Raw genomic sequence first — 55,088 nt, 5'->3', positions numbered from 1 at the left:
CAACAACCCGCGCCCCGCGCCTCCGCCACCAGCAACCCGCGCCCCGCGTCCCCGCCGCCAACAACCCACGCCCCGCGCCTCCGCCACCAGCAACCCGCGCCCCGCGTCCCTGCCGCCAACAACCCACGCCCCGCGCCTCCGCCACCAGCAACCCACGCCCCGCGTCCCTGCCGCCAGCAACCCGCGCCCGCGACGGGCCCGAGCAAACAGGCCCGCCCGACGCGGACCTGGCCTCCCTGGCGGGAGCGACGGTCGTGCCCATCGCGGACCCGAGCAAAGAAAAACCCGCCACCCCGAAGGGTGACGGGCTTTTCCCGCAGAAGCTCAGACCTCGGTGTCGCGGAAGTTCTTCACGATGTTGGGGTCGACCGGGACGCCCGGGCCCATCGTCGTCGTGAAGACGACCTTGCGGAGGTATTTGCCCTTGGCGGCCGACGGCTTGGCCCGGAGGACCTCGTCGAGGACCGCGGCGTAGTTGTCGACCAGCTGCTCCTCCGAGAAGGAGGCCTTGCCGATGATCAGGTGCAGGTTGGAGTGCTTGTCGACGCGGAAGGTGATCTTGCCGCCCTTGATGTCGGAGACCGCCTTGGTCACGTCCATGGTGACCGTGCCGGTCTTCGGGTTCGGCATGAGGCCGCGCGGGCCCAGGATCCGCGCGATCCGGCCGATCTTGGCCATCTGGTCCGGCGTGGCGATCGCCGCGTCGAAGTCGAGCCAGCCCTCTTGGATGCGGGCGACCAGCTCGTCGCTGCCGACCTCGTCGGCGCCGGCGGCGACGGCCTCGTCGGCCTTGGCGCCGGCCGCGAAGACGATCACGCGGGCGGTCTTGCCGGTGCCGTGCGGCAGGTTGACCGTGCCGCGGACCATCTGGTCAGCCTTGCGGGGGTCGACGCCGAGGCGCATCGCGACCTCGACCGTCGGGTCGAACTTGACCGTGGTGGCGCCCTTGGTGAGCTTGACGGCCTCGCTCGGGGTGTAGAGCTTGTCCCGATCGATCTGCTCCGCCGCCTTGCGGTAGCTCTTGCTGCGCTGCGTCATTTCTGTCTATCTCCTGTGGTAGTTGGCGGGCCCCGTCTGCGGCGGCCCTCCCACGAACTAGGTCAGTCGCGGACCGTGATGCCCATCGACCGGGCGGTGCCGGCGATGATCCGCTGGGCGTGCTCGATGTCGTTGGCGTTGAGGTCCGACATCTTGCGCTCGGCGATCTCGCGCAGCTGGTCGCGGCTCACGGAGCCGACCTTGGCCGACTGCGGAGTGCCGGAGCCCTTGGCCACGCCAGCGGCCTTGATCAGCAGGCGGGCGGCGGGCGGGGTCTTCAGCACGAAGGTGAAGGTGCGGTCTTCGTAGACGCTGATCTCCGCCGGCACGATGTCACCGCGCTGGGCTTCGGTCTCCTTGTTGTATTGCTTGCAGAACTCCATGATGTTGACGCCGTGCTGACCCAGCGCGGGGCCAACCGGCGGCGCGGGGGTCGCCTGACCCGCCGGCAGCTGCAGCGTGAAGGTCTTGACGAGCTTCTTCTTCGGAGGCATGTCTCTTCCTGGGCTTGATGGACTCTCGGCCGGGGATGTGCCAAGGCACGCGCACGGTCAAGCGCGGCCCCGGCGGGCCGACGTACAAGCGTAACTCAGCGGTTTTAGATCTTCGCGACCTGGTTGAAGTTGAGCTCGACGGGCGTCTCCCGACCGAAGATCGAGACGAGCACCTTGAGCTTCTGCTGGTCGGCGTTGATCTCGCTGATCGTCGCGGGCAGTGACGCGAACGCGCCGTCGGTGACCGTCACCGAGTCGCCGACCTCGAAGTCGAGCACCTTGACCTCGACCTTGGTTTTCTTCGTCTGCTCGGTCTCGACCGCGGGCGCCAGCCACTTGAGCACCTCGTCGAGCGACAGCGGCGCGGGCCGGTCGGCCCGGTCGGTGGCGCCGACGAAGCCGGTCACCCCAGGCGTGTTGCGCACGCAGGAGTAGGACTCCGGGCTGAGGTCCATCCGGACCAGGATGTAGCCCGGGAAGACCTTGTTCTGCACCTGGAGCCGCTTGCCGTTCTTGACCTCGACCTCTTCGCGGGTCGGCACTTCGACCTGGAAGATGAACTCCTCCATGTCGAGGCTGGTGATCCGGGTCTCGAGGTTGGTCTTGACCTTGTTTTCGTAGCCGGCGTAGGAGTGCACGACATACCAGTCGCCGGGCGCGTAACGCAGCTTCTGCCGAAGCTCGGCAACCGGGTCGTAGTCGTCGTCGGGCTCGACCAGCGCGGTCTCGTCGCCGGTCTCGCTCTCGTTGGTCTCGGTGTCGCCGGTCGCGGCCTCGATCGAACCGTCGGTGTCCGCCGTGGCCACCGACGACTGCTCGTCGATGATCTCGCCGGTCTCGTCGTACTCAGGCACGCTCATTCACTTCCGTCTGTTTGTGGCCGGGGCCGCCGGCCAAGTCGCTTGTCGCCTCAGTTGCCGAAGACCGCGAGGACGCCCTTGGCGAACCCGTAGTCCAGGACGGCCACGATCGACAGCATCACCGCGACGAATACGACGACGACCGCGGTGTAGGTCAGCAGTTCCTTGCGGGTCGGCCAGATGACCTTACGCAGCTCCGCGACCACCTCGCGGAAGAACCGGGCGATCCGCCCGAAGAACCCCACGCGGCCGGTTTCGGTGCGCTTGCTGGTGCTCTCGCCGGTCTTGGCTACGCGCGAACGCGTCGCGGTGCCGCCCCGGGATACGGGTTCGTCCTCGTCATCGGTGGCGTCGTCGTCGACAGCGTCGTCGAACGCCTCGTCATCAAGGCGGTCGTCGGCGAACTCGTCGTCGCGCCGATTTTTTTCGGCCACTTCGCCCTCCGTCGCGGTCGTGGAACTCGGTCACGCCGACCTTCGCGGCTCCGTGGGGCCGGGCATCGCCGTTGGGCGCTGCGCGGCGGTGCAATCCTCGGAAGCCGGTCAGGCCATAGGCGCAGGGGTGACAGGACTTGAACCTGCAGCCTGCGGTTTTGGAGACCGCTGCTCTGCCAATTGAGCTACACCCCTTTGCGGGTTGCAACCCTACGAGCGCAAGCAGCGTCGCAGGAGTCACGGACCCCACGGCGGACCAGTGTACGGGTAGCGGACCTACTTTCCCAACCGGGTGGTTCGGACCGTAGCGCGCGCCTGGGAGAGCACTTTCTCCCCCGCGCAGACCGCCGTGATGGCCAGCACGGTGTGACCCTCGTCGGTGGTGCTCTTGACCTCGGCGGAGACCTCGATCTCCGTGCCGGTCTCGTCGTCGGGGACCGGAACCGGCCGGCTGAACCGGACGGAGTAGTCGACAACGGCGTCGGGCGCGCCGGCCCACTCGGTGACCGCACGGCCCACGAGGGCCATGGTGAGCATGCCGTGTGCGATAACGCCCGGCAGGCCGACTTTGGTCGCGAACCGCTCGCTCCAGTGGATGGGGTTGAAGTCGCCCGAGGCGCCGGCGTAGCGGACCAGATCGGCCCGGGTCACGGTGAACTTCTTGGTGGGCAGGTCCATCGCGTCAGCCCTCCCCGCGGATGACGAGCTTCGACCAGGCGACGGCCACGGGCTCGCCGGCGGCGTCGGTGATGTCGGTGCGCGTGGTGATGAAGTCGTGGCCACCGCGCGAGATGACCTCGGAGATCACCTGGCGGCCGACCAACTCGTCGCCGGCCACGATCGGGCGGGTGTATTGGAAGCGCTGGTCGCCGTGCACCACCCGGGAGTAGTCGATCGCCAGGTCGGGGTCGTCGACGACCGCGTTGTTGGACGCGAACGACACGACGGTCGGGAAGGTGGGCGGCGCGATGACGTCGGCGTAGCCGAGCGCCCGGGCCGCCTCGGGGTCGTGGTAGGCCGGGTCGGTGGCTCCGATCGCCTTGGCGAACTCGCGGATCTTCTCGCGACCGACCAGGTAGGGCGGGGTCGGCGGATAGCTGCGGCCGACGGCCGACGGGTCCAGGGGCATGCAGGAATCGTAGAACGCGGCGGCGCCGACGCGGTGTAGGCGGGTGTTGCCTATGTGTTGACAGCACAACGGCCGGCACCGCCAGAGGCGGGCCGGCCGGTGAAAGCTCGGATCAGGTGTTAGCGCGTCTCGCGGTGCACGGTGTGACGGCCATCGCGCGGGCAGAACTTCTTCAGCTCGATGCGGTCCGGGTCGTTACGCCGGTTCTTCCGCGTGATGTAGTTGCGCTCCTTGCACTCCGTGCACGCCAAAGTGATCTTGGGACGGACGTCGGTCGCCTTGGCCACGGCGGGGTGCCTTCCTCGAAACGGGTGTCTACCTACCGGCCGACCAGACTACCTGGTGGCACGGTCATCCAGCAAAACGGGCGCCAGCGGCGCCCGGATCACAAGTAGCGGTGGCCGGACTTGAACCGGCGACACAGCGATTATGAGCCGCTTGCTCTGCCAACTGAGCTACACCGCCGCGGGTGGAACAGAGCCCCCTTACGGAATCGAACCGTAGACCTTCTCCTTACCATGGAGACGCTCTGCCGACTGAGCTAAGGGGGCGCGCGCGATCTAGCTCGCTGACGCGCAGGGGTAAGAGTACACGGCTGTTGTCAGGCCACGAAATCGGGATACGGGTGTCGTGAGGGCGGCTTTCACGGCACCGCGCGGAGCCGCCTGACCTCACCCGCGGCGGTCGATTCGGCCTCGGTCTGCGCCGAGAACCAGGCCTCCAGCCGCTCGTAGGGCAGCGGCCGGCTGAACAGGAAGCCCTGCCCCACCTCGCAGCCGATGTCCTGCAGCAGCTCGAGGGTCAGCTCGCTCTCGACGCCCTCGGCGACCACCGTCAGCCCGAACTGCTGCGACAGCGTCACGACCGCGTTGACGATCGCCAGGTCGGCCGGGTCGGTCGCCATACCCTGCACGAACGAACGGTCCACCTTGACCTCGTGTACGGGCAGCCGGCGCAGGTAGGACAGCGACGAGTAGCCGGTGCCGAAGTCGTCGACCGACAACCGGACACCGATGTCGCGCAGCCGGCGCAGGGTGGGCATCGGCCGGTCGGTGCCGTCGAGGACGCCCTCTTCCTTGATCTCGAAGGTCAGCCGGTGCGGCGCCACGCCGTACTCGCCGAGCAGCTCCTGCACCCGGGTCGGGAAGTCGGCGTCGATCAACGTGCGGGCGGCCAGGTTGACCGAGATCGACAGCGGGTGGTCGGTGGCCGCCCAGTCGCGGCAGCGCCGCAGACCCTCCTTGAGCACCGCCTCGGTCAGCTTGGCGAGCTGCCCGGTGTGCTCGGCGACCGCGACGAAGTCTTCCGGGGGCACGGCGCCGTGCACCGGGTGCTCCCAGCGGGCCAGGCACTCGACGCCGATCAGCCGGCGGTCGGTGAGCGTCACCTTGGGCTGGAAGTAGACCTCGAGCTGGTCGTTGTCGAGCGCGTCGCGCAGGTCGCCGGCGAGCGCGAGCCGGCGCACCGACCGCGACTCGAGGCCCGCGTTGAAGAGCTGGACGCTGCCCGGCACCGTCTTGGCCGCGGTGGCCGCGAGGTCGGCCCGTTGCAGCAACGTTGCCGCATCGCTGCCGTGGTCGGGGTAGACGGCGATGCCGACCGCGGTCTCGACGTCGAGGGTGAGCGAGCCGAACCCCATCTGGTCGCGGATCTGCTCGCGCATCCGGCCGGCCAGCGCCTGCGCGGCCTCGGCGCTGTCGACCCGGAGGGTGACCGCGAACTCGTCGCTGCCGAGCCGGCCGACCAGCGCGCCGGACGGCGCGCAGGCCCGCAACCGCCGGGCAACCTCGGTCAACACCTGGTCGCCGGCGCCGTGGCCGAGCGACTCGTTGACCTGACGCAGCCGGTCGACGTCGAAGAGGAGCAGGGCGACGTGCTCGCCGGGAGCGCCGACGCCGACCGACTCTTCGATCGCGGCGGTGATCCGGCGCCGGTTGGCCAGCCCGGTGAGCGAGTCGTGGTAGGCGTCGTGCCGCAGCCGCTGCACCAGCCGCGAATTCTCCACCGCGACGGCGGCGTGCGCGGCCACCGTCTCCAGCAACTGCGCGTCGGTCGGCCCGAGGGTCGCCGACTCGCCGAGGCGGTTGGCCACCTCGAGCGTGCCGATCACGGCGGCACCGGCCCGCAGCGCGACGACGATCGCGTCCTTGGAACCGGCCGCGTTCAACACCCGGCGCAGGGACTCGTCGCCGATCTTGTGGCCGATCGCGACCGTCTCGCCGGTCTCCCGGACCTGCCGGCGGATCGCCTCGGGCACGCCGGTGAGGTCGACCAGCCCGGAGTCGTCGACCCGGGCGGTCAGCAGCACTTCGGGGTAGCGGCCCAGGGCCGGCAGCCAGAGCGTGGCGTATTCGACCTGGAGCAGGGCGCGCACCCGGTGCAGGAGCACGTCGGTCAGCGTGTCGTTGTGTGGTGTGTCGGCGATCGCCCGGGTCAGCTCGTAGATCTCACTGAGCGTGCGGTGTTGACGGACGAACTGCGTGTAGGACCGGTAGGCGATTACGAAGCAACTGCCCAGGGCGGCCAGCAGCAGGACGGCCCAGGGGCCCTGCTGGAAGATCACGAGGGTGATCAGGCCCGTGGTGATGTTGATGCCGGACACCACGTACCCGGGCAGGATGATCTGGAGCAACACCCGGTTGGGAATGCGACCCTGCACCAGGGTGATCACGCCGACGGTGGCCGCCAGCGTGAACGTGGCCATCCCGGCCACGGCGACCGCCAGCACGGCCCACTCATACGGACCGGCGTCCTTCGGCGCGCCCTCGACGTGGAGCGGGCCGAGCGTGAAGACGATCAGGCAGGCGAACGCGGTGCCGGCGGCGTTGCTCGCGCCGTTGAACCACATCTTGACCGGCGTCGACCGGCGGACCTGCCGGGAGATCAGCAGCGCCAGGACCCGGGCCAGGATCAGCGTCAGCGGCGGGATCCAGTAGAGCGCGAGAACCGTCGGGATCTCTGTCAGGATGACCTTGAACGCCTGCCGGCGGACCTGGAACACCAGCGGGGAAAGGTCGACGAGCAGAAAGAGCCCGAGGAAGAGCAGACCGAGCAGCCACGAGCCGGCGAACGGCTTCTCGTTGAACGCGAGGAAGAGGGTGACCAGGACGGCGAACAGCCCCATGGGCCCGGTGATGAGCCAGGCGAGATCCTCGGAGCGTCGAAGGTTGTTACGCGCAGCGGCCACCATCTAACGCCTTCGTCTGGGCGCCAGAACAGCGCCGGCTACGTCAGCCCCAGTCCCAGGAAAGGCTGGCGACCACGGCTTCGTTGAACGTCTGGGAGACGGCGGGGGCGACGGAGTCTGCGCCGGCGTGGTCCACGTAGGTCTCGGCAGAAGCGATCCCACCAACGACCAGAGCGCCGAACCCGAGAACGACGAAGACCGCAGCCCGACCGACCCAACGGCCGAACAAGCGTGCGCGCATCTGACTGCTCCTGTCGCGAAGTGTGGCTTGGTGAGTAAGGAGATGGTGCCACATCATGCATGGCGACGCACAGAGCATCTGGCCAGGCCCGAACCATCGGCAGATGAAAACCCAACCAATCGTATGAGGCCAACCTTAACCATTGCTTTGGTCGGTCGCATTTGTCCAGTCCAACCTGACCGTTACGGCGTACAACAGGAACAATCCGGGGATGACCGGACGACCCCGAACGGTGGACGTACCGCCGCGCGCAAGGGTCCTGTTCGAGTGCGAGCGGCGCGGGCGGGCGGCCGTGGTCGATGGCTGCGTGGCGCTGCTGACCGGCGCCGACGACCGGGACGTGCCCCTCATCCTGGTGCTCGGTGGCCCGGCCGCATCGTGGGCACTCGATCCAGCCGACGGTGGGCCGGAATCTTCGCGCTGGTACTGGGTCCGGGTCTGGGCCGCGCGGGGGTTGTTATGGGCCTGGGACGACCGCGCGACATCGACGATTGTCGGGGCCATGCACGACCGCGAGTGGCGGGTCCGGGAGATGGCCGCGAAGGTCGTCGCCCGCCATCGGATCGGCGACGCATTAGCGGCCGTGACTATGTTGCGAAACGACCCCATCCCCCAGGTACGCGCAGCGGCACAGCGCGCAGTCGTCGCAGTGACCGCGGCCGGCGCCTGACCGCCCACCGGCGGGTTTGATCTAGATGATGGAGACATGCATTTTCTTGCGGATGGCGCATACGGTCGGTCAGCTGACAGGCGCCGGCCGCGGCGGCCACTGCCGGTGCGCGTCGTCGCTCGGGCTCATCAGCCCGATCTGGTGCCCGTCGGGGTCGGCGACGATCGCGTAGCGGGCACCCCAGAACGCGTCGAACGGCACCTGGCGGCTCTCGTACCCGGCGTCGACGATCTCCTGCCAGAGCGCGTCGACCTCGGCCCGGCTCCCGAGCCCGATGCTGATCACCCCGCTGCCCGGCTGCGCGGGCGGTGAGCCGCTGTTCCAGAGCCGGACCGACTCGACCTCGTCGAGCTCGATGCTCATCCCGTTGGGGAACGCGAACTCGACATGTGGCCCGGTCGGCTCGGCGTGCCAACCGAGCAACCGGTAGAACGCGAGACTCGCCGACAGGTCACCCACGACAAGGTTGACCTGACCCGGCATAGGACCATTCATGGCTATCAGCGTGGCACGCACAGGCGCCTATCGACGCGATTCCCAATGAGGTTTTCGGTGCCTTATCGGCAGCGGGTCGCACTACACCGGACGAGAACGGCCCCGGACCGAGTTTTAGCCGGTCAGGGGCCGTTGCATCGTGCCTGTGGCGGGTGAAGGATTCGAACCTTCGTAGCTTTCGCGACGGATTTACAGTCCGCTCCCATTGGCCGCTCGGGCAACCCGCCAGGGCGTGCCGCCGCACTGGATGCGGCAGCGGAAGCAAGGATAGCGGTAGCACCGGCCCGGAACGCAACCGGGTACGGTCGGCATGTCCGCGCCTGCCGTGCCGGCGCGACATCGCCAGAACACCGCACCGAGCAGGAGCATGATCATGGCAGCGAACCCGTCCTTCGATGTCGTCAGCAAGGTCGACCAGCAGGAGGTCGACAACGCCGTCCGGCAGACGGAGAAAGAGCTTGCGACGCGCTTCGACTTCCGCGGCACCGGGGCGGAGATCACCTGGGCCGGCGGCGAGAGCGCCGTCAACCTCACCGCCGAGACCGAAGAGCGGGTAAAAGCCGCGCTCGACGTGTTCAAGGAGAAGCTGGTCAAGCGCAACATCTCGCTCAAGTCGCTGGACGCCGGCGAACCGCGCGCCTCGGGCAAGACCTTCAAGATCGACGCCAAGATCGTGCAGGGCATCGACACCGACAAGGCGAAGGCGATCAGCAAGAAGATCCGCGAGGAGGGCCCGAAGGGCGTACAGGCCCAGATCCAGGGCGACCAACTCCGCGTGACCGGCAAGAAGAAAGACGACCTGCAGGCCGTGATCACCCTCCTCAAGGGCGGCGATTTCGGCGTCGCCCTGCAGTTCACGAACTACCGCTGAACCAGATCGACCCGGGTCCGTCGGGGGCACGACCGCTGCTCCCGCCGGGCACCGCTCGCTCCGCTTCGCTGCCAGGTCCGCGGCACACAATCTTGACCGGCGGCCCGCAGGGCGGCCCAACCAACGCCTCCTACGGCGCGGCTGACCTCGACCGCCCGACGAACGCCCGCCCACCACGGCGGAGCCGACCTCAGCTCGCCCGGCCAATGCCCGGCCGCCACGGCGGGCCGACCTCAGCCCGCCCGGCCAATGCCCGCCCGCCGCGGCGGAGCCGATCTCGGCCCGACCCCACCGGCGCACGGCCGCCACGGCGGAGCCGACCCCAGCCAACCCAACAAGGGCCGCCCACCACGGCGGAGCCGACCTAAGCCCGCCCACGGCGGAGCCGACCCCAGCCAACTCGACAAGGGCCGCCCACCACGGCGGAGCCCACCTCAGCCCGCCCGACCGGCGCCTGCCGCGACGGCGGAGCCGACCCTGGCCCGAGCGGCGGGCCGCGCGGGCCGGCCGAAGATCGGGCCGCCGGGCCCGCCGCTCGGGCTGCGAACCGGGATGCACGGTATTGCGCCTACCGGCTACGGCAGGGTTCGAAGGCTTGGACCAGGCCTGACACTCCCGCGCCACGGTGGCGTCCGTGGGACCCTGGCCAGCGCCGTGCTGATCAAGGACGACCACCCACGCCCCGAGATGGGTGGGAATTGCGAAGGTTGTCGAGGCCTCTTGCGCCGACTGATGCGACGCCGAGCACGGGAGCGACATCCGCTGTTGCTCGCTGTCAGCGCCACATCCCACCGATAGCGGCCCAGCCCCGTCGGTGTCTTTAAGGCCATACATGTTTTGGCATGTACTTACATGCCAAAACATGTGCGGCCCGGGAGACACCATCGCCGGGCGTCGCGCCGAGGACAGGAACCGTGCCCGCGGCGGTGCAAGGGCGGGCTACACGCTGTCTGGGGTCAGGGCGCTTTCAAGGCGTACCGCCGCGGCTTTCTCCGAACGGGCGATCGGGCCGCCTGCCGGCGCCGCGACCAGTGCGGCCGCGGCGACCGCTAGGCCGGCGAAGACGAAGGCCCACGGGACGCCGGCCTTGTCGATCAGCCAGCCCGCGGCGGCGCCGCCGAAGGCTGAGGCGCCTACCGAGACGGTGACGACCCACGTGTAGGCCTCGTTGAGCATCGAACCCGGCGCGATCCGGCCGACCATCGTGTTCTCCAGGGTCAGTGCCGGCGCGATCACGACGCCGCCGAAGACCAGGGCGATGCCCAGCGCTGTCGGGGTCGGCATCACCGCGAAGACCGCGAACGTCGCTGCGAGCAGGCCCAGCAGCACGGCGAACTGGCGGGTCAGGTTGTCACGGAGCTTGCGGGTGCCGAACCAGAAACCGCCGGTCGCGCTGCCTACCGCCCAGACCGCCAGGAGGACGCCGGCGAGGCTGTCAGGGTCGGCGACGCCCTCAGCGGACGCGAACGCGGGCACCGTGATGCCGGTCGCCCCGAACGCGGTGCCCAGGCCGAAGACGCAGAACAGCAGCGACGGGAAGCCGCCGATCCGCAGGGGGCCGAGGCCCTTGGCGTGCGCGGACTTCGGATGCGGCTGCCAACCGCGCATCACCCGGCCGAGGGCCACCACCACCGTGCCGACCAGGGTGACGATGCCGGCGCCGGCCAGGGCCGCGGTGGCGTCGGCGACCAGCACGAAGCCGGCGACCAGCAGCGGGCCCACCACGAAGACGAGTTCGAACAGGGCCGTCTCGGCGGCGAGCGCGATGTTGCGCAACGGGTAGCGGCCGGTCGACGGCGCGGTCACGTCGTTCCACGCGCCGCGCAACGCGGCGCTCATCGGTGGGTAGGTCGCGCCGGCCACCGCGGTCGCGCCGTAGATCACGGCCAGGCCGTGGCCGTGTGCGAGCAGCAGCGCCAGCAGGGCCAAGGGGTGCGCCACGGCGGTGACCAGCAGGACCGGGGTCGGGCCGACCCGGTCGGCGATCCGCCCGGCCAGCGGGCTGAGGACCGCGCCCGCCACCGCGTAGATGGCGCCGGCCACGCCGGCCAGCGAGTAGCGACCGGTGACGTCTTCGACGACGAGCAGCAGCGCGAGCGGGGTCATGCCGATGCCGAGGCGGCCGATGATGCCGAAGATGAACAGCGTCGGTGCACCCGGGATCCTCCAGACCACCAGGTATTGCCGAAGCGCTGCCACCTGCGAACCCCACCCCTGTAACGACCGGAAGACCAGCCGAACCTAACGGTCGACTGGTCTTCCGGCCTACTTGTTTACGAGGTGACGCGGGTTACTGGAACTGCACCGGCCCGACCTGGCGGTTGGACATCTCCTCCAGCCGGCGGATCCGCTCGGCCATCGGCGGGTGGGTGCTGAACAGCTTGGCCACGCCGGCGGCGTTGAGCGGGTTGGCGATCATCAGGTGCGCCGTGGTGGTGAACTGGTTGTCGGCCGGCAGCGGCAGCTGCCGCGCGCCCCGGTCGATCTTGCGCAGCGCGCTGGCCAGGGCCAGCGGGTCGCGGCTGAGCGCGGCACCTGAGGCGTCGGCCTGGAACTCACGGTTGCGGCTGATCGCGAGCTGGATGATGCTCGCGGCCAGCGGGCCGAGGACCAGCATCGCGAGGAACACGAGCGGGTTGGGGCCGTCGTCGTCGTCACCGCCGCCGATCGGCACGAACCAGGCCAGATAGGCCAGGAACGTGATGATGCTGCTCAGCGCGGCGGCCACGCTGGAGATCAGGATGTCGCGGTTGTAGACGTGCGACAGCTCGTGGCCGATCACCGCCCGCAGTTCGCGGTAGTCGAGGATCTGGGTGATGCCGGTGGTGACGCAGACCGCCGCGTGCGCCGGGTTGCGGCCGGTGGCGAACGCGTTGGGCTGCTGGGTCGGGCTCACGTAGAGCCGGGGCATCGGCTGCCGGGCATCCGCGGCGAGTTCGCGCACCATCTGGTAGAGCGCGGGGAACTCAGCCTCGCTGACCGGTCGGGCCCGCATCGACCGCAGGGCGATCTTGTCGGACCAGAAGTAGCTGCCGGCGTTGACCGCGAGCGAGATGATCGCGGCGATGACCAGGCCGGAGCCGCCACCAACGCCGACGCCGATGCCGAGAATGAGCGCTGTGAGCAGGCCTAGTAGTGCGGCCGTCTTGAGGCCGTTGTAATGCCTGTGCAACGCGTCCCTCCTTCAGAACGCGGGTGGGTGAACCCGCTGTCCGGTTCAACACCCCGTTCCCCATCGACGATGCCCGCAGTCGCTGAGAATTCGCTGAAAGCGGCCCGCCGACGGCGAGGTTGCGGCCCGAAAGACCGATTTTTCGGGTACGCAGGCCGACGGTTCAGCGGAAGGCGCGGCCGAGCACGTGTGGCGTCGCCGGCATGGTCAGCCCGGTCGGTGGGAACCGGAACCGGCTCAACGACGTGATCTCGAATCCGGCGTCGGTGATCGCCGTCGGGGTGTCGCGGCCCGTGTGGCACCCGGCGCAGAGCAGCGGCCACACGGTGGCGTCGACCACCCGCTGCACCCGGCGGAGCGCGCCGGTGCCCTGCACGTGCTCGAAGAACCGGAGTTCGCCGCCCGGCCGCAGCACCCGGTGGATCTCGGCCAGCGCGGTGGGCTGGTCCGGGACGGAGCAGAGCACCAGCGAGGCGACCGCGGCGTCGAACGTCCCGTCGGCCGCGGGCAGCGACTCGGCGACGCCCTCGACCACCTCGATCGGGACCGCCGCGTCGCGCGCCGCGGCCAGCGCCGACGCCCGTAGCCGGGGCTCGGGCTCGATCGCTACGACCGCCGTCACCGACGCCGGGTAGTGCACGAACATCCGGCCGTTGCCGGCACCGATCTCGAGCACCCGGCCGGCCAGGCCGGCGACCAACGCGCGCCGGTGCGCGAACCCGCCGGCCGCGTCCATCGCGACGCTGGCGCGCTCGTAGACCCGGGCGAACCACGGGTGCCCGCGCCGCCTCACCGGCCCGCCCAGTCGAGGACCAACTGCGGCGCGAAGCCGACGGCCAGCGCGACCGCCGTGGCCACCAGCAGCACGCCGGCCACCGGCCAGGGCACGGCGCGGGCCGGGCGGGCCAGCGGGTCGGGCGCGTAGAGGATCGCGGCCACCCGCACGTAGTAGGCCAGGCCGATCACCGCGTTGAGGGCGACCACCACGGCCAGCCAGCCGGACGACGCGGTGAGCAGGGAGCGGACGACCGCCACCTTCGCGAACAGGCCGGCCAGGCCCGGCGGCAGCCCGGCCAGGCCGATCAGCGCCAGCGCGAGGGCCGCGCCGACCCAGCGGTGCCGGCGCGCGGCGCCGTAGTAGGCGTCGATGCGCCCGCCGTCGGCACCGGGCCCGCGCAGGGCGACCACGGCGGCGAACGCTCCGATCTCGAGCACCACGAAGAAGATCGCGTAAGCCACCGACGCCGTCACCGCGGTCGACACGTCGGGGCCGTCGGCGACCGCCAGCGCGCCCAGCGGCGCCAAGATGTAACCCGCCTGCGCGACCGACGACCACGCCAGCAGCCGGGTCATCCGGATCTGCCGGAGGGCCACCAGGTTGCCGACGGTCATGGTCAGCACCGCGAGGGTGGCCAGCAGCGGGCCGGTGACGCCCGGCGGCAGCGCCACGGTCACCACCGCCAGGATCGCGACCACGCCGCCGAGCTTCGAGGCCGTCGACAGGTAGGCCGCCACCGGCAGCGGCGCGCCGTCGTAGGTCGGCGGTGCCCAGGCGTGGAACGGCACGGCCGCCACCTTGAACGCCAGCCCGAGCAGCAGCAGAGCGATGCCGACCGAGGTCAGCGGCAGGTCGAGGGCGCGGACCGGGTCGTTGCCGGCCAGACTGACGTCGCCGGTCAGCGCCGGGGCCAGCAGGGTCAGGTGCAGGCGGCCGGTCACCGCGTAGAGCAGCGCCGCGCCCAGCAGCGAGACCGCCGTGGCCACCACGCTGACCACGAAGAAGGTGACCGCGGCCGCCGCGCTCTCCATCGTCTGGCGGCGCAGGCCGACCAGCACGTAGAGCGGCAGGGTCAGGGTTTCCAGCGCGACGATCAGCGTGATCAGGTCGCCGGCCGCGCCGAGCACCACACCGCCGGTCATCGAGCACGCCAGCAGGAAGCAGTATTCGCCCGCCGGTGCGACGCCGGCCCGCAGCAGCGGCACCGACAGCGCGACCACGCCGGCCGTCAGGAACGCGAACACCGCCGCCATCAGGGCCGCCCGGCCGTTGGCGACATAGGAGCAGGCGTCGGGAACGCAGAACGTCGACCGGGTCGGGCCGGCGCCGACCACGATCGCGACCACCCCGGTCGCGACCGCACCCGCTACGGCGGTCGCGACCGGAGCGGCGCGCCGCCCCACGAACAGATCGGCCAGCAGCACCAGCACCGCGGTGCCGGCGGCCAGGTAGGCCGGCAGCAAAGCCACGTGGTCGACCGACTGGGTCACCGGGTCACCGCCTCGACCAGCGACTGCACCGGGGTCTCGGAGAGGCCCAGGACCAGCGCCGGCACCAGGCCGACGAGCAGGGCCAGGATCACCAGCGGCGACCAGGCCACCAACTCCATGCCGCTGATCCGCAGCGCCGGCGGCGCGACAGCCTCGACCGCGGGCGATGCGGGCCCGTGGGTGACCCGGCGGAGCAGGCGCAGGAAGTAGGCCGCCGTCAGCGCGCCGCCGACCGCGGCCAGCACGCCCAGCGTCAGCCAACCGCCGCCGCCCCGCTCGAACGCCGCGACCACCGCGAACGCCTCACCCCAGAAGCCGGCGAGGCCGGGCAGGCCCAGCGAGGCGATGGCCGCGAACGCCAGCAGCCCGGACAGCCACGGCGAGCGCTCGCGCAGCCCGCCGAGCACCGCCAGGTCGCCCGTGTGGAACCGGTCCTTGACCGCGCCGGCCAGGAAGAACAGCAGGCCGGTGATGATGCCGTGCGCGACATTGCCGATCAGCGCGGCCTGGATGCCGGTGGCGGTCAAAGTGGCCACACCGAGCAGCACGAAGCCCATGTGGCCGACGCTGGAATAGGCGATCAGTCGCTTGAGCTCGGTCTGCGCGAGGCAGACCAGGCAGCCGACCAGGATCGCCGCGACCGCCAACGTGCCGAGCAGCGGCGCCGCCCAACGGGCACCCGCTGGCGCCACGCCGACGGCCACCCGGATCAGCCCGTAGGTGCCCATCTTCAGCAGGACCCCGGCCAGGAGCACGCTGCCCACCGTCGGCGCCTGGGTGTGCGCGTCGGGCAGCCAGGTGTGCAGCGGCCACAGTGGACTTTTCACCGCGAACGCGATGGCCAGCAGCGTGAACGCCGCGAGTTGGGTGGTGCGCGACAGGGTGACCGCGCCCGAGGTCAGCGTGACCAGGTCGGCGGTGCCGGCGGCGGCCACCACGGTGAACACGCCGACCAGCAGGAGCACCGAGCCGAACAGCGTGTAGAGCGCGAACTTGCGGGCCGCGTGCCGGCGCTGCTCGCCGCCCCAGCCGGCGATGATCGCGTACATCGGCAGCAGCACGACCTCGAAGAACACGAAGAAGAGCACCAGGTCGAGCGCGAGGAACGTGCCCAGCATGCCGACCTCGACGACGAGCAGCAGCGCGACCAGGGTGCCGCCGCGCCCGCCGCCGCCGGGCACGTGCCAGATCGTGTAGAGGCAGCAGAGCAGGGTCAACAGCGTCGTCAACACCACGAGGGGGTACGAGACGCCGTCGACACCGAAGTGCAGTCGCAGGTCGAGCCCGGGCACCCAGGACGCGTCGACCGAGGTCCACGGCACGATCGGTGGCGCGCCCGACCCGGCCGGCTGGTAGGAGAACCACCCGCCGGTGTGCCCCGCGAGGCCGAGCAGCACGCTGGCCACCAACGCCAGCGCGGCGAACCCGGTGCCGGCGAGCCGGGCGGCCCGGTCGGGCAGCAGCGCGGCGAAGACGGCGCCCAGCGCCGGCAGGGCGAGCACCGCGACCAGGGCTGACTGGCTCATGTCGCACTCCCGTAGAGGGCGGCGGCGAGGCCGAGCAGCAGGACGCCGGCCAGCAGCGCGGTCGCCGCGCGGGGCAGCCCGGACCGGTGCCAGGCAGCCAGCCGGTCGCCCGCGTCGACGGTGCCCTGGCCGGTGCTCTCGACCGCGCCGTCGACCACCTGCTGGTCGGCCACCGCCACCCGGCGGGCCAGCGCGACCACCGGGCGGACGACCAGCCGGTCCTGCACGGTGTCGAGCCAGAACGCGTTGTCGAAGGTCGGCCGCAGCGGGCCGAGGAAGCGCGCCGGGTCGAGTGCGGTGTCGCGCCGCCACAGCGCCCACACCAGCACCAGCCCGAGCAGCAGGGCGGCCAGCGGCACGGCCGTCTCGGCGCCGAGGTGGGCCAACTCCACCTCCGGCAGGTCGACCACGAACAGCGTCAGGCGCTCGCCGAAGCCGTCGCTGAACGCCAGCAGGCCGAGCAACGCGCTCGGCACGGCCAGCGCGAGCACCGGCACCGCCATCGGCCAGGGCGGCTCGTGCGCCGTCTCGGCACCCGGCGAGCGGGCGGCGCCGAAGAAGGTGCGCAGCCACAGCCGGCCCGCGTACCAGGCGGTGACCAGCACGCCGACCGCGCCGACGCTGTAGACGAGCCAGGGCAGCCAGCCCGCGTCGGCCGTCGACGCCGCGTGCAGCACCGCGTCCTTGCTCCAGAAGCCGGCCAGCGGCGGCAGCCCGACCAGCGCGCCGAGCCCGATCGTCATCGACCAGAAGGTGCCCGGCATGCGCCGCCGCAGCCCGCCCATCGCCGACATCGAGTTGCTGCCGACCGCGTGGATCACCGAGCCGGCGCCGAGGAACAGCAGCGCCTTGAACGCCGCGTGGGTGAGCAGGTGGAACAGCGCGACCGCCGGTGCACCGACCGCCAAAGCGGCGGCCATGTAGCCGATCTGCGACACCGTCGACCAGGCCAGCACCCGCTTGATGTCGTCTTGCGCGGTCGCGGCCAGCGCGCCGAGCAGCACGGTGATCGCCGCGAGCACGCCGAGCACGACCAGCGACGGCTCGCCCAGCACGAACACCGGGTAGAGCCGGGTCACCACGTAGATCCCGGCCGCGACCATGGTGGCCGCGTGGATCAACGCGGAGATCGGTGTCGGGCCGGCCATCGCGTCGGGCAACCAGGTGTGCAGCGGGAACTGGGCGCTCTTGCCGGCCACGCCGGCGAGCAGCAGCAGCGCCGTGGCGGTCACCGTGGCGGCCGGCAGGGCGGGCAGCCCGGCCAGCACCTGGGTGATCCAGAAGCTGCCGGAGTTGACGCCCAGCAGCACGATGCCGAGCAGGAAACCGACGTCGCCGACCCGGGTCACCAGGAACGCCTTGACCGCCGCGGCGGGCGCGCCGGGCAGCGTGCGGTCGTGGCCGATCAGGAGGTAGGAGCAGATGCCCATGACCTCCCAGCCGACCAGCAGCAGGATCAGGTCGCCGGAGACCACCACGAGCAGCATCGCGGCGGTGAACAGGCTGATCTGTGCCGCGTAGGGCGGGTAGCGGTCGTCGTCGTGCAGGTAGGCCGTCGAGTAGACCTGGACGGCCAGCGCGACCACGCCGACCGCCACGGCGACCAGGCTCGCGGCCTGGTCGATGCGCACGCCCGCGGTGACCGACAGGTCGCCGAACTGGACCCACTGGACGACCGTCTCGAACGGCTCGTCGACCCGGACGGCGAGCACGATCGCCACCACGAGCGCGCCGCCGGCGCCGGCGATGCCGAGCGAAGCGGCCGCGGTGCGGGACCGCAGCGGCACGACGAAACCGGAAAGGGCCGCCGCCAGCGGCAGGAGCGGCAGCAGCGGCCCCAACACGTCAAGGCTCATGAGGGCACCCGGGGCTCGTCGAGCTCGCTGGCCGGTGCCGCGTCGAGCCGCACGGTGTCGACGGCGACGCTGGCCCGCAGCCGGTAGAGCTGGAGCACGATGGCCAGCCCGACGCCGACCTCGGCGGCGGCCAGCACGATGACGAACAACGCGAAGACCTGGCCTCCGTGCGGCAGCGCCGCGCGGACCGTGGTGTCGGCGGTGACCAGGATCAGGTTGACCGCGTTGAGCATCAGCTCGACCGCCATCAGCACCAGCACCGCGTTGCGCCGGCGGAGCACGCCGTAGACGCCGGCGCCGAAGAGCAGCGCCGCGGTGACGTAGGGGATGACCGGTCTCACGGCCGGCTCCCGATGTCGGGGCGGGAGACGATGATGGCGCCGACGAGCGCCGCCAGCAGCAGCACCGAGAGCACCTCGAACGGCAGCACCCAGGAGCGGAACAGCTCGGTGCCGAGGCTCTCGGCCGTGCCGGCGGCCGGCAGGTCGACGGCCGACCAGCGGAACGCGTCGGCGAACAGCGCCGCGAGGCCGAGGCCGGCACCGCCGCCGATCAGCGCGGCCGGCAGGCCGCGTCGGTTGAGGTCGGGCGAACGGCCGATCGGCGCGCGGGTCAGCATGACGGCGAAGAGCAGCAGTACCACGACGGCGCCGACGTAGATCAGCACCTGGACCCAGGCGACCAGCTCGGCGGTGAGGATCAGGTAGAGACCGGCGACCGCGCCCAGGCAGACGACGAGGTAGAGGCCGGCCCGGACGAGCTGGTCGGTGGTCACCACGAGGACGCCGGATCCCACCGCCACCGCCCCGAGGGCGAGCAGCAGCAGGTCGGCCGCGGTCACCTCGGCGCCCTCGGTTCGCTGTCGGCGCGCTTGGCCGCGGTCGCCTCCTCCTTGGCCGGCTCACCGTTGGGATCGTGGGCCGGCGGCGCCGGAACCGTCGCCATCCACTCGCCGAGGTGCTCCTTGTCGTGGAGCAGGTTGCGGATGTCGTATTCGGCGTATTCGAACTCGGGTGACCAGAAGAGCGCGTCGAACGGGCACGCCTCGATGCAGATTCCGCAGTACATGCACAATGAGAAGTCGATGTCGAACCGGTCGAGCACGTTGCGCTGCCGCGGCCGCGCCGCGCCGGGGACGACGACCTCTTCCTTGTGCGAGTCGATGTAGATGCACCAGTCGGGGCACTCGCGCGCGCAGAGCATGCACACCGTGCAGTTCTCGGCGAGCAGCGCGATCACTCCCCGCGACCGCGGCGGCAGGTCAGGGGCCACGTCTGGGTATTGGTGGGTGTGCGAACGGCGGGTCATCGTCTTCAGCGTGACGGCCAGCCCTTTCGCCAGCCCTTCGCCCGGCACTCCCATGCCTCACATCCTGCCGCTAACCGGCGCCGAGCGCGAGAGCGGATCGATCTATCGATGCGCGACGCGAACAGGGCGCCCCTTCGAGGGACGCCCTGTTCGCCGGGGAGGGATGAGTCGAACGGCGGCCTAGGCGGGGCCGTCGCCAGCCAGGCCCCACTGCTGCTGGACCGGGGCCGGGTGGTAGTAGTCGTCACGATTGACGAACTCGACCGGCAGGCCGCCCGGTAGGGCGACGCCGCGCTGCGGGTCGGTGAGCTCGTCGAGCAGCAGCGCCGAGCCGGCGCGCAGGTGCAGCGCGTCGCGGTCGCGCGGCGACAACTCGACGATGTCGGGGTTGGTCAGCCGGAACCGGGAGATCGTGCGGCGGATGGTCAGCGCCAGTTCGCGACCGTCGGCGGCGACGCCGCCGGAGAGCATCAGCGCCGGCCGCCGGTTGGAGCGCATCGAGTCGCACACGATCAGCACGCCCTGCGGGCCGGGCGCGGGCAGCAGGTGCAACCGCCACGGCCACTGCCAGAGGATCTGGCCGGTGGCGACCCGGGTGCCGCCGCCGAGCGCGGGCCGGCGGCGTGGGCGCGGTGCGCCGATGGCCGAGACCGAACGGTGCCGCGGCCCACCGACCCGGGCCAGGTCCCAGTCGTCGCAGACGTAGGCCAGCCGGCGATCGGTGACCGTGACGTCGGCGCAGCGGGGCAGCGTCCAGCGTCGCTCGGGTTGCCCGCCGGGCTGGCCGGTCAGGTAGCCGGTGACGTTGACCCGGCCACGCCACAGCACCTCTTCGCCCGGATCGAGGACGATCGCGCGGTGCCGGTCGAGGGTGGGGCCGGTGTCATCGGGGTTCGGGTCGTCGAACCGATATGGCTGGATGAAGAAGGGTGCGGCGCTCATTGGGACGGGGCCTCCAAGGTGAGGAACCTGTCACCATGTTGGCGCTAACGCCACGCAGTGTCATGACAGTCAACCGGGGGTCGGTCGATCGGCCGGCTACGGCAATGGCCGATCGGGTGAGGCGTATGACCGGTAAGTCCCAATCTCTTCGGGCCGGATCAGCCCGTCTTCGATCGCCCGCGCCAGCAACGCCGATTTGGTGGCCGCCGGCCGCCCGGCGCGGGCGTATTTGATCCGCGCGCGGTCGACGTATTGCTTCACGGTGTGCTCGCTGATCTGCATCCGCTTGGCCACCGACGCCTTCGACATCGACTGGAACCAGAGCAGCAGCGCCTCACGCTCCTTGTCGGACAGCGCCGGCCGGCTGCTGCGCCGGTCACCGACCATCGCGCCGGCCAGTGAGGGCGGCACGTAGGGCCGGTCGGCCGCCGCGGCGAGCACCGTCTCGACACAGTGGTCGCGCCCCTCGTGCTTGGCCAGGAACGCCACCGCGCCGGCGTCGAGCACCGCCAGGATCGTGTTGGGCTCGTGGTGCTCCGAGTAGACCACCACCCGTTGCCCGGCCGCGCTCAGCTCGCTCACCTGGTCGACCACCATCCGGCCGTGCAGCCGCAGGTCGAGCAGGATCACGTCGGCCGGTGCCGCGGTGCGCACCGCCTCGACGTTGTCGCCGGTGGCGACGACCTCCAGCCGCGGGTCGGCCGACAGCCAGGAGCGCACTCCCTCGAGCACCACGGGATGGTCGTCGACGATCGCCACCGAGACCCGTGCCGCCCCCGACCCGTACGTCATGCCGCCCGCCATCGTGTCTGTGTCCATACCAGTTCCTCGTCCCGCTCGTACCAGTAGTCCACTACGCCGTCCATGGGCCAGGAGTAGGACTCCTTGGCCGGTCCTGCCGTCGCCGGGGTGGTCAGGCTGACCACCACCTCGTCGGGCTGCGCCACGACCGTCACCCGGGCCCAGAGCCGGGCGGTGGCCAGCGTCGCGGCGAGCGGCTCGGCCAGCCGGCGCCGGATCGCGACGTCGAGCTCGGGCAGCTCACCGACCGCGATGAGGTCGACCGGAACGCCCTGCCGTTCGGCCACGTCGACGCAGGCGCGCAGCTCGTGCAGGAGCGGGTCGGGCACGTCGTCGGACTCGGCGATCAACCGCCGCAGCCGGCCGGCGGCGAGGGCACAGGCCCGCTGCACGTCGAGGTCGGCCGGGTCGGCGCGCCCGGTGGCGAGATCGTGCAGGAGTGCGCCGGCGGCCTCGGAGACGATGCCGAGCCGATCCTGGCGCTCACGTTGGGCGTGCACGGCGCCGAGCCGCTCGGACTCGAGCGCGGCGCGGGCGGCTTCGGTGGCCGCCGCCTGGTGTGCGGTGGCGCGCAGCACGCCCATCGCCGCCATCAGGGCGATCGGCAGCACGCCGGTGCCGTAGACATACATGACGAAGCGGCTCAGGTCGGCCGCGCCATGGCCGTCGGTGCTGCCGGCCAGCACCCCGATCAGCCCGAAGAGCGCGTTGAGCGCGAGCACGGTCACCAGCGCGCCGATGCCGCGGTCGTAGAGCAGCAGGAGCGCGAACCAGCCGACCGTGCCCCAGGCCCAGTTGGGCGTGTCGAACATCTGCCCGTCGGGGGTGGCCGCGATGACCAGGACGTCGACGATCAGCAGGACGGCCAGCAGCGGGAAGACCGGCACGGCGAAGCCGTAGAACAGCCGCGCGGTGGCGAGCACGCCGACGACGGTGAACAGCACCCAGCCGGCCGCGGCGGCCCACGGCACCCGGTAGTCGGTCCAACCGCTGGCGATCCCGGGCACGTTGACGGCGAAGTGCCAGCCGAACGCGATGGCCACCGCGGCGATCCGGCCACCCCGGTCGGCGGTGGCGACCACCGCGGCGCCGGCCCGCTGCAGGCGTTCAGCCGACACGGGCCCACTCCAGGACGATCCGGGTGCCGTTGCCGGGCGCGGTGTCGATCCGCGCGGTGGCGCTCACCGACGACATCCGGGCCATGATCGACTCGCGGATGCCGTAGCGGTGGGGCGGGATGGCGCCCATGTCGAAGCCGGGACCGACGTCGATCACCTCGACCACCACGGTGTCGCGGGTCTGGTGTAGCCGCAGCCAGGCGACCGAGCCCTCGCCGTGCCGCACCACATTGGACAGCGCGGCGTCGGCGCTCTCGGCGAGCGCGTCGGCCACGGCCGACGGCACGAGGCACGGTTCGAGCGAGGCCGTCAGCGGATAGCCCTCGTAGCGCTCGACGATCAGCCGTAGCCGCTCGTCGAGGGACACCTTCGCGGCCGGATCGAGCACCGGCTGGCGGGCCGGGTCGAAGAGGGTGCGCAGGTCTGAGGACGCCCGCGCGCGCAGCATCGGGGACTGCGCGGCGACACCGCCGAGGCCGACCATGGTCAGCGTCGACAGCACGGTGTCGTGCAGGTCGCGGTTCTGCTTGCGCTCGGCCTCACGCCCGGCGCGGGCGATCACCGCCTCGCGATGGGTGCGCTGGTAGGCGGCGAAGACCCCGTCGGCCGCTCGGGTGCTGCGCCGGGTCAGGTAGACCAGCCCGACCGCCAGGAAGGTCTGCACGACCAGCACGGCCGAGTGGCTGATCGCCTCGTCCTGCTGACCGGCGAGGAACCCACCGGCACAGTACGCCGCCGCGATGGTGAGGCCGACCAGGATGCCGTGCGCCACCCGCAGCGCGAACGGCGCCGTGATGATCGAGGTGCTGGCCAGCACCGCGACCCAGCTCACGCCGCCGGGCATCACGTCCGGCGCGACCAGCACCCGCATCGCCAGGCAGGCGACGATGGTCAGCGCCGCGTCGACCAGCACCACCCAGGGCTTGATGCCGTTGTCGATGGTCTGCCGATAGAACACATAGGACCAGACGGTCAGCGCGACGACGGCGAGCGCGAGCGGCACGGCTTCGACCGGCGGCGTCCGCACCGCGAGGGCGACCACGGCGACGGCGATGCCGCAGCTGAGCCGGATGGCCGCCGGAAACAGCGCATAGACGCGGGCCAGTGCGACGCCGGCGGGATTGGCGGTCGGCTCCGCGTCGGGCGGCTCTGGCAGCGGCGCCAGGGAGATCGGTTCGGGCCGCAGCCACGGGCGATCGGGCGGCCCGGAGTGCGGTCGCCGGAGGCTGTGGTTGGGCACCGACGCACCCAGACGCGTGTCGATGCGGGCATTTAACCACGCATTGCGAGCGTACGGTCGCCACAGGGTTGGCTATTGTCAGGCCTTCCCCAAGATTTCGCCTGTCAGGCTGGCGGCAGCAGCTCCACGCCGAGCTGCTGGAGCAGCTGGAACAGTTCGTTGACGCTCCACACGTCGGCGATCCGCCCCTCCGCATCGAAGCGCAGGAACGTGGCACCCGAGTAGCTGACCACCGTGCCGGTCGGCGCCACCGGACCGAACTGACCCATCTGGGTGCCGGCCGCGCGCCAGTGCACCGCCGCCCGGTCGCCCGCGACGATCAGGTCGACCACCTTGTAGCGCAGGTCCGGAAAGGACTCCCGCCGCTCCTGGTGCCAGGCCAGCACCCCGTCCGGACCGCTTCCGCCCAGGCCCGGGCAGTCGGGGGCGATCAGCTCGTGTGCGGTGGCCTCGCGGGCCCCGTTCCAGACGTCGGCGATCAGCCGGCGCACCAGCGCCTCGCGGTCGGCGGTCGTCACAGCGCCACCCGGACCGCGGCGGTCAGCACCAGCTGGCCGAGCGACACCGGCACGAGCACGAGCCAGCACAGCCGCTGCAGCTGGTCTTCGCGCAGCCGGGGGTAGGCGACCCGGAACCAGATCACCACGAAGGCGACCGCGAAGATCTTGACAAGCGTCCACAGCCAACCGAGCTGGCCGTCGAACGGGCCCTTCCAGCCGCCGAGGAACAGCACGGTCGTCAGCGCGGCGATCACCACGATGCCGACGTACTCGGCGAGCAGGAAGAACGCGAACCGCAGCCCGGTGTATTCGGTCAGGTAGCCGAACACCAGCTCGGAGTCGGCGATCGGCATGTCGAACGGCGGGCGGCGGATCTCGGCGAGGCCGGCCACGAAGAACACCAGCAGGGCCGGCAGCTGCCAGAGCAGCCACCACGGCCGCCACGCCTCGACGATGCCGGTCAGGCTCAGCGTGCCGGCCGCCATCGCGACGCTGGCCGCGGCGAGCACCATCGGCAGTTCGTAGCCGAGCAGCTGGGCCGCGCCGCGCAGGCCGCCGAGCAGGCTGTATTTGTTGGCCGAGGCCCAGGCCGACATCAGCACCGCGACCACGCCGACGCCGAGCACGGCCAGCACGAAGAACAGCCCGACGTCGAGGTTCTGCCCGACCAGGTCGCCCGGGCCGAGCGGCACCACGAGCAGCACCAGCAGGTAGGGCACCAACGCGATGATCGGCGCGAGCCGGAACACCGCCCGGTCGGCGGCGGCCGGGGTGACGTCTTCCTTCTGCACGAACTTGATGCCGTCGGCGATCAGCTGGGCCCAGCCGTGGTAGGCGCCGGCGTACATCGGGCCGAGCCGGCCCTGCATGTGTGCCATCACCTTGTGCTCGGTCTGGCCGACGACCAGCGGGAGGATCAGGAAGGCGGCGACGACGCCGACCACGCGGATGAGGACCTCCAGCCAGAGCGGCATCAGGCGGGACCCCATTCGCCCGGCGCCGGCACGCCCGGCGGCCGCATGGGCGCGCGCTTGCTGGTGCCGGCCTCGCTCTCGCCCGGCTCCTTGGCGCCCGGCCAGGCCTTGGCGACCCGGGAGGCGAGCACGAACTCCTTGCGCAGCGGGTGGCCCTCGAACTCGGGCGGCAGCAGCAGCGGCTTGAGGTCGGGGTGGCCGGCGAAGTCGATCCCGAACATCTCGTGCGTCTCGCGCTCGTGCCAGGCGGCGCCCGGAAAGATCGGGACGATCGTGTCGATCACCGGCTCGGCGCGCGGCACCCGGGTGCGCAGCAGCAGGCCGTGCCGGTGGCCGGTCGACCACAGGTGTGCGACCACCGCGAAACCGTCGTCGAGCTCGTCGACGGCGGACAGCCAGTCGAAGAAGTCGCAGGCCAGCTCCGCGTCGTCGCGGGCGGCCAGGACCGCCTCGACCCACCCGCCGGGCGGCACGTCGACGGTCGCCCGGGAGTGGGCGTTGCCGCCCGAGACGGAGGCGTCACCGGTGACCAGCCCTGTCAGCCGTGTTCCGATCTCCTCCGGGGTCATGTCGAGATCCTAGGCTTTCGGCATGACTGATACGAGGCTGCCGGTGATCGATGTCGCGCCGCTGCGGACCGGCGGCGACGCCGGCGCGGTGGCTCGGGAGATCGAGTCGGCGTGCCGCGACACCGGGTTCTTCTACGTCGCGGGGCACGGGGTGCCGGCCGCTCTCCTCGACCGTCTCGACGCGGCGGCCCGGGCCTTCTTCGCGCGGCCCGACGACGAGAAGCTGGCGATCGCGATGCGGCACGCGGGGCCGGCCTGGCGGGGCTATTTCCCGCTCGGCGGCGAGCTGACCGCCGGCCGGCCCGACCGCAAGGAGGGCCTCTATTTCGGCGAGGAACTGCCCGCCGGTGACCCGCGCGCCGGCCTGCCGCTGCACGGTCGCAACCTCTTCCCGCCCGCGGTGCCCGAGCTGCGCGCGGCGGTGCTCGACTATCTGGCCGCGCTGACCGCCCTGGCCCAGGACGTGTTGCGGGGCGTCGCCCTCAGCCTTGACCTGCCGGCCGACTATTTCGCCGCCGGCTACACCCGGGTGCCCACGGTGCTGTTCCGGATCTTCCACTACCCGCCGCAGGAGCCGGAGGCCGACGATTGGGGCGTCGGCGAGCACACCGACTACGGCCTGCTCACGCTGCTGGCCCAGGACCACAACGGCGGGCTTTCCGTGCGTACGCCCGGCGGCTGGGTCGACGCCCCACCGCTGCCCGGCACGTTCGTCTGCAACATCGGCGACATGCTCGAGCGGCTGACCGGCGGCTGGTACCGCTCCACGCTGCACCGGGTGCGCAACGTCAGCGGCAACGAGCGGCTTTCCTACCCGTTCTTCTTCGACCCGGACTTCGGCGCCGAGGTGCCGCCGCTGCCCGGCCGGGCGCGCACGACCGCCAGCGGCGAGCCGCGCTGGGACGGCGCGGACCCGGTCGCCTTCACCGGCACCTATGGCGACTACCTGACCGCCAAGGTGGCCAAGGTCTTTCCGGAGCTGTTCGCGGCGAGCCGACCGGTCTAGTCGGTCTCCGGGCGCTCGTCGAGGCGGTGCGTGCGGTCCGGCAGCCGGCCGGATCGGCGCAGCATCTCGGCCCGCGAGGGGTCGCCGTAGCAGCTGGGGCAGCTCTCGTCGTCGCACGGGTCCTGGACCAGCCGACGGGATTGCGAGCCGTTGATTTGTCGCGACCGCGTCATGGCTCTCAGTTTCACCCACCGGCGGCCCGGCGTCGGCCGAATTACCACAATGAGCAAGGCGGCATCGACGGGCTAATCTGTGAGTGCCGTCGACCACGGGGGTGTCGTGCCCGACAAGCCCGACTTCGCGGAGTTCTACGCCGCGTGGTTCCGTCCACTCACGCATCAGCTGTTCGCCCACACCGGCGACCTGGCTGAGGCGCAGGACGTGGTGCAGGAAGCATTCTGCCGGGCCTGGCCGCGCTGGTCCACACTGGATGATCCGGGCGCCTGGGTCCGCCGGGTGGCCTGGAACCTCGCGACCAGCCGCTGGCGCCGGGCGCGGCGTCTGCTGCACCTGACCCGCGGCGCCCGCGAAGAGCACTCCCCCGGGCCGGGCCCGGACCGGGTGGCCCTGCGCGCGGCGCTGGCCAGCCTGCCCGAGCGGCAGCGCCAGGCGGTGGTGCTGTTCTACCTGGCCGACGTGTCGATCGCCGAGATCGCCGAGTTGACCGGCGCGGCCGAGGGCACGGTCAAGTCGTGGCTGCACCGCGGCCGCGCGGCGCTGGCCTTGCGGCTGGCCGACGACGACGTGACCACGGGTCAGGAGGTGCGCAGTGCTTGACCTGCCGCCGACCGACGACCGGGTCCGGGACGCGTTCGCCCAGCTGACCGGGTCGGTCGACCACCTGCTGCGGCCGCCCGGCGTCGATTCGGTCCAGCAGACCGTGCGGCGCCGCCGGCAACGCCGGATCGGCGCCACGGCGGCCGTCGCCGTCGCCGTGGCCGGGCTGATCGGGCTGGCCCGACTGCCCGCACACGACCGCCCGACGGTCGGCGTCGCCGAACCGCCGCCGGCGACCGGCACGCTCGCGCCGAGCCTGCTGCTGCCCCCCTACGCGGCGCCGACCGTCGCGCCCAGCCGGCCGGCGCCGGGCGCGACCCCGACGCCGGCGGCGCCCGGTGGCGGCGGACCCGCGCCCAGCGTCCCGCCGCCGACGCGGCCGGTCGGCACGACCTACGAGCCACCGCCGTGCACCTCGACGGTGAAGGCGGCCGGCGAGGGCACCGAACTGGTGATCACCGCGGGGCCGGTCTGCGCCGGTGACGTGATCGCGATCTCCTGGGTCACCTACGAGACACAGCGCGACGGCTCGCAGAAGCTCTTCGCCTCCGACCGGCTGACGCTGACCGAGGCCCGGCCGCGGGTGGCCGTCACGCTGCGCGAGTCACCCACGTGTGCCGGACCCTGGTATGCCCTGCGCGCCGACCCGCCGATCCCGTCGACGCTGCCCGCCGACGCGGTCGAGCCCTTCCCCACCGGCACGATCGTGGCCAGCGAAGACGGCGAGCTGTGTCTCAACTGACCAGGTCCATCGACCACTGCTCGTCGACCAGGTCGGCACCGAACTCGTGCACCGGGCGGCCGGACTCGAGGCGGAAGCCGACCCGCTCGTAGATCCGGCGCGCCTCGGCCATCGCGTCGTAGGCGCTCAGCACGATCCGGCGGTAGCCGGCCTGGCGGGCGAAGCGCAGGCACTCGTCGACCAGCCGGCGACCCAGCCCGATGCCCCGGACGGCCGGCTCGACCAGCAGGATCCGCAGCCGGGCGGTCTCGTCGTCGTCGCGTGCGCACATGATCGAGCCGACCGGCGCGCCGTCGATGTCGGCGATCCAGAGCGCCTCGCGGGGCCCGGCGGCGAACGCGCCCAGGATTCTCGCGACGTAGGCCTCGAACCGGGCGTCCCAGCCGTGCGCCGCGGCGTAGAGCTCACCGTGCCGGCGGACGATCCATCCCAGGTCGCCGGCCGCCGGCGGCCGCAGCACCACCAGGCTCGACCGTGGCGCCGGCCCGAGCACCTCCTGGATCGCGTCCATCGCCCCGAGGAGCCGGCGGCGCTGGCCCTCTTCGAGCGGGCGCAGCAGCGTGCCGACCTCGGTGCGGGACCGCTCGTCGATGTCGCGGGCCGCCGCCCGCCCGGCCTCGGTCAGCGCCACGACCTGGCGGCGGCCGTCGACCGCCGAGCGCGACAGGGCGAGCAGCCCGTCGGCTTCGAAGCGGCTCAGCACCCGGCTCAGATAGCCGGCGTCGAGGCCGAGCCCGCGGCGCAGGTCGACCACCTCGACGGCGTCGGCCTGGGCCAGCTCGAGGAGCACCCGCGCCTCGCTGAGCGAGTAGCTCGTGTCGCGCAGGCCCTCTCCGAGCACGCCGATCACCCGGGTGTAGAAGCGGTTGAAGGCGCGGACCCGCGCCACCGGCTCGAGACTCATGTGCTCGCCTCAACAGATTCTTTGACTTGGGCAAAGGTTAGGCACGAGGAGTTTCCGTGCGCAAGGGGGCGCCGGACACCAAGATGAGTCCTATGCGGGCACTGACCGTGACACCTGGGAAGAAAGACTCCCTGCGGCTCAGCCAGGACTTCAGCGAGCCCGACGAGCGGGAGGGCGCGCTGCTCGTGGAGGCCGTCGCGGTCGGCGTGTGCGGCACCGACCGGGAGATCATCGCGGCCGACTACGGCGAGGCCCCGCCCGGCGAAGAGGTGCTGGTCCTCGGCCACGAGTCGCTCGGCCGGGTGGTCGAGGACCCGACCGGTCAGTTCGAGTTCGGCGACCTGGTCGCCGGCATCGTCCGCCACCCTGACCCGGTGCCGTGCGCCAACTGCGCGGCCGGCGAGTGGGACATGTGCCGCAACGGGCAATACACCGAGCACGGGATCAAGGGGCTCGACGGGTTCGCCCGCGACCGGTGGCGGATCGAGCCGGAGCACGCGGTCAAGCTCGACCGGTCGCTCGGCATGCTGGGCGTGCTGCTAGAGCCGACCAGCGTGGTCGCCAAGGCGTGGGAGCTGATCGACCGGTTCACCGAGCGCGACCCCTGGGAGCCGGCCAACGTGCTGGTCACCGGCGCCGGGCCGATCGGCCTGCTGGCCGCCCTGCTGGGACGCCAGCGCGGGCTCGAGGTGCACGTGCTCGACCGGGCTACCGACGGGCCCAAGCCGCAGCTCACCCACGACCTCGGGGCGACCTACCACAGCAAGCCGCTCGGCGACCTGGGCTTCACGCCCGACCTGGTGCTCGAGTGCACCGGCGCGCCGTCGCTGGTCTTCGGCGTGATGGACGCGGTCGGCCCGTGCGGCGTGGTCTGCCTGACCGGCGTGTCGACCGGCGGCCATCAGATCCCGGTCGACGGCGGCGCGCTCAACCGGGCGCTGGTGCTGGAGAACAACGTCGTCTTCGGTTCGGTCAACGCCAACGCCCGGCACTGGAAGGCGGGCGCCGACGCGCTGGCCGGCGCCAACAAGAAGTGGCTGAACCGGCTGATCACCCGCCGGGTGCCGGTCGACGACTACGCCGAGGCGTACGCCGTGCGCGACGGCGACATCAAGGTGGTCGTGGAGTTCGCCACCAGCTAGGCGCGGAGTTGGCCGTCGCCGGTCACCACGTATTTCGTGGAGGTCAGTTCGGGCAGGCCCATCGGGCCGCGGGCGTGCAGCTTCTGCGTGGAGATGCCGATCTCGGCGCCGAAGCCGAACTCGCCGCCGTCGGTGAACCGGGTCGACGCGTTGACCATCACCGCGGCGGCGTCGACCGCGGCGACGAACGCGCGCGACGCGGCCAGCGACTCGGTCACGATCGCCTCGGTGTGCTGTGTGCCGTAGCGACGGATGTGCTCGACCGCGGCCGCCAGTGACGGCACAACGGCGGCGGAGATGTCGGCCGACAGATATTCGGTGGCGAAGTCGTCGTCGGTCGCCGGCACCACGGCCGCGGAGTGCGCGGCCACCTCGGGCGAGCCGTGCACGGTCACCCCGGCCTCGGCGAACGCGGCCAGCACCCGGGGCAGGAACGCGTCGGCCACGTCGGCGTGCACCAGCAGCGACTCGGCGGTGTTGCAGGTGGACAGCCGCTGGGTCTTCGAGTTGAGCGCGATCGCGACGGCCTTGTCGAGGTCGGCGGCCGCGTCGACGTAGACGTGACAGTTGCCAACGCCCGTCTCGATCACCGGCACCGTCGACTCTTCGACCACGGCGCGGATCAGCGCCGCGCCGCCGCGCGGGATCAGCACGTCGACCAGGCCGCGGGCGCGCATCAGCTCCTTGACCGAGTCGCGGGTCGACGAGTCGAGCAACTGCACGGCGTCGGCCGGCAGCCCGGCCAGCTCGAGCGCCTCGCGCAGGATGACGACCAGGGCGGCGTTGGAGTTGGCGGCCGACGACGAGCCCCGCAGCAGCGCCGCGTTGCCGGACTTGAGGCAGATGCCGGCGGCGTCGACGGTCACGTTGGGCCGGCCCTCGTAGATCATGCCGACCACGCCGAACGGCACCCGGATCTGCCGCAGTTCGAGCCCGTTGGGCAGGGTCGAGCCGCGGACCACCTCGCCGACCGGGTCGGGCAGCGCGGCCATCTCGCGCAGCGCGCCAGCGATGGCGACGACCCGGGCCTGGGTCAGCGCGAGCCGGTCGAGGATCGCGTCGGAGAGCCCCGCTTCCCGGCCCGCGGCCAGGTCGGCGGCGTTGGCCTCGAGAACCTCCGGCGCGCGGGCGACCAGCGCGTCGGCCATCCCGAGCAGGGCGCGGTCTTTGACGGCGCGCGGCGTGGTGGCGAGGGTGACCGCGGCCACCCGGGCCCGCTCGGCCAACTCCCGGACGCTCATCCGATCCTCCATCTCACAACAGTACGAGGTCGTCGCGGTGCACGACCTCACGCTCGTAGCCGGGCCCCAACTCGGCCGCCAGGTCACCGGTCGACCGGCCGAGCAGCGCGGGCAACTCCACCGCGTCGTAGTTGACCAGACCGCGGGCGACCGGCGCGCCCGACACGTCGACCAGGTCGACCGGGTCGCCGGCGGTGAACACCCCGTCGACCGCGGTGATGCCGGCCGGCAGCAGCGACTTACGCCGGTTGACCACCGCCTGCACCGCGCCCGGGTCGAGGTGGAGCCGGCCGCGCGGCGCGGTGGCGTGGGCCAGCCAGAAGAGCCGGGCCGTGGGGCGCCGCGACCCCGCGTGGAAGAGGGTGCCGACCGGCTCGCCGGCCAGTGCGGCGGCGGCGTGCGGTGCCGCGGTCAGCACGACCGGGATGCCGAAGCCGGTGGCGATCCGCGCCGCCTCGACCTTGGTCACCATGCCGCCGGTGCCGATGCCGGCCCGCCCGGCGCCGCCGACCGTGACGCCGGTCAGGTCGTCTTCGCCGCGCACCTCGTCGATCCGCCGCGAGCCCGGCTTGCGCGGATCGCCGGTGTAGAGCGCGTCGACGTCGGAGAGCAGCACCAGCAACTCGGCGTCGACCAGCGCGGCGACCAGCGCGGCCAGCCGGTCGTTGTCGCCGAACCGGATCTCGTCGGTGGCCACCGTGTCGTTTTCGTTGACGATCGGCACGGCGCCGAAGTCGAGCAGCTTGCGCAGGGTGCGGTAGGCGTTGCGGTAGTGGGTGCGCCGGGTCACGTCGTCGGCGGTCAGCAGCACCTGACCGACGGTCAGCCCGTGCCGCGCGAAGGCGGCCGCGTAGCGGCCGATCAGCAGGCCCTGGCCCACCGAGGCGGCGGCCTGCTGGGTGGCCAGGTCGCGCGGCCGGCGCGGGATGCGCAGCGGAGCCAGGCCCGCGGCGATCGCGCCGGAGGACACCAGCACCACCTCGCGGCCGGCGCCGGCGGCCGTGGCCAGCACGTCAACCAGGGCGTCCACCCGGTGTGCGTCGAGCCCGCCGTCGGCCGTGGTCAGCGACGACGAGCCGATCTTGACGACGATGCGGCGGGCCGTCGTGACTGCTTCGCGCACGCGTCCATTCTGCGCGGTCGGTCACCCGCGGCCACGCCGAGATCCCATAGTGTGGCCTGCGTGGAGCCAGAGGAGTACGTGGAAGCGGTGCTCTCGGTGGTCGAACGCATCCCGCCCGGGCGGGCGATGTCGTATGGCGCGATCGCCGACTATCTCTCCGAGGCGTCCGGGCGGGCCTCGGCCCGGCTGGTCGGGTCGATCATGGCGAAACACGGCGGCAGCGTTCCCTGGCACCGCGTGGTGGCCGCCAACGGCCGTGTCGTGCCCGGCCACGAGGGCGAGGCGCTGGCCCGCCTGGCCGGCGAGGCGACCCCGATGAAGGGCGACCGGGTGGATCTTTCCCGGGCCGCCTGGTGGCCGGCCTAGAGCAGTTGCCCGGTGCCGCCGCGCCGCGGGTCGCCGCCGGCCCCGGCCACGCCGACCGCGCTGACGCCGCCGAAGAAGTGGTTGAGCTCTTCCCACTGCACGATCGTGTAGCCGGCCCGGGCCAGTTCGGACAGCTCGTCCTCGGGATAGCCGAGTTCGGCGTGCACCGCGTTGTCGACGACGTGGAAGCGTGGCCGGGCCACGGCGGTCTCCGTGTCGAGGCCGTCGACCAGCACGCCGAGCAGCGTGTCGATCAGCGCAGTGCGGATCCGCGAGGCACCGGCCGAACCGGCGGCCAGCACCAGGTCGCCGTCCTCGTCGATCACCACGAGCGGGCACATCATCGACTGCATCCGCTGCCCGGGCGCCATGTCTTCGGTGATCAGCTCACCCTCGCCGAGCATCGAGTTGAGGTTGATGCCCAGCCCCGGCAGCCAGACGCCGGCACCGATGCCGAGCGTCGTGGTGATCACGCAGGCGTTGCCCTCCTCGTCGACCACCGACACGTTCGTGGTGTCGCCCATCCGGGGCCGGCCGTACTCCCGCAGGGCGTCGGCCACCGCCACCGCCCGGCGCGGCCGCGGCAGCGCCTGGATCGGGTCGGGCAGCGCGCTGATCGTCGCGATGGTGCCGTTGAGGTCGGTGCGGGCGTAGACGTGCCGGCCGGCCAGCCGGGCGTGCGCGACCGGCAGTTCGAGCACCTCGTAGGCGGCCAGGTCGGCCGGGCCGATCGCGCCGCCGGCGGAGCGGACCGCGTCGACCAGCACGTCGCCGAAACGGCCGGTATAAAAGATCGACGGGCCCTCCTCGGCCAGCCCGTCGAGGGCCTTGTCGAGGCCCGGGTGGTGCAGCGTCTCGCCACCGCGCAGCAGCCGGCCGCCGGGCGCGTAGATCTCGCCGCCGTCGCCGGGCATCAGCGCCGGCGCGACGCTGACCAGCGTGCGGGCCTGCGCCTCGGGCAGCGCGACACCGGCCCGGGCCAGCAGCACCGCCGGCTCCACGACGTCGTGCCAGGACATCCGCCCCCACCGGCGGTGCACCTCGCCGCAGCCGGCCGGCACGCCGGGGATGCCGACGCTCGGGCCGCCGATCGAGTAGGGCATCGGCACGCCGCCGAAGGTCACCTCGATCGGCAGCATCGGCTGTGGCTGGACGTCGCCGTCGAGCCCGGGGATCGAACAGAAGAAGTCGAGGCAGGTGACCGTGCGATGGGCGGCGTCGTAGTAGGTGGCGAAGCCGCCACCGCCGATGCCGGTCAGCACGCTCTCCGACGCCGAGCACGCCAGCACCGCGGCCACCGCCGCGTCGGCCGCGGTGCCGCCCGCGGCCAGGATCCGCAGGCCGACCTCGGTGGTTGCCGGATGCCCGGCCGCTACACCGGCTTTCACCGGCACCACCCCCTTCTGTCCCAATCGTCGCGCTCGCGCCGCAGCGTAAAGTAAATCCCCCGCGAGGGCCGGTGGATGGTTAACATCCCGCCTCATGGACGCGCAGCCACCTCAACCGGCGATCACCCGTTCGGGTACCCCGCTTCCGCGCCGGGTGCACGCCGGGTACGCGCTGGGTTCGCTGGTGACCGGCGCGTTCGGCACCGTGCCGGGCCTGTTGCTGGCGCCCTACCTCACCGACACCCTCGGCGTGGCGGCCTGGCTGGCCGGCGTGCTGGTCTGGGCCCCGAAGGCCTGGGACGTGCTGGTCAACCCCATCGCCGGGCGGATCTCCGACCGCACCCGCGGCCGGTGGGGCGCCCGCCGGCCGTACCTCCTGGTGGGTGGTCTGGTCCTGGCCGTGCTGTTCGCGGCGATCTTCGCGGCGCCGTTCGGTTCCGGGCGCGGTGGCTACGTCGCGCTGGCCTTCCTGCTGGCCGCGACGGCGTACGCGTTCTTCCAGGTGCCCTACGTGGCGATGCCGGCCGAGTTGACCGACTCCTACAGCGAGCGGACCCGGCTGCTCACCTGGCGGGTCGCGGTGCTGGCGGTCGCCATCCTGGTGTCCGGTGCGATCGCGCCGCTCGTGGTCAACATGGCCGGCGACGGGATACCGGGCTACCGCTGGATGGGCGTGTTCGTGGCCGGCCTGATCGTGGTCGGCACGGTCGCGGTCTTCGTCGGCACGTCCGGCGCGCCGACCGGTGCCGTCCGGGAGAGCGAACCGTCGCTGCGCGCCCAACTCGCGGTGGCGTCGCGCAACCGGCCGTTCCGGCTGCTGCTGATCTGCTTCGTGATTCAGGCGGCCGGTATCGCGATGATCCTGGCCGGCGTGCAGTACTTCGCCGACCACGTGCTCTACTCCCCCGACACCGGGCCGACCATCCTGTTCGCCTGCTTCGTCGGCCCGGCCCTGCTGGTGATGCCGATCTGGACCCGGGTGGGTGCCCGGGTCGGCAAGGCGCGCGCGTTCGTGCGGGCCTCGCTGCTGTTCGCCGCCGGCGCCGTCCTGCTGGTGCTCGCGCCGGTGCTGCCGGACGTCGCCATCTATCTGATCGTCGGCGTGCTCGGCGTGGCCTACGCCGGGCAGCAGGTCTTCGCGCTGGCGATGCTGCCGGACTGCATCGCCTACGACACGGCCCGCACCGGCAAGCGGCAGGCCGGCGTGTTCACCGGGCTGTGGACCGCCGGCGAGACGTTCGGGCTCGCCCTCGGCCCCGGCATCTACCTGCTGGTGCTGCAGATCTTCGGCTACGTCTCGTCGACCTCCGGCAACGCCGCGCCGCAGGACAGCACCGCGCGACTGGGCGTGCTGCTCGGCTTCACCGTGCTGCCGGCGTTGCTGGTCGGGCTGGCGGTGCTGCTGATGCGCGGCTACGACCTGAGCGAGGCCAAGCTGCGCGCGACGGTCGGTGCGGCGGCTGGGGCCACGGTCAACTAGCGTTTCCACCATGGCCGACGCGTTGCCGGAGCACGGTGTGCCGGCGCAGGAGATCCTCGACGAACTGTGCGCGCTGCGCCGGGCCGACCAGCCGACGCACGGCGGGCGGCTGTTCGCCTACGTCTACGACCCCGGCCTGGCCGGGCTCGACGACCTGGCCAACGCGGCCTACGCCCTCTCGGCCCCGGTCAACGGCCTCGACCCGACCGCGTTCCCGTCGCTGCTGGCGATGGAGAACGCGCTCGTCGGCGCGGCCGCCAAGCTGCTCGGCGGCGGCCCCGGCAGCAGCGCGCCGGACGTGGTCGGCAACGTGACCAGCGGCGGCACCGAGTCGCTGATCCTCGCGGTGAAGGCCGCCCGCGACGCCCACCCCGCCATCGAATCGCCGCGGATCGTCGTGCCGGTCACCGGGCACGCGGCGTTCGCCAAGGCGGCGCGATACCTGGGGGTGCGGCTCGACGCGGTGCCGGTGGATCCGGCGACCCTGCGGCCGGCGGCGGCCGACATCGTCGCCGCCATCACCGCCGACACCGTGCTGGTGGCGTGCTCGGCGCCGGCGTACGCCCATGGTGTGGTCGATCCGGTCGAAGAGATCGCCAAGGTCGCCGCCGCGGCCGGGGTGCGCTGCCACGTCGACGCCTGCTTCGGCGGCTGGGTGCTGCCCTACCTGCGCAGGCTGGGCGCCGACCTGCCACCGTTCGACTTCTCGGTCCCGGGGGTCACCTCGATCTCGGTCGACCTGCACAAGTACGCGTACGCCCCGAAGGGCACCTCGATCCTGTTGCACCGCGACCCGGGGCTGCGCGCGCCGCAGTACTTCGCGTTCGGCGACTGGCCCGGCTACACGATGGTCAACCCGGGTGTCTCGTCGACCCGCTCCGGCGGGCCGATCGCGGCCGCGTACGCCACCCTGCGCCGGATCGGCGACGAGGGTTACCTGCGGCTGGCCGCGACCACCCGGGATGCCGTGCGCGCCCTGGCCGCCGCGGTCGAGGGCGTCGAGGGCCTGCGGCTGATGGCGCCGGCCTCCTCGACCGTCGTCTGCTTCACCGCCGAACCCGGCGGCCCCGACCTGTTCGTGCTGGCCGACGAACTCACCGCGCGCGGCTTCCACACCCAACCGCAGATGCACTACGCCGACCTGCCGGCCAGCATCCACCTGACCGTCACCGCGGCCGTCGCGCCGCACGTCGCCGAGTTCGCGACCGCGCTGGCCGACGCCGTCGCCGCGGCCCGGGTGCTCGGCCCGGTCCAGCTACCCGCGCAGGTGCTGGCCACCGTGACCGGGCTCGATCCGGCCGAGCTGACCGGGGACGTGGTGGCCGCGCTGGCCGGCGCGCTGGGCATGGGCGGCGAGGGCGGCCCGTTGCCCGAGCGGATGGCCGTGGTCAATGCCCTGCTCGACGCCGCGCCCGTCGCGATCCGCGAGCGCCTGCTGGTCGAGTTCCTGGGCCTGCTGCAGCGGCCGACCTTCGACTAGCCTGGGGATCGTGGAACTGCCCGCGGTCCTCGGCGAGCCGATCAAGTTCGTGCTCAACTGGGGCCGGCGCTACTCGCTCTGGGTCTTCAACTTCGGCCTGGCCTGTTGCGCCATCGAGTTCATCGCCAGCAGCATGGGCCGGCACGACTTCATGCGGCTCGGCGTGATCCCGTTCGCGCACGGGCCGCGCCAGGCCGACCTGATGGTCGTCTCGGGCACGGTGACCGACAAGATGGCACCGGCGATCAAGCGGCTCTACGACCAGATGCCCGAGCCGAAATACGTCATCTCGTTCGGCGCCTGCTCCAACTGCGGCGGGCCCTACTGGGACTCCTACTCGGTCACCAAGGGCGTCGACCAGATCATTCCCGTCGACGTGTACGTGCCGGGCTGCCCACCCCGCCCGGAGGCGCTGATGCACGGCATCCTGCGCCTGCAGGACAAGATCGCCGGTGAGCCCGCCGGCCCGGGTGGCACGCCGCGGCCCGACCCGCTGGCCTCGCGCGAGGCGCTGACCGCGCCGCTGGTGACACCGCCGGGCGGCGCCGGCAGGGCGCTCGGCTATCACGGCCCCTCCAGCGAGGGCCGCGACTGAATGGCACGGATCCTCATCACCGGCGCGTCCGACGGACTGGGGCGCGCGCTGGCGGTCGCGCTGGCTGCCCAGGGGCATGACCTCCTGTTGCACGGCCGGCACACCGAGCGGCTGGCGGCGGTCGCCCGGGAGACCGGCGGCGTGGCGATGCAGGCCGACCTGGCCGACCGCGCCGCGGTCCGCGGTCTGGCCGCGGCGGTCGCCGACCATGTCGACGGGCTCGACGTGCTCGTCAACAACGCCGGAGTCGGGTTCGGGGCGCCCGGCGCGCCCCGCGAACTGACCGCCGACGGCACCGAGTTGCGCCTGGCCGTCAACTATCTGGCGCCCTACCTCCTCTCCCGGTTGCTCCTGCCCTTGCTCCGCAAACCGGCGACCGCTCGGATCGTCAACGTCGCGTCGATCGGGCAGGCCGACATCGACCTCGACGACCTGATGATGGCGCACGGGTACGACGGGATCCGGGCCTACCGCAGAGCCAAGCTCGCGATGATCTGCGACACGTTCGACCTCGCCGAGCAACTCGCCGGCACCGGCATCACGGTCAACTGCCTGCATCCGGCCACGCTGATGCCGACCACGCTCGTGAAGGTCGCCGAGTTCGCGCCCGTCGACAGCCTCGAGCAGGGGCTACGCGCGACGCTGCGGCTGGTCGAAGACCCGGCGCTGGCCGGCGTCACCGGCCGCTACTTCGACGGGCTGCGCGAGGAGCGGGCCCGGGCGCAGGCCTACGACCCGGCGTTCCGGGCCGCGCTGGCCGCCCGCGCGGCCGTGTTGACGGAATCCTGACATGACCGGGGTGGCGGGCGAGGTCTAGCGTTCGGCGCATGACCAACGAACGGCGTTCCACCCAGTTGGTGGACGTGTTGACCACCGAGTTCGGCCAGTTGATGGCCCTCGACCCGGCCGCCTTCCGGCGCAAGTTCCGCAAGATGGCGGCTTCGCCGTTCGCGTTCTACCGGGGCAGTGCCGCCGTGTTCTACGCCGACCTGGTCGGCGAGTTCGCCGACGACCGGTTCCTCGACGAGCGCACCAGTCGGGTGTGGATCCACGGCGACCTGCACGCGGAGAACTTCGGCACCTACATGAACGGCTCGGGCGAGCTGGTCTTCAACGTCAACGACTTCGACGAGGCCTACGTCGGGCCGTTCTCCTGGGACCTCAAGCGCTTCGCGGCCAGCATCGCCCTGATCGGCTACGCCAAGGCGCTCTCCGACGAGGCGATCAGCGACCTGGTCGGCACGTTCGCCGACGCCTACCTGACCGAGCTGCGCGCGATCGCGGCCGGCGGCGACGACGCGATCGGCTCGATCACCCTGGCCAACGCCGACGGCGTGCTGCGCACCGTGCTGCAGCAGGCCCGGCTGAACACCAGGGTGGCGATGCTCGACCAGCAGACCACCATCGACAACTACGATCGGCGGTTCGCCCTCGGCGACGGCGTCTTCGAGGTCGACGACGCCCGGCGCGAGGCGGTCTGCGCGGCGTTCGACGGCTACCTGGCCACGCTGCCCGCCCAGCGGCCGGTCGCCACCCGGATCAAAGACGTCGTGCTGCGCAAGGGCGTCGGCATCGGCTCGGCCGGCCTGCCCTCCTACAACCTGCTGCTGGAAGGGCACACCCAGGCGCTCGAGAACGACGTCGTCATCTACATGAAGCAGGCCCAGGTGCCCGCGGTGGCCCGGCACATCACCGACGGCCGGGTCAGCGGCTATTTCCACCACCAGGGGCACCGCACGGCCGAGTCGCAGCGGGCGCTGCAGGCACACGCCGACTCGTGGCTGGGCTACACCGAGCTCGACGGCATCGGGCAACTGGTCGCCGAGGTCTCGCCCTATGCCGCCGACCTCGACTGGTCCGACGTCAACGAGCCCGACGAGCTGGCCGGCGTGGTCGCCGACCTGGGTCGGGCGGTGGCCCGGATGCACTCGGTCGCCGACGACGAGTCCAACCACGACCTGGTCGACTTCTCGACCGAGGAGGCGATCGTGGCCGCGGTCGACAAGGACGAGCGCGGGTTCGTCGGGCACCTGGTCGAGTTCGCACACCGCTATGGCGTACGCGCCCGCGAGGATCACCAGATCTTCGTCGACCTGTTCCGCAACGGGCGGGTGCCCGGCCTTACCTGAACGCCCGGAACGCGGCCAACGTCGTGTGCACGTCGAACGCCTCGCCGTCGTCGCTGGCCCACCCGCCGTCGCTGCGCTGGGTCTCGGCCAGCCGGCGGCGGGCGGCGGCGAGCAGCGTGTCGTCGGTCGACAGGCCGACCCGGCGCAGCGCCGACGCCATCGCGGTGACGTCCGACGGAGTCATGTCGCGGACCCGGTCGGTCAGCACGACCTGGATGCGCGCGGACTCGTAGTAGAGCTCCTGGCGGTAGAGGACCGCGGCGCCGAGCCAGCTGGTGGCCAGGAACGAGGCCCAGGTGCCCTCGGCGTTGACGGCCGACACGAGCGCCTGCGCCGCGCCGTGCACGACACCGGCGTAGACGCCGCCCGGCCGGTGGTCGAGCGGGCCCGCCGGGCGCGCGTCATGGCCGGCGACGGTGAGCCAGAACGCGGCGTTGGCGGTCAGGTAGAGGCGGGCCTCGGGGTCACCGGGCGTGGCCCACGGTGGCGCCCAGCCGGACAGCGACTCGTCTTCCTCCCAGCTGCCGTCGGGCCGCTGGCAGGTGGCGAGCCAGTCGAGGGCGCGCCGGGCGGCCGGGCGGCCGAGCGCGCCGAGGTCGTCGAGTTCGGCGAGGCGGAAGCAGGTCGCGTCGACGGACGCCACGTCGCCGCCCCAGATCGCCGGCCAGCCGCCGTCGGGTGCCTGACCGACCTCGGCGTCGTCGAGGATCGCGGGCTGTGGCGGTGCGCCCACGCGCAGCCAGGACAGGCGGGCACGGTCGACCGCGTCGCCGTGGGCGACGATGAAGCCGATCGCCGCGTCCAGATCCACCACGGCCGAAACGGTACCGCCGGAAAGGCGATTCCGCTTCAAGCGGTTGGCCAAGGTCAACGACCCGACGGCCTGGTTTAGATCCGTGAAACGACAAATCCCGGCACCGCACGGGTGCCGGGATTTCGGGTGTCGTGGCTCAGTAGGCGGGCAGGCTCGGGTCGATCTGCTTGATCCACGAGAGCACGCCGCCCTGGAGGTGCACGGCGTCCTTGAAGCCGGCCGCCTTCACGGCCGCCAGCGCCTCGGCCGACCGTACGCCCGACTTGCAGTGCAAGACGATCTGGCGGTCCTGCGGCAGCTGCGACAGCGCTTCGCCGTTGAGGATGTCGCCCTTGGGGATCAGGGTCGAGCCCGGGATCCGGACGATCTCGTATTCGGCGGGCTCCCGGACGTCGACCAGGAAGAAGTCCTTGCCGGCGTCCTGCCACTCCTTGAGCTCCCGAGCGGTGATCGTCGAGTCGACGGTCGCCTCCTGGGCCTCGACGGAGACCGCGCCGCAGAAGTCGTCGTAGTCCTCCATCAGGTCGGTCAGCGTCGGGTTCTCGCCGCAGAGCACGCAGTCTGGGTCCTTGCGCACCTTGATCTTGCGGTAGGACATCTCCAGCGCGTCGTAGACCGTCAGGCCACCGACCAGCGGCTCGCCGATGCCGGTGAGCAGCTTGATCGCCTCGGTCACCTGGATCGCGCCGATCGAGCCGCAGAGCACGCCGAGCACGCCACCCTCGGCGCACGACGGGACCATGCCGGGCGGCGGCGGCTCCGGGTAGAGGCAGCGGTAGCAGGGGCCGTGCTCGGCCCAGAAGACCGACGCCTGGCCGTCGAAGCGGTAGATCGAGCCCCACACGTAGGGCTTGCCGAGCAGCACCGCGGCGTCGTTGACCATGTAGCGGGTCGCGAAGTTGTCGGTGCCGTCGACGATCAGGTCGTAGTCGGCGAAGATCTCCTTGACGTTGTCACGGTCGAGCGCCGTGTTGTGGATGACCACGTTGACGTAGGGGTTGATCTCCTTGACCGTCGCGGCGGCGGACTCGGCCTTGGACCGGCCGATGTCGGACTGGCCGTGGATGATCTGCCGCTGCAGGTTGCTCTCGTCGACGGTGTCGAAGTCGACGATTCCCAGCGTGCCGACCCCGGCCGCGGCCAGATACATCAGCGCCGGCGAGCCGAGACCGCCGGCGCCGACACAGAGCACCCGGGCGTTCTTGAGCCGCTTCTGCCCGGTCACCCCGACGTCCGGGATGATCAGGTGGCGCGAGTAGCGGCGGATCTCGTCGACGGTGAGCTCGGCGGCGGGCTCGACGAGCGGGGGCAATGACACGGTGAGTCTCCCCGGGGAATCTGGTCGGATCGATGTGGTGGTGCCGAGCAATTGTTGCTCGCGGCACGCGCGCCTGCCATGACACGCGCCACGCGCCCGCCATCCGGGATCAGGGAATAGGCGGGCCGGTCTGCCGCCGACCATCCAGGTAGGGCCAGCCGTTGGGCAGGCAGCCCTGCATGCCGAGGGTCTGCTGCTGCATCACCGGTGCGGCGGCGCCCGGTGACGGGCAGGCCTCGTGCTGGTGGCCGAGCTGATGACCGACCTCGTGATTCACGGCGTACGCCTGGTAGAGGCCCAGTGGCGCCTCGAACTCGGGCACCGCACCGAGCCAGCGGTCGGCGTTGATGATCACCTCGCCGCCGAGCTGGCACGAGGTGTAGGCGTCGGTGTCCAGGCCGCCCTCGGCGCACATCCGCTCCGAGGTGCCAGCGCTGGCCAGGTAGATGGTGAAGTCGGCCGGTTCCGCGGCGCCGACGCGTTGCAGGCGCAGGCGGCCGTCGGCGATCCAGCTCCGCGGGTCGCCGAGGACGGCGTCGACCGAGGCCGCGAACGGCGCGAGATCGAGGCCGATGCCCTTCTCGACCGCGACGTGGAAGTGCTGCGTCTGCGTGCCGCTGCCCAGTGGCGGGCCGCTTACGAGGTCGGTGCTGAAGACGCCTGGGCCGGTGTGCGGCGGGCTCGGGGCCCGGGCCTGCGTCTGGGCCTGGGTCTGGGCCTGGCCTTGGGCCTGGGCCTGGGTCGGGGCTTGGGCCTGGGTCTGGGCTTGGGCCTGGCTCGGTGGCGGGTTCGGTGCTGGTTCGGCGGGTGTGCTGGTGACCGGGGCGCTCAGGTGTTCGTCGGCCGGTCGGTTGACCATGACGACGGCGCCGACCGCGCCGGCGGTGGCGAGCAGCGCCGCGACGAGGAGGGGGACGCGCCAGGACGCACGCCGGGCGGGGGCCGGCTGATCGGGCTTGGTGTCACGGAGCGGGGTGCCTGGGATCGGCGTCGCCATGAGCAGACACGATGCCAGGCAAACCTGACAATCGGGCCCTATTCGCTCAAAGTGGCGGTCCCGTGTTGAGCTTGCCGTTCACGTACGGATACGGGTTCGCCTTGCAGCCGTTGAGGAAGAGCGTCTGCTGCATCATCACCGGCGCCGGCTTGTCCTTGCCCGGACACCGCACGTGCGAGTGCCCGAGTTCGTGGCCGGTCTCGTGGTTGGCCACGTACGTGCGATAGACCGACAACGGGACCTTCGCCGCGATGAAGTGCGGCACCGACATGTTCCAGCGGTCGAGGTTGATGATGACCTTGCCGACCGTCCGGCACGACGTGTAGGGCTCGCCGTTGTTGTTCGTGTTGGTGCCACCCCGCGCGCACATGTCGTGCGAGGTGCGCATCGTCGCCAGATAGACGGTGAAGCTGTAGGGCTCGCCCTCGGCCACCCGCTGCAGGCGCAGGTTGCCACTCGCGATCCAGCTACGCGGGTCGCTCAACGCGGCGTCGACCTGGTCGCCGAACTTCTCGATGTCCTCACCGGAGCCGTTCTCGACCGCGATCCGGTAGCGGCGCAGTGTGCCACCCGTACCCGCGATTTTTCCGGTGGTCTGCCCGTATTTGAAGGTGTTGTCCCCGCGTTCCGGGGGTGTGCCGGCGAGGCGGTAGACCGGCGGCGCTTTGGTCGGCGCGACGGTCGGCTTCGCTGTGCGCGTCGGCGTCGTGCTCGGCGTCCCGCTCGCGGCGGCGATGTCAACCGCTGGCGGCTGCGCGTCGCCCGGACGGAGGCCGAAGGCCAGCAGCCCGATTCCAACCAGGAGCGACACGGCGGCGACGGTGAGTGCGCGGGCCGAACCCCGACGGCCACGCGACCGGCGGGACCGGCCGCGAGGAGGTGGGGACTGCCTCGCGTTGATCATGCTGCGCACACCCTGCCACAGCGGAGCAGTTCGCGTCGACCCTGGTCAGACTGACGTGCGTTCACGCTCGTATTCGTCGAGCAGCGCCGCGACGCCGCGCGCCACGATGCGTGGCACCTCCATCTGCGCGACGTGACCGACGCCGTCGAGGATCAGTAGGCGGCTGTCGGGGATCGCCTTGGCCACCTGGGGCGCGACCCGGATGTCGACCAACCGGTCCTGCCGCCCACCGATCACCAGCGTCGGCGCGGTGATCTGGGCGGCGATCTTCCACATCGAGTTGGCGCCGGGGAGATATGCCCGCAGGAAACTGCTCACCAGCCCGCGCAGCGACCGCACGTAGGCGTCGGCGTAGTGGGTCGCCTCGTAGCGGACCTTGATCTCCTCGATCGCCTCCCGGCGGCGCTGCTCGCTGACCCGGGTGACGTCGTTGAAGCAGGCGGCGATGACCTGCTCGGCCATCTCCTCGGGGGCCAGCCGGCCCATCATCCAGGCGGCGACGCGGTCGGCGCGGGGCAGCGCGAGCAGGGGCACCACCGGACCCTGCAGCGAGCGGCGCGGGTCCAGGAACGGCATCGCCGGCGAGACCAGGGTCAGCGTGCGGACCAGGTCGGGCCGCAACCCGGCGACCCGGACCACGACGGCACCGCCCAGCGAGTTGCCGAAAAGGTGCACCGGGCCACGGCCGCCGACCTCGATGAACCGGATCATGCGATCGGCGAACGCCTTGATCGTGTATTGCTTCGTCGGGTCGCTGCGGCCGAAGCCGGGCAGGTCGACCGCCTGGCCGTGGAGCCGGTCGGAGAGCAGGTCGGCGAGGTCTGTCCAGTTGTGCGAGGAACCGCCGAGCCCGTGCACGTAGAGCGCCGGCTCCGCGTCGGACCGGGTCGCCGGGGTGTCACGTACGAAGATCTGCTCGCCGTCGATGACGACCATCCGGCCCGGCCACGGTGGCGGCACCCGGTCAGGCCCGAAGGCCTCGTCGGCGCCGAGCAGAGCGCGCTTCATGAATTGATTGTGCCCGGCGCTGTCGCCTTCGTCAGTCGGAGAGCAGCGCTTCCAGACGACGATTTACGGCAGCAAGGGTGGCACGGACGACAGCTTGCCGCGGATCACCCGAAACCAGGGCAGAGCCGGCAAGCTGCTCAACCCACCCACCGCACACGAGAAGCACGACGACGACCGCGACCTCACAATTCCCGAACGGTACGACCGCCGCGTGCTCGACGAAGCAACGCCCCCGGTCGTCGTCGCGCGGCGCGGTGCGCAGCAGTTCGTCGATCGCGGCGGCGGCGGAGACGGCGCACAGCCGCAGCACGTAGCCGTCGACGGCGGGGCCGGTGGCCAGCCCGTTGGCGAGCTGCTTGCCCGCGGCCAACCGCGTCTCGACAGTGGCGTCCAACCCGAACGTGCTGACCTGCACGTGGTCGATCACCACCCGCGGCCCCGGCGTGGCGCCGGGATTGAGCGGCCGCGACGGTGCCGACTCGGTCGTGCTGATCTGCCCACCCGAATAGGCGGTGGCCGCGGCCGTCACCGGATGCCCCCCGATGCTGCCGATGATCCCCGCGGCGCTGCCGAGGTCGGGAAACGAGCCCGGCACCGGTTGCCCAGGCGGGTCGGAGGCGACCCGGCGGCTGCGACTGGCCTCGCGCTGGCCGCCGTAGAGGTGGCCGCGCTCGGCGTCGTCGCCCCCAAGCCGGGGTGTCGCCTCCGGCTCGGGCGTTGCGCCGGCGGCCAGGTCGCGGGTGTCCACACCGGACTGCCCGCCCACCTGCGCACGGCCACGGTGTGACGCGGCCGGCCGCTCGGGCGACGGTTCGAAGCCCGGCGGCTGCGCCGGGGAGGCCTCGGTCGGCCGCGCGGGCGGCGCATCGCTCGGCCGGGCCGCATCTCGTGGGGCGTCCAGCGGGCGCGCTGCCGGACGTGCGCCGTCCACCGGCTGCGGTGCTGCCTGTCCTCTGGCGTCTGCCGGCCGCGGTGCCGCTTGTCGCGCCGCGTCTACCGGCCGCGGTGCTGCCTGTCGCGGCGCGTCTAAAGGCTGCGGCGCTGCCTGTCGCGGCGCTTCCACCGGCCGTGGCGCTGCCTGTCGCGGTGCTTCCACCGGCCGTGGCGCTGCCTGTCGCGGTGCTTCCACGGGCAGTGGCGCTGCCTGTCGCGGTGCGTTTGCCGGCCGTGGTTCTGCCTGTCGCGGCGCGTCTGCGGGCCGTGGCGCTGCCTGTCGCGGTTCTTCCGGCCGCGGCGTGGCCTGTCGCGGAGCGTCCGCCGGCCGCGGCGCGGTGGCGGCGTCGGCCGGTGCCGGCGGCAGATACCCGCCGCTCCGAGTGAACCCGACCGGCGGTGTATCCCCGCCCAGCGCCGACTCACCCGGCTTCATCCCCGGCAGGTTCTGCGGCGCGGCGGCAAGCCCCATCCGCTCCTGCAACAGCCGCGCCACGTGCCGACTCACGTCGGCGGCGTCGGCTCCATCGGAGAGATCGAGCCGAAGGCTGTGCGCCCCGGCCGGCGTGGTCCGCAGGCGGGCGCCCTTCACCCCCGCTACGCCGCGCACGGCGGCAAGAATCGCCTCGACGTCGAACCCGTCTGGCCGCTCCTGCTCGGCCGGCGAATCGGGCCGCCGCAGATGCGTAGCGATCCGCGCCAACTGCGGCGGATCAGCCGGCGTGTCAGAGGGCGGCTCGGGAACGGTAGGCACGTCAGGCTCGGCCGGCACCCGCTGCGGCAACCCGGAAAGCTCGTCAAGCATGTCGTCGACAACGGACCGCGTCTCACCGGTGGGCGGCTCGGTCCGCCGCCGGTTCGGGTCGCCGTAACCGGCACCGTCACTTGCCGGACCGTCGGCATACCCGCCGGTGCCGTGCGGCCCCTCCGGTGCGAACCCACCAGCCGAGGGCTGCACACCAAACCCACCGGGCGTGCGCTCCCCAGCGAAGCCACCGCCGGACGCTTCCCCACCGGGCGCACGTTCCCCGGCGAACCCACCGCCGGATGCCTCTGGGCCGAACCCACCGCTCGCGGGGGCCTGACCGAATCCACCGCCATGCCCGTCCGGAGCGAATCCGCCAGCCGAGGGGTCGCTGTTGGACCGCCCCGCGCCGAACCCGCCGCTCGAACTATCCTGGCCAAATCCACGGTCAGCGCCGTCATTCGACCCGCGGGCGCTCGTGCCGCCGCCGGCAGATGCCGTGCTGGAGTCGTCGCCGGTCTGCTCCGCGCCGAACCCCCCGGTCGCCCGGTCGCGGCCGAAGCCGCCGCGCGTGCCGGCGCCGAACCCGCTGCGGTTGCCGTCCGCGCCGCTGACGGCTTCGGAGCCGGTTACCTCCGGCATGAAGCCGTTGGAGCTGTGCTCCGCGCCGAACCGACCGCCGCCGCCCGACGCGAACCCGTCACCGGGGCTCTGCGCGCCGAAACCGCCGCTGCCAGCCGCGGTTCGCCCGTTGGCCGCAGGCTCGTCGGCGAAGCCACCGGTGGTGTGCCCTCGGAGCAGGTCTCCCAACGGATGGCCGCCGGTGGACGGTGCCGGGTCGCCGGAGCGGGCGCCGTCAGACCGCGCGCGGTCACCGTCGTGGCTGGCCAGGCGCAGAGGTGGCCGGGCGGGCGGGTCGTCAGCCTCGACGCCATCGCCCGCCGGGCCGGACGTCTCGCTGGCCGGTGGCGGGGCCATCGCGGCCCGGCGACCAGGAAGGTCCGTCGGCTCGTCGGCATCGCCCGGTTCGACGGCCGGCACGCGGTCACCGCCGCCGGGGAAGGCACCGGTCAATGGTGTGGTCTGGGGTGCGACCGGGTCGCTGCCGCCCGGGAAGGCGCGGGTCAACCGGCCGGGCGTGGCCGGCTCCCCGGCCGGCGCGTTCGGCGGGAAGCTGCGGGTGAGTCCGGCCGAGCGCCGGTCGATCACCGGGAAGTTGCCCGAAGCGGTCCGCTCGCCGCGGTAGTCGGCCTCGTCCTCCGGACGATCGGGCTCCGGCGCCGACGGCACCGCCTGCAGGCCGGGATGGCCACCGGCGATGGTGGGGTGGCTACCGGTCAGGAACCGGCCCTCGTCCCCCGACGGCGCGGCACCGCCGCGGATGTAGCCAGGCAGCGTGTTGCGCGTCGGGTGACCGGCCGTCTGGAAAGCGCGCCGGTTGGGCAGCGTGCCGTCATCGCCGGCCACGGACGCGGTCGTGCCCGCATTGGGTGGCATCGCAGCTCCCGGGCCGCTGACCGGCCGCGCGGCGGGCGACGTGCCTCCGCCGGAACCGCTGACCGGGCGCAGCCCAGCACCAGGACCGCTGACCGGCCGCGCGGCGGGCGACGTGCCTCCGCCGGAACCGCTGACCGGGCGCAGCCCGGCACCAGGACCGCTGACCGGCCGCACCGCTCCGCCCGAACCACTCACCGGGCGCAGCCCAGCACCAGGACCGCTGACCGGCCGCACCGCTCCGCCCGAACCGCTGACCGGGCGCAACCCAGGCGGCAGCTCCGCACCGGAAGCGGCCCCTGCCCGAAGATCGGGCGGCAACTCCGCGCCAGGACCGCCTACGGACCGCGGACCGGCCGACAACCCGGCGCCAGCATCACTCACGGGCCGCAACCCGGGCGGCAGCTCCGCACCAGAACTGTCCCCAGGACGAAGGCCGGACGGCACCCCCGCGCCAGCACCACTCACCGGCCGCAACCCGGGCGGCAACTCCGCACCGGGACCGCTGACCGGCGGCAGCGCGCCACCCGGTCCGCCGACCGGCGGTGTCACGGCACCAGGATCGCTGGCCGGACCGGCTGGCGTCGGCGCCCCGGGACCACCGACCGCCCGCAACGCGGCCGGCGGTGGCGGGTCGACCGGTTGCTCGGACGATGTCGGCCGCGGCGCGGGCACCGAGATGCGCCCGCTCGGCACCGACGAGGTAGCTGCGGGCGGCGGCGCCGCCGACCAGGGCCACTCCGGCGCCCACTCGGGCCCGGGACGCCGAGCGGCCGGCGCGGCGCCGGCCGGATAGGGATCAGCCTCGGTGGGCGTCCCAGGCGGCACGTTCTCGGTGGACGCCCCGGCAGCGACCGCGCCGATCGGCGGAAAGCCACCACCGGACGGATCAGCATCGCCAGGCCGCTGGCCGACCTCGCCGGTCACCCAGCCGTCAGCCGGCGGTCCCGGCTGCCGGACATCACCGCTCGCCCAGCCATCCGGCGACGGTCCCGGCGGCCGGACATCACCGCTCGCCCAGCCATCCGGCGACGGTCCCGGCTGCCGGACATCACCGCTCGCCCAGCCGCCCGGCGTTGGTCCCGGCGGCCGGACGTCGCCGGTGGGATTTGCGGCCGGGTCGTGGCGCGGGCGGAAGCGGACCGGTGGCGGTGGGGCGGGCTCGTTGAAGCGCGGCGGTGCCGGTGGGAAGGCGGAGGCGAAGGGGCCGGGCAACTCGTCGGGCGCGCTCGATGACGGGTCGGATTGTGCCGGCGCCCAGGCGGGCGCCCACGGTGACGGCGGCTCGGGCAACGGCTCGTCGCTCGGTGGCGGGCCCCAGCCGCCGGCGGCGGCGCGCGGCCATGGCGCGGGCTCGTCGCCGCTGGTCTGGGTCGGTATCGGGGAGTGGCCGGCGTCTTCCAGATCACCCTCGTAGGGGTAGGGCGGCGCGCTGGCCGAGTGCACCTCGGCCGAGCCGTTCACGTGTTGCCGCGGCTGCCGCGTCGCCGGAACGATCGGTGTCAGCAGGTTGGCGTAGCGCGACCGGTGCCACGCGGACTCCGTGCCCGGCTCACGGTCGCGGTCGGCCCAGGCTTCGCGGTCCCGGGCGGGAGGCGGGTTGCCGCCACCGCCCGGTGCGTCGCCGGGTTGACCTGAATCATCCACCGTGCACTCCTCGGTCGCCCTCGCTGAGGCTACCGTGTGGTCACGGTCGCGATAAGTTGCAATCGCGGTCCAATTCGGCGACCGATGCGATAGGCACCGATCCGGTCGGCGCGCGGATGGGTGGCAGAGGGCAGTCGGCGGTCGATGTGATGTGGGATTTTCGGAGGTAATCATGGTGGCGGCTTCGGGCGATGGTCAGCCGGACGGACGGCCGACCCGGCTGCCCCGGTCTGCGCGCCGCAAGCAGCTGCTCGCGGCCGCGCAGGAGGTGTTCGTCGCGCAGGGCTATCACGCCGCGGCGATGGACGACATCGCCGAGCGGGCCGGCGTCTCCAAGCCGGTGCTCTACCAGCACTTTCCCGGCAAGCTCGAGCTCTATCTGGCGCTGCTCGACAAGCACTGCGACGCCATAGTCGCGAAGGTGCAGGCGGCGATGGAGGCGACCAACGACAACAAGGAACGCGTACGCGGTGCGGTCGAGGCTTATTTCGACTTCGTCGACCACGAAAGTGAGGCGTTCCGGCTGGTCTTCGAGTCCGACCTGCGCAACGAGCCGGCGGTTCGGGAGCGGGTCGAGCGGGTCGAGCGGGGCTGCATCGCCGCGATCACCGACACGATCATCTCGGACACCGGCGTGAGCAAGTCCCGGGCCGAGTTGCTCGCCTCGGGGCTGGTCGGCGCCGCCGAGACCGCCGCGCAGTTCTGGCTCGCCGGCGGCCGTCAGGTGCCCAAGTCCGAGGCCGAGGCGCTGCTCGCCGGGCTCTCCTGGCGCGGCATCGCCAGCTTCCCCCTGCAGGGTGATCCCCAGGAAGGCGCCTGGACCGAAGGCGAACCGGCCTGACACGCAAGCCGCCTTCGTCGTTCACCCCACGAATCGGATAGCCTTCCCAGCGGCGGCGGTATCGACCGCACGCCGCGACGAGGAGGGCTTCCGTGGAGGTCAAGATCGGCGTGCAATACGCGCCGCGCGAGCTGGTCATCGAGAGCTCGCAGTCGTCCGCCGAGGTGGAGAAGAGCGTCACCGAAGCGATCGCCAACGAGGGCACCCTGTCCCTCGTCGACGAGAAGGGCCGCCGGGTGATCATCCCGGTCAGCAAGCTGGCCTACGTCGAGATCGCCGAGTCGTCGCCCCGCTCGGTCGGCTTCACCGCCCGCTGACCAGCTAGTTGTTGAGGCCCAACGCCGACATGCGCGCGCTGTGCGCGATCGTCATGCGACGGAAGAGGGCCTGCACGGCCGCCTGATCGCCACCGCTCGTGACGATCAGGGTGGTCAGGGCCGCGCGTTGGCCGGCCACCCGGGTCGCCTGCGAGAGCACCTCGCCGACCAGGCGGCGGGCCCACATCGAGAGCCGGTTGCGGGTCTTGGGGTCCGCCTCGATGGCCGCCCTTATCTCGGTGACCGCGAACTCGTCGTACCGCTTGTCGTGGATCACGTCGAGCACCAGTTGGCGGTCGGGCTCGTCGATCAGCTTGGCCATCTCGTGGAAGAAGTCGTCGGCCACCCCGTCGCCGACGTAGGCCTTGGTCAGCGCCTCCAGCCAGTCTTTCGGCTCGGTCGAGTCGTGGTAGGCCTGCAAAACGCCCACGTAGGGGGTCATCGCCACTTCCGGGTCGGCGCCCAAGGCGGTCAGCCGCGCGGCCACCCGGCCGTAGTTGGCGATCTCCACAGCGGCCATCTCGCTCAGCGCGGCACGGCGGCGCAGGTCGGGCGCGAGCCGGGCATCGGCCGCCATCCGCTCGAAAGCGGACAGTTCGCCATAAGCCACCATCCCGAGCAGGTCGACCAGGGCCTCGGCCGCGGTGGTGGAAGCCGGGGCGGCAGCGGAACCAGTCACGACCGCAGGCTACTCCCGCGGTCCTGGTGGCGAGAGGTGCGCCACACGCCGAGCCCCACGGGGAGCATGCGCCTCACGTTCGGCACCGATGTCTTGCCAATCCGGTAACATGGTCACGTTAGCCGTGGGCGTCGCGCGGTCCCGCTCAGCGGGGCATAGCCAACCCGAGACCCACGGCACGCGTGTGCGGCCCGCGACTCACCTCGCGTGTGGCCCGCGCGATACCCAAATATCGCGCCCTACGACACGACGGGGCGCACCACGAGAGGGCACCCCGACAACCACATGAGTGACTTGATCGAATCCGCGGGCGACGCGCTCGTCCCGAACGCACCCATCCGACCCGACTCCCCCACTTTCGCCGAGCTTGGCGCCCGCCCCGAAACCGTAGAGGCCCTCGCCGCCGCCGGCATCACCAACTCTTTCGCCATCCAGGAATACGCGATCCCGATCGCGATGCGCGGCACCGACCTGATCGGCCAGGCGCCCACCGGCACCGGCAAGACGCTCGGCTTCGGCGTCCCGCTGCTCGAGCGGGTGTTCGCGCCCGGCGAGGGCTCCGACGGCGTGCCGCAGGCACTTGTCGTCGTGCCCACCCGCGAGCTGGGCCTCCAGGTGGCCAAGGACATCGCCGCCGCTGGCCGTACCCGTGGCATCCGGGTCCTCCCGATCTATGGCGGTGTCGCCTACGAGCCACAGGTCGAGGCGCTGCGCACCGGCGTCGAGATCCTCGTCGGCACCCCTGGCCGCCTGCTCGACCTGGCCAAGCAGAAGCAGATCCGGCTCGACCGGGTGCACGCGCTGGTGCTCGACGAGGCCGACCGGATGCTCGACCTGGGCTTCCTCGACGATGTCGAGAAGATCCTGGCGATGCTGCCCGAAGACCGGCAGACGATGCTGTTCTCGGCCACCATGCCCGACCCGATCGTGACGCTGTCGCGCCGCTTCCTGCGCCACCCGGTCACGATCCACGCGGGGCACACCGCCGAGACCGGGCCGTCGCCGCAGACCCAGCAGCTGGTCTACCGCACCCACTCGCTCAACAAGGTCGAGGTCGTCGCCCGCATCCTGCAGGCGCAGAACCGCGGCCTGACCATGATCTTCACCCGCACCAAGCGCGCGGCCGACCGGCTCGCCGAAGACCTCGACTTCCGCGGCTTCGCGGTGGCGGCGGTGCACGGCGACCTCGGCCAGGGCGCCCGGGAGCGGGCCCTGCGGGCGTTCCGCGCGGGGAAGATCGACATCCTGGTCGCCACCGACGTCGCGGCCCGCGGCCTCGACGTCTCGGGCGTCACCCACGTGATCAACTACGACTGCCCGGAAGACCAGGACACCTACACCCACCGCATCGGCCGCACCGGCCGGGCGGGCGCCACCGGCGTCGCGGTCACGTTCGTCGACTGGGACGACATGCCGCGCTGGCGGATCATCGACAAGACGCTCGGCCTGGACATGCCGGAACCGCCGGAGACCTACCACACCTCCGAGTGGCTCTACTCCGACCTGGACATCCCGACCGACATCACCGGCACGCTGCCTTCCGCCGAGCGCACCCGCGCCGGCCTCTCGGCGGAAAAGGAAGAAGACCTTGGCGGCGGCCGCCGTCGTGGCCCGGCCGCGCGCGCCGAGCGCCCGGCCCGCACCCGGTCCCGCCGACGCCGCGGGGATACGCACGACGGCGCGGAGCCGGCAACCTCGGACGCGGAGCCGGCCGGCGTGGCCGACACCGCCGAGCCGGCAGCCGAACGCCGCCCCCGCCGCCGGCGCCGGGCCGGCGAGGTGGTCACCGCTGAGGCGACGTCGACCGACACCGAGTCGGCGGCGGTCGCGGTGGCCGACCCCGACGGCGAAGCCCCGGCCAAGCCACGCACCCGTCGCCGGCGCCGTTCCCGCGGCGGCAGCGGCACGGCCGCGGCCAGCACCGACGCCTGAGAAACGACAAACCGAGCGAGGCAGGGCCGTTGTCGGCCCTGCCTCGCTTGTTTGTGTGGATCAACCCTTGCTCTGCACCAATGCGGGAAGCGGAAAGCCGGAGAACGCCAGGCGCCCGCACGTGCTGCCTATACGGCAGCAGAGCAAAGCCTCGCCGGTAGCCGCCCTAGACGTGCTGCCTATATGGCAGCAGAGCAAAGTGCCGCGATACCGCCGGGTGGCGCGCTACGCGGCCTCGGCGGGCGACGTCGCCAAGGCCTCGAAGACGGCGCGGTTGAGGGCGAAGGCCCTCTTCACCTCGTCGATGAAACGATCCTGCTCCGTCGCCGACCACGGCGCCGCGTCGAGGAGTTCGCGATAGCGGCGCTTCACCGCACCGATCGCCACCCCCGGGAACTCGTAGAAACGGGTGCCGTCGGCCGCCAGGCCGTACTCCCGCCGCAACGCCTTTCGGACCAGTTGGCCGCCGGACAGGTCGCCCAGGTAACGCGTGTAGTGGTGGGCCACGTACGCCGGCGGGTCGGAAGCCGCAGCGGCCAGGCGGGTCAGGTAGTCGCGGGTGGCCGGCAAGGGGCTGATCTCCGAGCGCCACGACGGGCCGCGCAGGTCGTGCAGGTCGGCCGCGATCGCCGGCAAGCGCTCCAGGCCGAAACCGACGAAGTCGCCGGCCACCGGGTCGGTCCGCAGGGCGTCGCCGCCGCGTTCGAGGGCCTCGTAGATGAAGTAGTGCTGGCTCGCCAGCCGGGTATACGCCGCCACGTCGAGCCGGCCGGCCATCAGGTCGGTGACGAACGACGTGGTCTCCGCCGCCTCGTGGTCGGCCCGGGTCAGTGCCCGGACGCGGGCGGCCAGCCCGACCTCGGCATCAGCGACGTGCACCATGGCCAGAGCTTAGGGGAACCTAACCTAACGGTCCAGGGACGCCACCCGAGAGGGATCCGGCGGAGCGGGGACAATAGAGCCATGCCCGAAGATCTGTCCGCCGCGCTCGCCGAGGTGCGCGACCTGCTCCTCGATCCCGGCCTGACCCGCGCGGTCGCGGCCGGGCGGCGCCGGGGCACCGAGCCGTCGGTCGTGCGGGCCGAGCTTCGGCCCGTCGCGCTCAAGGCCGGCCGCCGGCTGCAGATCGTCACCAACGACGGCGCCCGGCCGCACACCCGCAACGTCGCGCCCGGCCCGGAGGCCGAGGCCGCCGTCGACGCGCTGCTCACCGAGCCGTTCGGCAACTGGCACGTGGAGAGCGCCGGGTCGACCGTGCAGCTGCGGGTGACCAAGAAGGGCGACGCCCAGGTCCACCGGCGGGACAGCACCGACGACGGCAGTGCGCCGCCGCAGGAACACGATCGGGTCCGCGAGCACCTGCTCGACCCGGGCGACCCGCTCTTCGCGGTGA

Annotated in this window: 55 protein-coding genes and 4 tRNA genes (1 of these 59 running past the window's edge); 16 read left to right on the top strand and 43 right to left on the bottom strand. The window is 72.1% G+C overall.

Annotated features, from left to right (window positions below; genetic code table 11):
* Nucleotides 1-324: 324 nt before the first annotated feature.
* The 12 genes from rplA to AB0J74_RS07920 form a co-directional block, all read right to left on the bottom strand.
* On the bottom strand, nucleotides 325-1,038 hold the full coding sequence (rplA, locus tag AB0J74_RS07975; RefSeq protein ID WP_363445876.1) for a 50S ribosomal protein L1: 714 nt from the start codon (nucleotides 1,036-1,038) through the stop codon (nucleotides 325-327).
* A 62-nt stretch (nucleotides 1,039-1,100) separates the two neighbouring features.
* A complete protein-coding gene (rplK, locus tag AB0J74_RS07970; protein ID WP_363445874.1) occupies nucleotides 1,101-1,532 on the bottom strand; it encodes a 50S ribosomal protein L11 in 432 nt (143 codons plus the stop codon).
* A gap of 104 nt (nucleotides 1,533-1,636) precedes the next feature.
* Nucleotides 1,637-2,386 (bottom strand): transcription termination/antitermination protein NusG, encoded by a 750-nt coding sequence (nusG, locus tag AB0J74_RS07965; protein ID WP_363446590.1) that lies wholly within the window; start codon nucleotides 2,384-2,386, stop codon nucleotides 1,637-1,639.
* 56 nt (nucleotides 2,387-2,442) lie between these two features.
* Nucleotides 2,443-2,826, bottom strand: coding sequence for a preprotein translocase subunit SecE (secE, locus tag AB0J74_RS07960; RefSeq protein ID WP_363445872.1), 384 nt, complete (start codon nucleotides 2,824-2,826; stop codon nucleotides 2,443-2,445).
* 122 nt (nucleotides 2,827-2,948) lie between these two features.
* Nucleotides 2,949-3,021: transfer RNA gene (locus tag AB0J74_RS07955), tRNA-Trp, on the bottom strand.
* An 81-nt stretch (nucleotides 3,022-3,102) separates the two neighbouring features.
* Entirely contained in the window at nucleotides 3,103-3,504 is a 402-nt protein-coding gene (locus tag AB0J74_RS07950) for a MaoC family dehydratase (protein WP_363445870.1), read from the bottom strand.
* 4 nt (nucleotides 3,505-3,508) lie between these two features.
* Entirely contained in the window at nucleotides 3,509-3,955 is a 447-nt protein-coding gene (locus AB0J74_RS07945; RefSeq protein ID WP_363445868.1) for a MaoC family dehydratase N-terminal domain-containing protein, read from the bottom strand.
* Between the two features lie 119 nt (nucleotides 3,956-4,074).
* A complete protein-coding gene (gene rpmG, locus AB0J74_RS07940; RefSeq protein WP_030436491.1) occupies nucleotides 4,075-4,242 on the bottom strand; it encodes a 50S ribosomal protein L33 in 168 nt (55 codons plus the stop codon).
* 105 nt (nucleotides 4,243-4,347) lie between these two features.
* A tRNA-Met gene (locus tag AB0J74_RS07935) sits at nucleotides 4,348-4,420 on the bottom strand.
* Nucleotides 4,421-4,433: 13 nt separating this feature from the next.
* A tRNA-Thr gene (locus AB0J74_RS07930) sits at nucleotides 4,434-4,506 on the bottom strand.
* Between the two features lie 92 nt (nucleotides 4,507-4,598).
* Nucleotides 4,599-7,145 carry a sensor domain-containing phosphodiesterase gene (locus tag AB0J74_RS07925; protein ID WP_363445866.1) on the bottom strand — a complete coding sequence of 849 codons (2,547 nt, stop codon included), beginning with the start codon at nucleotides 7,143-7,145 and terminating at the stop codon, nucleotides 4,599-4,601.
* A 40-nt stretch (nucleotides 7,146-7,185) separates the two neighbouring features.
* Nucleotides 7,186-7,383 carry a hypothetical protein gene (locus AB0J74_RS07920; RefSeq protein ID WP_363445864.1) on the bottom strand — a complete coding sequence of 66 codons (198 nt, stop codon included), beginning with the start codon at nucleotides 7,381-7,383 and terminating at the stop codon, nucleotides 7,186-7,188.
* A 211-nt stretch (nucleotides 7,384-7,594) separates the two neighbouring features.
* Between AB0J74_RS07920 and AB0J74_RS07915 the strand changes: the two genes are divergently transcribed.
* Entirely contained in the window at nucleotides 7,595-8,053 is a 459-nt protein-coding gene (locus tag AB0J74_RS07915; RefSeq protein ID WP_363445862.1) for a HEAT repeat domain-containing protein, read from the top strand.
* Nucleotides 8,054-8,122: 69 nt separating this feature from the next.
* On the opposite strand, the gene AB0J74_RS07910 is transcribed toward AB0J74_RS07915, so the two are convergent.
* Entirely contained in the window at nucleotides 8,123-8,548 is a 426-nt protein-coding gene (locus AB0J74_RS07910) for a VOC family protein (protein ID WP_363445860.1), read from the bottom strand.
* 146 nt (nucleotides 8,549-8,694) lie between these two features.
* A tRNA-Tyr gene (locus tag AB0J74_RS07905) sits at nucleotides 8,695-8,775 on the bottom strand.
* Between the two features lie 146 nt (nucleotides 8,776-8,921).
* Here AB0J74_RS07905 and AB0J74_RS07900 point away from each other — a divergent pair.
* Nucleotides 8,922-9,419 carry a YajQ family cyclic di-GMP-binding protein gene (locus tag AB0J74_RS07900; protein ID WP_363445858.1) on the top strand — a complete coding sequence of 166 codons (498 nt, stop codon included), beginning with the start codon at nucleotides 8,922-8,924 and terminating at the stop codon, nucleotides 9,417-9,419.
* 939 nt (nucleotides 9,420-10,358) lie between these two features.
* On the opposite strand, the gene AB0J74_RS07895 is transcribed toward AB0J74_RS07900, so the two are convergent.
* The 16 genes from AB0J74_RS07895 to AB0J74_RS07820 all read right to left on the bottom strand — a co-directional run bounded on the left by AB0J74_RS07895 (nucleotide 10,359) and on the right by AB0J74_RS07820 (nucleotide 25,693).
* Nucleotides 10,359-11,618, bottom strand: coding sequence for an MFS transporter (locus tag AB0J74_RS07895; RefSeq protein ID WP_363445856.1), 1,260 nt, complete (start codon nucleotides 11,616-11,618; stop codon nucleotides 10,359-10,361).
* A 91-nt stretch (nucleotides 11,619-11,709) separates the two neighbouring features.
* Nucleotides 11,710-12,591 carry a zinc metalloprotease HtpX gene (htpX, locus tag AB0J74_RS07890; protein ID WP_363445855.1) on the bottom strand — a complete coding sequence of 294 codons (882 nt, stop codon included), beginning with the start codon at nucleotides 12,589-12,591 and terminating at the stop codon, nucleotides 11,710-11,712.
* Nucleotides 12,592-12,754: 163 nt separating this feature from the next.
* Nucleotides 12,755-13,384 carry a class I SAM-dependent methyltransferase gene (locus AB0J74_RS07885; RefSeq protein WP_363445854.1) on the bottom strand — a complete coding sequence of 210 codons (630 nt, stop codon included), beginning with the start codon at nucleotides 13,382-13,384 and terminating at the stop codon, nucleotides 12,755-12,757.
* Entirely contained in the window at nucleotides 13,381-14,859 is a 1,479-nt protein-coding gene (locus AB0J74_RS07880; RefSeq protein ID WP_363445852.1) for an NADH-quinone oxidoreductase subunit N, read from the bottom strand. Before AB0J74_RS07880 ends, AB0J74_RS07885 begins: the two co-directional genes overlap by 4 nt.
* Nucleotides 14,856-16,385 carry an NADH-quinone oxidoreductase subunit M gene (locus AB0J74_RS07875; protein WP_363445850.1) on the bottom strand — a complete coding sequence of 510 codons (1,530 nt, stop codon included), beginning with the start codon at nucleotides 16,383-16,385 and terminating at the stop codon, nucleotides 14,856-14,858. The genes AB0J74_RS07880 and AB0J74_RS07875 overlap by 4 nt, the downstream gene beginning before the upstream one ends.
* Nucleotides 16,382-18,241: an NADH-quinone oxidoreductase subunit L gene (locus AB0J74_RS07870; protein WP_363445848.1), complete on the bottom strand. Its 1,860-nt coding sequence runs from the start codon at nucleotides 18,239-18,241 to the stop codon at nucleotides 16,382-16,384. Before AB0J74_RS07870 ends, AB0J74_RS07875 begins: the two co-directional genes overlap by 4 nt.
* On the bottom strand, nucleotides 18,238-18,582 hold the full coding sequence (nuoK, locus tag AB0J74_RS07865; RefSeq protein WP_363445847.1) for an NADH-quinone oxidoreductase subunit NuoK: 345 nt from the start codon (nucleotides 18,580-18,582) through the stop codon (nucleotides 18,238-18,240). The genes AB0J74_RS07870 and nuoK overlap by 4 nt, the downstream gene beginning before the upstream one ends.
* Complete coding sequence (locus AB0J74_RS07860; protein ID WP_363445845.1) at nucleotides 18,579-19,082, bottom strand: NADH-quinone oxidoreductase subunit J; 504 nt, start codon at nucleotides 19,080-19,082, stop codon at nucleotides 18,579-18,581. The genes nuoK and AB0J74_RS07860 overlap by 4 nt, the downstream gene beginning before the upstream one ends.
* The gene (locus tag AB0J74_RS07855; protein ID WP_363445843.1) at nucleotides 19,079-19,603 is read right to left on the bottom strand and encodes an NADH-quinone oxidoreductase subunit I; all 525 of its coding nucleotides are present in this window, start codon (nucleotides 19,601-19,603) and stop codon (nucleotides 19,079-19,081) included. The genes AB0J74_RS07860 and AB0J74_RS07855 overlap by 4 nt, the downstream gene beginning before the upstream one ends.
* 126 nt (nucleotides 19,604-19,729) lie before the next feature.
* The gene (locus tag AB0J74_RS07850; RefSeq protein ID WP_363445841.1) at nucleotides 19,730-20,491 is read right to left on the bottom strand and encodes a hypothetical protein; all 762 of its coding nucleotides are present in this window, start codon (nucleotides 20,489-20,491) and stop codon (nucleotides 19,730-19,732) included.
* A gap of 96 nt (nucleotides 20,492-20,587) precedes the next feature.
* A complete protein-coding gene (locus AB0J74_RS07845; RefSeq protein ID WP_363445839.1) occupies nucleotides 20,588-21,310 on the bottom strand; it encodes a response regulator transcription factor in 723 nt (240 codons plus the stop codon).
* Nucleotides 21,280-22,410 (bottom strand): hypothetical protein, encoded by a 1,131-nt coding sequence (locus AB0J74_RS07840; RefSeq protein ID WP_363445837.1) that lies wholly within the window; start codon nucleotides 22,408-22,410, stop codon nucleotides 21,280-21,282. Before AB0J74_RS07840 ends, AB0J74_RS07845 begins: the two co-directional genes overlap by 31 nt.
* A complete protein-coding gene (locus AB0J74_RS07835) occupies nucleotides 22,400-23,650 on the bottom strand; it encodes an ATP-binding protein (protein WP_363445835.1) in 1,251 nt (416 codons plus the stop codon). The genes AB0J74_RS07840 and AB0J74_RS07835 overlap by 11 nt, the downstream gene beginning before the upstream one ends.
* Nucleotides 23,651-23,754: 104 nt before the next feature.
* Nucleotides 23,755-24,168 carry an ester cyclase gene (locus AB0J74_RS07830; protein WP_363445833.1) on the bottom strand — a complete coding sequence of 138 codons (414 nt, stop codon included), beginning with the start codon at nucleotides 24,166-24,168 and terminating at the stop codon, nucleotides 23,755-23,757.
* A complete protein-coding gene (locus AB0J74_RS07825; protein WP_363445831.1) occupies nucleotides 24,165-25,124 on the bottom strand; it encodes a complex I subunit 1 family protein in 960 nt (319 codons plus the stop codon). Before AB0J74_RS07825 ends, AB0J74_RS07830 begins: the two co-directional genes overlap by 4 nt.
* Complete coding sequence (locus tag AB0J74_RS07820) at nucleotides 25,124-25,693, bottom strand: NADH-quinone oxidoreductase subunit C (protein ID WP_363445829.1); 570 nt, start codon at nucleotides 25,691-25,693, stop codon at nucleotides 25,124-25,126. Before AB0J74_RS07820 ends, AB0J74_RS07825 begins: the two co-directional genes overlap by 1 nt.
* Before the next feature lie 22 nt (nucleotides 25,694-25,715).
* Here AB0J74_RS07820 and AB0J74_RS07815 point away from each other — a divergent pair, with 22 nt between their 5' ends.
* Entirely contained in the window at nucleotides 25,716-26,699 is a 984-nt protein-coding gene (locus tag AB0J74_RS07815) for a 2-oxoglutarate and iron-dependent oxygenase domain-containing protein (RefSeq protein ID WP_363445827.1), read from the top strand.
* Here AB0J74_RS07815 and AB0J74_RS07810 read toward each other — a convergent pair.
* A complete protein-coding gene (locus AB0J74_RS07810; protein WP_363445825.1) occupies nucleotides 26,696-26,872 on the bottom strand; it encodes a hypothetical protein in 177 nt (58 codons plus the stop codon). The genes AB0J74_RS07815 and AB0J74_RS07810 overlap by 4 nt on opposite strands.
* A gap of 79 nt (nucleotides 26,873-26,951) precedes the next feature.
* Between AB0J74_RS07810 and AB0J74_RS07805 the strand changes: the two genes are divergently transcribed.
* Together AB0J74_RS07805 and AB0J74_RS07800 are read left to right on the top strand one after the other, a co-directional pair.
* Entirely contained in the window at nucleotides 26,952-27,476 is a 525-nt protein-coding gene (locus AB0J74_RS07805) for a SigE family RNA polymerase sigma factor (protein ID WP_363445823.1), read from the top strand.
* The gene (locus tag AB0J74_RS07800) at nucleotides 27,469-28,218 is read left to right on the top strand and encodes a hypothetical protein (RefSeq protein ID WP_363445821.1); all 750 of its coding nucleotides are present in this window, start codon (nucleotides 27,469-27,471) and stop codon (nucleotides 28,216-28,218) included. The genes AB0J74_RS07805 and AB0J74_RS07800 overlap by 8 nt, the downstream gene beginning before the upstream one ends.
* Here AB0J74_RS07800 and AB0J74_RS07795 read toward each other — a convergent pair.
* Entirely contained in the window at nucleotides 28,211-29,122 is a 912-nt protein-coding gene (locus AB0J74_RS07795) for a helix-turn-helix domain-containing GNAT family N-acetyltransferase (RefSeq protein ID WP_363445819.1), read from the bottom strand. The genes AB0J74_RS07800 and AB0J74_RS07795 overlap by 8 nt on opposite strands.
* A 92-nt stretch (nucleotides 29,123-29,214) precedes the next feature.
* On the opposite strand from AB0J74_RS07795, the gene AB0J74_RS07790 reads away from it, so the two are divergent.
* Nucleotides 29,215-30,264, top strand: a complete 1,050-nt coding sequence (locus AB0J74_RS07790; RefSeq protein WP_363445817.1) for a glucose 1-dehydrogenase — start codon at nucleotides 29,215-29,217, stop codon at nucleotides 30,262-30,264.
* On the opposite strand, the gene AB0J74_RS07785 is transcribed toward AB0J74_RS07790, so the two are convergent.
* Nucleotides 30,261-31,505: a glutamate-5-semialdehyde dehydrogenase gene (locus AB0J74_RS07785; RefSeq protein ID WP_363446588.1), complete on the bottom strand. Its 1,245-nt coding sequence runs from the start codon at nucleotides 31,503-31,505 to the stop codon at nucleotides 30,261-30,263. The genes AB0J74_RS07790 and AB0J74_RS07785 overlap by 4 nt on opposite strands.
* Nucleotides 31,506-31,518: 13 nt before the next feature.
* Nucleotides 31,519-32,628 (bottom strand): glutamate 5-kinase, encoded by a 1,110-nt coding sequence (gene proB / locus AB0J74_RS07780; RefSeq protein ID WP_363445815.1) that lies wholly within the window; start codon nucleotides 32,626-32,628, stop codon nucleotides 31,519-31,521.
* A gap of 60 nt (nucleotides 32,629-32,688) precedes the next feature.
* Here proB and AB0J74_RS07775 point away from each other — a divergent pair, with 60 nt between their 5' ends.
* Nucleotides 32,689-32,994 carry an MGMT family protein gene (locus tag AB0J74_RS07775; protein ID WP_363445813.1) on the top strand — a complete coding sequence of 102 codons (306 nt, stop codon included), beginning with the start codon at nucleotides 32,689-32,691 and terminating at the stop codon, nucleotides 32,992-32,994.
* Here AB0J74_RS07775 and AB0J74_RS07770 read toward each other — a convergent pair.
* Nucleotides 32,991-34,382: a gamma-glutamyltransferase gene (locus AB0J74_RS07770; protein WP_363445812.1), complete on the bottom strand. Its 1,392-nt coding sequence runs from the start codon at nucleotides 34,380-34,382 to the stop codon at nucleotides 32,991-32,993. The two genes, AB0J74_RS07775 and AB0J74_RS07770, sit on opposite strands and share 4 nt — an antisense overlap.
* Before the next feature lie 94 nt (nucleotides 34,383-34,476).
* On the opposite strand from AB0J74_RS07770, the gene AB0J74_RS07765 reads away from it, so the two are divergent.
* The 5 genes from AB0J74_RS07765 to AB0J74_RS07745 are packed head-to-tail and all read left to right on the top strand — an operon-like array spanning nucleotide 34,477 to nucleotide 40,066.
* Nucleotides 34,477-35,862, top strand: coding sequence for an MFS transporter (locus tag AB0J74_RS07765; protein WP_363445810.1), 1,386 nt, complete (start codon nucleotides 34,477-34,479; stop codon nucleotides 35,860-35,862).
* Nucleotides 35,863-35,872: 10 nt separating this feature from the next.
* Entirely contained in the window at nucleotides 35,873-37,342 is a 1,470-nt protein-coding gene (locus AB0J74_RS07760) for an aspartate aminotransferase family protein (RefSeq protein ID WP_363445808.1), read from the top strand.
* 10 nt (nucleotides 37,343-37,352) lie between these two features.
* A complete protein-coding gene (locus tag AB0J74_RS07755) occupies nucleotides 37,353-37,937 on the top strand; it encodes an NADH-quinone oxidoreductase subunit B family protein (RefSeq protein ID WP_363445806.1) in 585 nt (194 codons plus the stop codon).
* Entirely contained in the window at nucleotides 37,938-38,726 is a 789-nt protein-coding gene (locus AB0J74_RS07750) for an SDR family NAD(P)-dependent oxidoreductase (RefSeq protein ID WP_363445804.1), read from the top strand.
* A 38-nt stretch (nucleotides 38,727-38,764) separates the two neighbouring features.
* Nucleotides 38,765-40,066, top strand: a complete 1,302-nt coding sequence (locus AB0J74_RS07745; RefSeq protein ID WP_363445802.1) for a DUF2252 domain-containing protein — start codon at nucleotides 38,765-38,767, stop codon at nucleotides 40,064-40,066.
* Here AB0J74_RS07745 and AB0J74_RS07740 read toward each other — a convergent pair.
* The 6 genes from AB0J74_RS07740 to AB0J74_RS07715 form a co-directional block, all read right to left on the bottom strand.
* Nucleotides 40,059-40,931, bottom strand: coding sequence for a prenyltransferase/squalene oxidase repeat-containing protein (locus tag AB0J74_RS07740; protein WP_363445800.1), 873 nt, complete (start codon nucleotides 40,929-40,931; stop codon nucleotides 40,059-40,061). The genes AB0J74_RS07745 and AB0J74_RS07740 overlap by 8 nt on opposite strands.
* Before the next feature lie 85 nt (nucleotides 40,932-41,016).
* Entirely contained in the window at nucleotides 41,017-42,228 is a 1,212-nt protein-coding gene (gene moeZ / locus AB0J74_RS07735; protein ID WP_363446586.1) for an adenylyltransferase/sulfurtransferase MoeZ, read from the bottom strand.
* Nucleotides 42,229-42,307: 79 nt separating this feature from the next.
* The gene (locus AB0J74_RS07730) at nucleotides 42,308-43,195 is read right to left on the bottom strand and encodes a DUF3152 domain-containing protein (RefSeq protein WP_363445798.1); all 888 of its coding nucleotides are present in this window, start codon (nucleotides 43,193-43,195) and stop codon (nucleotides 42,308-42,310) included.
* A gap of 46 nt (nucleotides 43,196-43,241) precedes the next feature.
* On the bottom strand, nucleotides 43,242-44,006 hold the full coding sequence (locus AB0J74_RS07725) for a DUF3152 domain-containing protein (protein WP_363445796.1): 765 nt from the start codon (nucleotides 44,004-44,006) through the stop codon (nucleotides 43,242-43,244).
* Nucleotides 44,007-44,144: 138 nt separating this feature from the next.
* Entirely contained in the window at nucleotides 44,145-45,107 is a 963-nt protein-coding gene (locus tag AB0J74_RS07720) for an alpha/beta hydrolase (RefSeq protein ID WP_363445794.1), read from the bottom strand.
* A 31-nt stretch (nucleotides 45,108-45,138) separates the two neighbouring features.
* The gene (locus AB0J74_RS07715) at nucleotides 45,139-48,282 is read right to left on the bottom strand and encodes a hypothetical protein (RefSeq protein WP_363445792.1); all 3,144 of its coding nucleotides are present in this window, start codon (nucleotides 48,280-48,282) and stop codon (nucleotides 45,139-45,141) included.
* A gap of 1,816 nt (nucleotides 48,283-50,098) precedes the next feature.
* Between AB0J74_RS07715 and AB0J74_RS07710 the strand changes: the two genes are divergently transcribed.
* Both AB0J74_RS07710 and AB0J74_RS07705 read left to right on the top strand, forming a co-directional pair.
* Nucleotides 50,099-50,767 carry a TetR/AcrR family transcriptional regulator gene (locus tag AB0J74_RS07710; RefSeq protein WP_363445790.1) on the top strand — a complete coding sequence of 223 codons (669 nt, stop codon included), beginning with the start codon at nucleotides 50,099-50,101 and terminating at the stop codon, nucleotides 50,765-50,767.
* A gap of 92 nt (nucleotides 50,768-50,859) precedes the next feature.
* A complete protein-coding gene (locus tag AB0J74_RS07705; RefSeq protein ID WP_363445788.1) occupies nucleotides 50,860-51,084 on the top strand; it encodes a DUF3107 domain-containing protein in 225 nt (74 codons plus the stop codon).
* 4 nt (nucleotides 51,085-51,088) lie between these two features.
* Here AB0J74_RS07705 and AB0J74_RS07700 read toward each other — a convergent pair whose 3' ends face one another.
* Entirely contained in the window at nucleotides 51,089-51,763 is a 675-nt protein-coding gene (locus AB0J74_RS07700) for a ferritin-like fold-containing protein (RefSeq protein ID WP_363445786.1), read from the bottom strand.
* 285 nt (nucleotides 51,764-52,048) lie between these two features.
* On the opposite strand from AB0J74_RS07700, the gene AB0J74_RS07695 reads away from it, so the two are divergent.
* Nucleotides 52,049-53,695: a DEAD/DEAH box helicase gene (locus AB0J74_RS07695; protein WP_363445784.1), complete on the top strand. Its 1,647-nt coding sequence runs from the start codon at nucleotides 52,049-52,051 to the stop codon at nucleotides 53,693-53,695.
* A 225-nt stretch (nucleotides 53,696-53,920) separates the two neighbouring features.
* Here the strand turns inward: AB0J74_RS07695 and AB0J74_RS07690 are convergent, their stop codons facing one another.
* Entirely contained in the window at nucleotides 53,921-54,577 is a 657-nt protein-coding gene (locus AB0J74_RS07690) for a biliverdin-producing heme oxygenase (protein ID WP_363445782.1), read from the bottom strand.
* A gap of 81 nt (nucleotides 54,578-54,658) precedes the next feature.
* Here AB0J74_RS07690 and AB0J74_RS07685 point away from each other — a divergent pair, with 81 nt between their 5' ends.
* A protein-coding gene (locus AB0J74_RS07685; protein ID WP_363445780.1) for an SAM-dependent methyltransferase crosses the window boundary here: on the top strand, nucleotides 54,659-55,088 show its 5' portion. It continues 728 nt past the right edge of the window; 430 of the gene's 1,158 nt are visible here — the first part of the coding sequence; it begins with the start codon at nucleotides 54,659-54,661; the stop codon falls past the right edge of the window.

The organism is Asanoa sp. NPDC049573 (genome assembly GCF_040676615.1).
GTDB lineage: Bacteria > Actinomycetota > Actinomycetes > Mycobacteriales > Micromonosporaceae > Asanoa.
Note: the sequence above shows the minus strand (reverse complement) of the source record. Positions and strands in the feature narration are given on the sequence as shown.

Excerpts from the sequence above, each read along its gene's own strand:
- AB0J74_RS07715 (WP_363445792.1), bottom strand. The coding sequence starts at position 48,282 with ATGCCACCCAATGCGGGCACGACCGCGTCCGTGGCCGGCGATGACGGC.
- AB0J74_RS07745 (WP_363445802.1), top strand. The coding sequence starts at position 38,765 with ATGACCAACGAACGGCGTTCCACCCAGTTGGTGGACGTGTTGACCACC.
- AB0J74_RS07760 (WP_363445808.1), top strand. The coding sequence starts at position 35,873 with ATGGCCGACGCGTTGCCGGAGCACGGTGTGCCGGCGCAGGAGATCCTC.
- AB0J74_RS07850 (WP_363445841.1), bottom strand. The coding sequence starts at position 20,491 with ATGAGCGCCGCACCCTTCTTCATCCAGCCATATCGGTTCGACGACCCG.
- AB0J74_RS07950 (WP_363445870.1), bottom strand. The coding sequence starts at position 3,504 with ATGGACCTGCCCACCAAGAAGTTCACCGTGACCCGGGCCGATCTGGTC.
- AB0J74_RS07750 (WP_363445804.1), top strand. The coding sequence starts at position 37,938 with ATGGCACGGATCCTCATCACCGGCGCGTCCGACGGACTGGGGCGCGCG.
- AB0J74_RS07815 (WP_363445827.1), top strand. The coding sequence starts at position 25,716 with ATGACTGATACGAGGCTGCCGGTGATCGATGTCGCGCCGCTGCGGACC.
- AB0J74_RS07915 (WP_363445862.1), top strand. The coding sequence starts at position 7,595 with ATGACCGGACGACCCCGAACGGTGGACGTACCGCCGCGCGCAAGGGTC.
- AB0J74_RS07810 (WP_363445825.1), bottom strand. The coding sequence starts at position 26,872 with ATGACGCGGTCGCGACAAATCAACGGCTCGCAATCCCGTCGGCTGGTC.
- AB0J74_RS07910 (WP_363445860.1), bottom strand. The coding sequence starts at position 8,548 with ATGAATGGTCCTATGCCGGGTCAGGTCAACCTTGTCGTGGGTGACCTG.
- AB0J74_RS07945 (WP_363445868.1), bottom strand. The coding sequence starts at position 3,955 with ATGCCCCTGGACCCGTCGGCCGTCGGCCGCAGCTATCCGCCGACCCCG.
- AB0J74_RS07820 (WP_363445829.1), bottom strand. The coding sequence starts at position 25,693 with ATGACCCCGGAGGAGATCGGAACACGGCTGACAGGGCTGGTCACCGGT.
- AB0J74_RS07825 (WP_363445831.1), bottom strand. The coding sequence starts at position 25,124 with ATGCCGCTCTGGCTGGAGGTCCTCATCCGCGTGGTCGGCGTCGTCGCC.
- rplA (WP_363445876.1), bottom strand. The coding sequence starts at position 1,038 with ATGACGCAGCGCAGCAAGAGCTACCGCAAGGCGGCGGAGCAGATCGAT.
- AB0J74_RS07900 (WP_363445858.1), top strand. The coding sequence starts at position 8,922 with ATGGCAGCGAACCCGTCCTTCGATGTCGTCAGCAAGGTCGACCAGCAG.
- AB0J74_RS07720 (WP_363445794.1), bottom strand. The coding sequence starts at position 45,107 with ATGAAGCGCGCTCTGCTCGGCGCCGACGAGGCCTTCGGGCCTGACCGG.
- AB0J74_RS07785 (WP_363446588.1), bottom strand. The coding sequence starts at position 31,505 with ATGAGCGTCCGGGAGTTGGCCGAGCGGGCCCGGGTGGCCGCGGTCACC.
- AB0J74_RS07695 (WP_363445784.1), top strand. The coding sequence starts at position 52,049 with ATGAGTGACTTGATCGAATCCGCGGGCGACGCGCTCGTCCCGAACGCA.
- AB0J74_RS07730 (WP_363445798.1), bottom strand. The coding sequence starts at position 43,195 with ATGGCGACGCCGATCCCAGGCACCCCGCTCCGTGACACCAAGCCCGAT.
- AB0J74_RS07875 (WP_363445850.1), bottom strand. The coding sequence starts at position 16,385 with ATGAGCCAGTCAGCCCTGGTCGCGGTGCTCGCCCTGCCGGCGCTGGGC.
- AB0J74_RS07795 (WP_363445819.1), bottom strand. The coding sequence starts at position 29,122 with ATGAGTCTCGAGCCGGTGGCGCGGGTCCGCGCCTTCAACCGCTTCTAC.
- AB0J74_RS07710 (WP_363445790.1), top strand. The coding sequence starts at position 50,099 with ATGGTGGCGGCTTCGGGCGATGGTCAGCCGGACGGACGGCCGACCCGG.
- AB0J74_RS07870 (WP_363445848.1), bottom strand. The coding sequence starts at position 18,241 with ATGAGCCTTGACGTGTTGGGGCCGCTGCTGCCGCTCCTGCCGCTGGCG.
- rplK (WP_363445874.1), bottom strand. The coding sequence starts at position 1,532 with ATGCCTCCGAAGAAGAAGCTCGTCAAGACCTTCACGCTGCAGCTGCCG.
- AB0J74_RS07920 (WP_363445864.1), bottom strand. The coding sequence starts at position 7,383 with ATGCGCGCACGCTTGTTCGGCCGTTGGGTCGGTCGGGCTGCGGTCTTC.
- AB0J74_RS07790 (WP_363445817.1), top strand. The coding sequence starts at position 29,215 with ATGCGGGCACTGACCGTGACACCTGGGAAGAAAGACTCCCTGCGGCTC.
- AB0J74_RS07690 (WP_363445782.1), bottom strand. The coding sequence starts at position 54,577 with ATGGTGCACGTCGCTGATGCCGAGGTCGGGCTGGCCGCCCGCGTCCGG.
- AB0J74_RS07925 (WP_363445866.1), bottom strand. The coding sequence starts at position 7,145 with ATGGTGGCCGCTGCGCGTAACAACCTTCGACGCTCCGAGGATCTCGCC.
- AB0J74_RS07855 (WP_363445843.1), bottom strand. The coding sequence starts at position 19,603 with ATGGGAGTGCCGGGCGAAGGGCTGGCGAAAGGGCTGGCCGTCACGCTG.
- AB0J74_RS07845 (WP_363445839.1), bottom strand. The coding sequence starts at position 21,310 with ATGGACACAGACACGATGGCGGGCGGCATGACGTACGGGTCGGGGGCG.
- AB0J74_RS07765 (WP_363445810.1), top strand. The coding sequence starts at position 34,477 with ATGGACGCGCAGCCACCTCAACCGGCGATCACCCGTTCGGGTACCCCG.